This window comes from Paenibacillus sp. P5_B5 (assembly GCF_056400365.1).
In genome coordinates, this window is sequence record NZ_JBFULK010000020.1 from 1 (window position 1) to 57,671 (window position 57,671).

Annotated in this window: 53 protein-coding genes, 8 tRNA genes and 1 rRNA gene (1 of these 62 running past the window's edge); 55 read left to right on the plus strand and 7 right to left on the minus strand. The window is 40.9% G+C overall.

Translation table 11 applies throughout. The features are described 5' to 3' along the window. The 17 genes from AC1DOK_RS20950 to AC1DOK_RS21030 all read left to right on the plus strand — a co-directional run. Nucleotides 1-148 (plus strand): 23S ribosomal RNA (locus tag AC1DOK_RS20950); the annotation flags it as partial. A gap of 209 nt (nucleotides 149-357) precedes the next feature. After that, nucleotides 358-449, plus strand: a tRNA-Ser gene (locus AC1DOK_RS20955). A 30-nt stretch (nucleotides 450-479) separates the two neighbouring features. After that, nucleotides 480-557, plus strand: a tRNA-Met gene (locus tag AC1DOK_RS20960). A gap of 9 nt (nucleotides 558-566) precedes the next feature. Next, nucleotides 567-642, plus strand: a tRNA-Val gene (locus tag AC1DOK_RS20965). An 18-nt stretch (nucleotides 643-660) separates the two neighbouring features. Continuing rightward, a tRNA-Thr gene (locus AC1DOK_RS20970) sits at nucleotides 661-736 on the plus strand. Nucleotides 737-754: 18 nt separating this feature from the next. After that, nucleotides 755-831: transfer RNA gene (locus AC1DOK_RS20975), tRNA-Asp, on the plus strand. Nucleotides 832-868: 37 nt separating this feature from the next. Then, a tRNA-Phe gene (locus AC1DOK_RS20980) sits at nucleotides 869-944 on the plus strand. Nucleotides 945-993: 49 nt separating this feature from the next. Next, nucleotides 994-1,078: transfer RNA gene (locus tag AC1DOK_RS20985), tRNA-Tyr, on the plus strand. Nucleotides 1,079-1,130: 52 nt separating this feature from the next. Next, a tRNA-Lys gene (locus AC1DOK_RS20990) sits at nucleotides 1,131-1,203 on the plus strand. Nucleotides 1,204-1,462: 259 nt separating this feature from the next. Then, nucleotides 1,463-2,473 carry a LacI family DNA-binding transcriptional regulator gene (locus AC1DOK_RS20995; protein ID WP_477556270.1) on the plus strand — a complete coding sequence of 337 codons (1,011 nt, stop codon included), beginning with the start codon at nucleotides 1,463-1,465 and terminating at the stop codon, nucleotides 2,471-2,473. A 124-nt stretch (nucleotides 2,474-2,597) separates the two neighbouring features. Then, the gene (pgmB, locus tag AC1DOK_RS21000; protein ID WP_477556332.1) at nucleotides 2,598-3,263 is read left to right on the plus strand and encodes a beta-phosphoglucomutase; all 666 of its coding nucleotides are present in this window, start codon (nucleotides 2,598-2,600) and stop codon (nucleotides 3,261-3,263) included. A gap of 142 nt (nucleotides 3,264-3,405) precedes the next feature. Beyond that, the gene (locus AC1DOK_RS21005; protein ID WP_477556271.1) at nucleotides 3,406-5,223 is read left to right on the plus strand and encodes a cache domain-containing sensor histidine kinase; all 1,818 of its coding nucleotides are present in this window, start codon (nucleotides 3,406-3,408) and stop codon (nucleotides 5,221-5,223) included. Next, entirely contained in the window at nucleotides 5,201-5,968 is a 768-nt protein-coding gene (locus tag AC1DOK_RS21010) for a response regulator transcription factor (protein WP_477556272.1), read from the plus strand. The genes AC1DOK_RS21005 and AC1DOK_RS21010 overlap by 23 nt, the downstream gene beginning before the upstream one ends. A 107-nt stretch (nucleotides 5,969-6,075) precedes the next feature. Beyond that, nucleotides 6,076-7,422: an ABC transporter substrate-binding protein gene (locus AC1DOK_RS21015; protein ID WP_477556273.1), complete on the plus strand. Its 1,347-nt coding sequence runs from the start codon at nucleotides 6,076-6,078 to the stop codon at nucleotides 7,420-7,422. A 148-nt stretch (nucleotides 7,423-7,570) separates the two neighbouring features. Beyond that, nucleotides 7,571-8,452, plus strand: a complete 882-nt coding sequence (locus tag AC1DOK_RS21020; protein WP_477556274.1) for a carbohydrate ABC transporter permease — start codon at nucleotides 7,571-7,573, stop codon at nucleotides 8,450-8,452. A gap of 15 nt (nucleotides 8,453-8,467) precedes the next feature. After that, nucleotides 8,468-9,271, plus strand: a complete 804-nt coding sequence (locus AC1DOK_RS21025) for a carbohydrate ABC transporter permease (RefSeq protein WP_477556275.1) — start codon at nucleotides 8,468-8,470, stop codon at nucleotides 9,269-9,271. A 45-nt stretch (nucleotides 9,272-9,316) separates the two neighbouring features. Next, the gene (locus AC1DOK_RS21030; protein ID WP_477556276.1) at nucleotides 9,317-11,575 is read left to right on the plus strand and encodes an FAD-dependent oxidoreductase; all 2,259 of its coding nucleotides are present in this window, start codon (nucleotides 9,317-9,319) and stop codon (nucleotides 11,573-11,575) included. Between the two features lie 3 nt (nucleotides 11,576-11,578). Here the strand turns inward: AC1DOK_RS21030 and AC1DOK_RS21035 are convergent, their stop codons facing one another. Genes AC1DOK_RS21035 through AC1DOK_RS21045 form a run of 3 tightly spaced genes read right to left on the minus strand, consistent with a single transcriptional unit; the run spans nucleotide 11,579 to nucleotide 14,617 of the window. After that, nucleotides 11,579-12,460 carry an SPL family radical SAM protein gene (locus AC1DOK_RS21035; RefSeq protein WP_477556277.1) on the minus strand — a complete coding sequence of 294 codons (882 nt, stop codon included), beginning with the start codon at nucleotides 12,458-12,460 and terminating at the stop codon, nucleotides 11,579-11,581. A gap of 53 nt (nucleotides 12,461-12,513) precedes the next feature. Beyond that, entirely contained in the window at nucleotides 12,514-13,905 is a 1,392-nt protein-coding gene (locus tag AC1DOK_RS21040) for a sensor histidine kinase (protein WP_477556278.1), read from the minus strand. 1 nt (nucleotide 13,906) lies between these two features. Next, on the minus strand, nucleotides 13,907-14,617 hold the full coding sequence (locus AC1DOK_RS21045) for a response regulator transcription factor (RefSeq protein WP_477556279.1): 711 nt from the start codon (nucleotides 14,615-14,617) through the stop codon (nucleotides 13,907-13,909). A 186-nt stretch (nucleotides 14,618-14,803) separates the two neighbouring features. Between AC1DOK_RS21045 and AC1DOK_RS21050 the strand changes: the two genes are divergently transcribed. From AC1DOK_RS21050 to AC1DOK_RS21065, 4 genes are read left to right on the plus strand one after another with little or no spacing between them, the layout of a single operon-like run. Continuing rightward, nucleotides 14,804-15,670 (plus strand): carbohydrate ABC transporter permease, encoded by an 867-nt coding sequence (locus tag AC1DOK_RS21050; protein WP_477556280.1) that lies wholly within the window; start codon nucleotides 14,804-14,806, stop codon nucleotides 15,668-15,670. 15 nt (nucleotides 15,671-15,685) lie between these two features. Continuing rightward, nucleotides 15,686-16,543, plus strand: a complete 858-nt coding sequence (locus tag AC1DOK_RS21055; protein ID WP_477556281.1) for a carbohydrate ABC transporter permease — start codon at nucleotides 15,686-15,688, stop codon at nucleotides 16,541-16,543. Nucleotides 16,544-16,553: 10 nt separating this feature from the next. Then, nucleotides 16,554-17,669 (plus strand): efflux RND transporter periplasmic adaptor subunit, encoded by a 1,116-nt coding sequence (locus AC1DOK_RS21060; RefSeq protein WP_477556282.1) that lies wholly within the window; start codon nucleotides 16,554-16,556, stop codon nucleotides 17,667-17,669. A gap of 15 nt (nucleotides 17,670-17,684) precedes the next feature. Then, on the plus strand, nucleotides 17,685-19,040 hold the full coding sequence (locus tag AC1DOK_RS21065; protein WP_477556283.1) for an ABC transporter substrate-binding protein: 1,356 nt from the start codon (nucleotides 17,685-17,687) through the stop codon (nucleotides 19,038-19,040). 54 nt (nucleotides 19,041-19,094) lie between these two features. Here the strand turns inward: AC1DOK_RS21065 and AC1DOK_RS21070 are convergent, their stop codons facing one another. Genes AC1DOK_RS21070 through AC1DOK_RS21085 form a run of 4 tightly spaced genes read right to left on the minus strand, consistent with a single transcriptional unit; the run spans nucleotide 19,095 to nucleotide 22,005 of the window. Beyond that, nucleotides 19,095-19,394, minus strand: a complete 300-nt coding sequence (locus tag AC1DOK_RS21070; protein WP_477556284.1) for an MTH1187 family thiamine-binding protein — start codon at nucleotides 19,392-19,394, stop codon at nucleotides 19,095-19,097. A 31-nt stretch (nucleotides 19,395-19,425) separates the two neighbouring features. Beyond that, nucleotides 19,426-21,012 carry a GMC family oxidoreductase gene (locus AC1DOK_RS21075; protein ID WP_477556285.1) on the minus strand — a complete coding sequence of 529 codons (1,587 nt, stop codon included), beginning with the start codon at nucleotides 21,010-21,012 and terminating at the stop codon, nucleotides 19,426-19,428. Then, entirely contained in the window at nucleotides 21,009-21,605 is a 597-nt protein-coding gene (locus tag AC1DOK_RS21080; protein WP_477556286.1) for a gluconate 2-dehydrogenase subunit 3 family protein, read from the minus strand. Before AC1DOK_RS21080 ends, AC1DOK_RS21075 begins: the two co-directional genes overlap by 4 nt. A 7-nt stretch (nucleotides 21,606-21,612) precedes the next feature. Continuing rightward, complete coding sequence (locus AC1DOK_RS21085; protein WP_477556287.1) at nucleotides 21,613-22,005, minus strand: hypothetical protein; 393 nt, start codon at nucleotides 22,003-22,005, stop codon at nucleotides 21,613-21,615. A 175-nt stretch (nucleotides 22,006-22,180) separates the two neighbouring features. On the opposite strand from AC1DOK_RS21085, the gene AC1DOK_RS21090 reads away from it, so the two are divergent. The 34 genes from AC1DOK_RS21090 to whiA all read left to right on the plus strand — a co-directional run. Continuing rightward, nucleotides 22,181-23,143, plus strand: a complete 963-nt coding sequence (locus AC1DOK_RS21090; protein ID WP_477556288.1) for an MraY family glycosyltransferase — start codon at nucleotides 22,181-22,183, stop codon at nucleotides 23,141-23,143. Between the two features lie 9 nt (nucleotides 23,144-23,152). Beyond that, on the plus strand, nucleotides 23,153-24,286 hold the full coding sequence (locus tag AC1DOK_RS21095) for a PucR family transcriptional regulator (protein ID WP_477556289.1): 1,134 nt from the start codon (nucleotides 23,153-23,155) through the stop codon (nucleotides 24,284-24,286). Nucleotides 24,287-24,374: 88 nt separating this feature from the next. Beyond that, on the plus strand, nucleotides 24,375-25,499 hold the full coding sequence (locus AC1DOK_RS21100) for an ABC transporter ATP-binding protein (protein ID WP_477556290.1): 1,125 nt from the start codon (nucleotides 24,375-24,377) through the stop codon (nucleotides 25,497-25,499). Between the two features lie 145 nt (nucleotides 25,500-25,644). Next, the gene (gene hprK / locus AC1DOK_RS21105) at nucleotides 25,645-26,586 is read left to right on the plus strand and encodes an HPr(Ser) kinase/phosphatase (RefSeq protein WP_477556291.1); all 942 of its coding nucleotides are present in this window, start codon (nucleotides 25,645-25,647) and stop codon (nucleotides 26,584-26,586) included. 43 nt (nucleotides 26,587-26,629) lie between these two features. Beyond that, on the plus strand, nucleotides 26,630-27,562 hold the full coding sequence (lgt, locus tag AC1DOK_RS21110) for a prolipoprotein diacylglyceryl transferase (protein WP_477556292.1): 933 nt from the start codon (nucleotides 26,630-26,632) through the stop codon (nucleotides 27,560-27,562). A gap of 52 nt (nucleotides 27,563-27,614) precedes the next feature. Then, nucleotides 27,615-28,262 carry a pyrophosphatase PpaX gene (gene ppaX, locus AC1DOK_RS21115; RefSeq protein ID WP_477556293.1) on the plus strand — a complete coding sequence of 216 codons (648 nt, stop codon included), beginning with the start codon at nucleotides 27,615-27,617 and terminating at the stop codon, nucleotides 28,260-28,262. 2 nt (nucleotides 28,263-28,264) lie between these two features. After that, nucleotides 28,265-28,756: an acyltransferase gene (locus AC1DOK_RS21120; RefSeq protein WP_477556294.1), complete on the plus strand. Its 492-nt coding sequence runs from the start codon at nucleotides 28,265-28,267 to the stop codon at nucleotides 28,754-28,756. 240 nt (nucleotides 28,757-28,996) lie between these two features. Beyond that, the gene (locus AC1DOK_RS21125; protein WP_477556333.1) at nucleotides 28,997-29,920 is read left to right on the plus strand and encodes an ABC transporter permease; all 924 of its coding nucleotides are present in this window, start codon (nucleotides 28,997-28,999) and stop codon (nucleotides 29,918-29,920) included. A 35-nt stretch (nucleotides 29,921-29,955) separates the two neighbouring features. Continuing rightward, complete coding sequence (locus AC1DOK_RS21130) at nucleotides 29,956-30,855, plus strand: carbohydrate ABC transporter permease (protein ID WP_477556295.1); 900 nt, start codon at nucleotides 29,956-29,958, stop codon at nucleotides 30,853-30,855. Nucleotides 30,856-30,906: 51 nt separating this feature from the next. Then, a complete protein-coding gene (locus tag AC1DOK_RS21135; protein WP_477556296.1) occupies nucleotides 30,907-32,586 on the plus strand; it encodes an extracellular solute-binding protein in 1,680 nt (559 codons plus the stop codon). Between the two features lie 125 nt (nucleotides 32,587-32,711). After that, nucleotides 32,712-34,283: a response regulator gene (locus tag AC1DOK_RS21140; protein WP_477556334.1), complete on the plus strand. Its 1,572-nt coding sequence runs from the start codon at nucleotides 32,712-32,714 to the stop codon at nucleotides 34,281-34,283. A 29-nt stretch (nucleotides 34,284-34,312) separates the two neighbouring features. Further along, the gene (locus tag AC1DOK_RS21145) at nucleotides 34,313-36,085 is read left to right on the plus strand and encodes a sensor histidine kinase (RefSeq protein WP_477556297.1); all 1,773 of its coding nucleotides are present in this window, start codon (nucleotides 34,313-34,315) and stop codon (nucleotides 36,083-36,085) included. A 62-nt stretch (nucleotides 36,086-36,147) separates the two neighbouring features. Next, nucleotides 36,148-37,623 (plus strand): methyl-accepting chemotaxis protein, encoded by a 1,476-nt coding sequence (locus tag AC1DOK_RS21150; RefSeq protein ID WP_477556298.1) that lies wholly within the window; start codon nucleotides 36,148-36,150, stop codon nucleotides 37,621-37,623. Nucleotides 37,624-37,882: 259 nt separating this feature from the next. Then, complete coding sequence (locus AC1DOK_RS21155) at nucleotides 37,883-39,013, plus strand: branched-chain amino acid ABC transporter substrate-binding protein (protein ID WP_477556299.1); 1,131 nt, start codon at nucleotides 37,883-37,885, stop codon at nucleotides 39,011-39,013. Nucleotides 39,014-39,088: 75 nt separating this feature from the next. Beyond that, on the plus strand, nucleotides 39,089-40,003 hold the full coding sequence (locus AC1DOK_RS21160) for a branched-chain amino acid ABC transporter permease (protein WP_477556300.1): 915 nt from the start codon (nucleotides 39,089-39,091) through the stop codon (nucleotides 40,001-40,003). A 4-nt stretch (nucleotides 40,004-40,007) separates the two neighbouring features. Further along, the gene (locus tag AC1DOK_RS21165; protein ID WP_477556301.1) at nucleotides 40,008-41,024 is read left to right on the plus strand and encodes a branched-chain amino acid ABC transporter permease; all 1,017 of its coding nucleotides are present in this window, start codon (nucleotides 40,008-40,010) and stop codon (nucleotides 41,022-41,024) included. A 15-nt stretch (nucleotides 41,025-41,039) separates the two neighbouring features. Continuing rightward, entirely contained in the window at nucleotides 41,040-41,822 is a 783-nt protein-coding gene (locus AC1DOK_RS21170; protein ID WP_477556302.1) for an ABC transporter ATP-binding protein, read from the plus strand. Beyond that, a complete protein-coding gene (locus tag AC1DOK_RS21175; RefSeq protein ID WP_477556303.1) occupies nucleotides 41,819-42,556 on the plus strand; it encodes an ABC transporter ATP-binding protein in 738 nt (245 codons plus the stop codon). The genes AC1DOK_RS21170 and AC1DOK_RS21175 overlap by 4 nt, the downstream gene beginning before the upstream one ends. A gap of 234 nt (nucleotides 42,557-42,790) precedes the next feature. Beyond that, the gene (locus AC1DOK_RS21180) at nucleotides 42,791-44,005 is read left to right on the plus strand and encodes an ATP phosphoribosyltransferase regulatory subunit (protein ID WP_477556304.1); all 1,215 of its coding nucleotides are present in this window, start codon (nucleotides 42,791-42,793) and stop codon (nucleotides 44,003-44,005) included. After that, nucleotides 44,002-44,628 carry an ATP phosphoribosyltransferase gene (gene hisG / locus AC1DOK_RS21185; protein WP_477556305.1) on the plus strand — a complete coding sequence of 209 codons (627 nt, stop codon included), beginning with the start codon at nucleotides 44,002-44,004 and terminating at the stop codon, nucleotides 44,626-44,628. The genes AC1DOK_RS21180 and hisG overlap by 4 nt, the downstream gene beginning before the upstream one ends. A 126-nt stretch (nucleotides 44,629-44,754) precedes the next feature. Further along, entirely contained in the window at nucleotides 44,755-46,041 is a 1,287-nt protein-coding gene (gene hisD, locus AC1DOK_RS21190) for a histidinol dehydrogenase (RefSeq protein WP_477556306.1), read from the plus strand. A gap of 56 nt (nucleotides 46,042-46,097) precedes the next feature. Beyond that, on the plus strand, nucleotides 46,098-46,709 hold the full coding sequence (gene hisB / locus AC1DOK_RS21195) for an imidazoleglycerol-phosphate dehydratase HisB (protein ID WP_477556307.1): 612 nt from the start codon (nucleotides 46,098-46,100) through the stop codon (nucleotides 46,707-46,709). 2 nt (nucleotides 46,710-46,711) lie between these two features. After that, complete coding sequence (gene hisH, locus AC1DOK_RS21200) at nucleotides 46,712-47,344, plus strand: imidazole glycerol phosphate synthase subunit HisH (protein ID WP_477556308.1); 633 nt, start codon at nucleotides 46,712-46,714, stop codon at nucleotides 47,342-47,344. Between the two features lie 72 nt (nucleotides 47,345-47,416). Beyond that, nucleotides 47,417-48,151, plus strand: a complete 735-nt coding sequence (gene hisA / locus AC1DOK_RS21205) for a 1-(5-phosphoribosyl)-5-[(5-phosphoribosylamino)methylideneamino]imidazole-4-carboxamide isomerase (RefSeq protein WP_477556309.1) — start codon at nucleotides 47,417-47,419, stop codon at nucleotides 48,149-48,151. A gap of 83 nt (nucleotides 48,152-48,234) precedes the next feature. Further along, nucleotides 48,235-48,993, plus strand: coding sequence for an imidazole glycerol phosphate synthase subunit HisF (gene hisF / locus AC1DOK_RS21210; protein ID WP_477556310.1), 759 nt, complete (start codon nucleotides 48,235-48,237; stop codon nucleotides 48,991-48,993). After that, a complete protein-coding gene (hisIE, locus tag AC1DOK_RS21215) occupies nucleotides 48,990-49,646 on the plus strand; it encodes a bifunctional phosphoribosyl-AMP cyclohydrolase/phosphoribosyl-ATP diphosphatase HisIE (RefSeq protein ID WP_477556311.1) in 657 nt (218 codons plus the stop codon). Before hisF ends, hisIE begins: the two co-directional genes overlap by 4 nt. 13 nt (nucleotides 49,647-49,659) lie before the next feature. Further along, entirely contained in the window at nucleotides 49,660-50,466 is an 807-nt protein-coding gene (hisJ, locus tag AC1DOK_RS21220) for a histidinol-phosphatase HisJ (protein ID WP_477556312.1), read from the plus strand. Between the two features lie 114 nt (nucleotides 50,467-50,580). Beyond that, complete coding sequence (locus AC1DOK_RS21225; RefSeq protein ID WP_477556313.1) at nucleotides 50,581-51,534, plus strand: ribose-phosphate diphosphokinase; 954 nt, start codon at nucleotides 50,581-50,583, stop codon at nucleotides 51,532-51,534. A gap of 74 nt (nucleotides 51,535-51,608) precedes the next feature. Further along, entirely contained in the window at nucleotides 51,609-53,339 is a 1,731-nt protein-coding gene (locus AC1DOK_RS21230) for a tetratricopeptide repeat protein (protein WP_477556314.1), read from the plus strand. A gap of 21 nt (nucleotides 53,340-53,360) precedes the next feature. Then, nucleotides 53,361-54,308 (plus strand): thioredoxin-disulfide reductase, encoded by a 948-nt coding sequence (gene trxB / locus AC1DOK_RS21235; protein ID WP_477556315.1) that lies wholly within the window; start codon nucleotides 53,361-53,363, stop codon nucleotides 54,306-54,308. 220 nt (nucleotides 54,309-54,528) lie between these two features. Beyond that, nucleotides 54,529-55,476, plus strand: a complete 948-nt coding sequence (locus tag AC1DOK_RS21240) for an ROK family glucokinase (protein ID WP_477556316.1) — start codon at nucleotides 54,529-54,531, stop codon at nucleotides 55,474-55,476. 18 nt (nucleotides 55,477-55,494) lie between these two features. Beyond that, nucleotides 55,495-56,382 (plus strand): RNase adapter RapZ, encoded by an 888-nt coding sequence (gene rapZ / locus AC1DOK_RS21245; RefSeq protein ID WP_477556317.1) that lies wholly within the window; start codon nucleotides 55,495-55,497, stop codon nucleotides 56,380-56,382. 31 nt (nucleotides 56,383-56,413) lie between these two features. After that, the gene (locus AC1DOK_RS21250; RefSeq protein ID WP_477556318.1) at nucleotides 56,414-57,400 is read left to right on the plus strand and encodes a gluconeogenesis factor YvcK family protein; all 987 of its coding nucleotides are present in this window, start codon (nucleotides 56,414-56,416) and stop codon (nucleotides 57,398-57,400) included. Between the two features lie 5 nt (nucleotides 57,401-57,405). Next, nucleotides 57,406-57,671: the 5' end (the start) of a DNA-binding protein WhiA gene (gene whiA, locus AC1DOK_RS21255; protein ID WP_477556319.1), read on the plus strand. The gene runs 667 nt beyond the window's last position; only the first 266 of its 933 coding nucleotides appear in the window; its start codon is at nucleotides 57,406-57,408; its stop codon lies beyond the right edge, outside the window.

The following is a 57,671-nucleotide window of genomic DNA, read 5'->3' on the forward strand; positions in this document are numbered from 1 at the left end:
TGTGAAAGCATCTAAGCGCGAAGCCCCCCTCAAGATGAGATTTCCCAATTAGTAAGACCCCTTGTAGACGACGAGGTTGATAGGCTTGAGGTGGAAGCGCAGCAATGTGTGTAGCTGACAAGTACTAATAGGTCGAGGGCTTAACCTACAARTTTTRAYWCTAACTGCCATYTGGCAGAGGTYAAAAYTACTTCGGAAGYAAGYATTTATGGCAGTAGTTTGCGTAAGCAAACTGCGAGAATAAATGCGCTRCCGAGAAACACGGATGATTTGTAAACAATTACCTTCGTTTYGCTACTAGTTTTCAGGGAATAAACCCTGTATAATAACTAATGTCTTGCACAAGCAGATTAAATTGGAGAGATACCCAAGTGGCTATAAGGGGACCCTCTGCTAAGGGGTTAGACTGCGTAAGTGGTGCGAGGGTTCGAATCCCTCTCTCTCCGCCAGTCTCCAAATAATAATCTAGTGCATAATGTGGCGGTGTAGCTCAGCTGGTTTAGAGCGTACGGTTCATACCCGTGAGGTCGGGGGTTCGAGTCCCTTCGCCGCTACCAATTTTATATGGAGGCTTAGCTCAGCTGGGAGAGCATCTGCCTTACAAGCAGAGGGTCAGCGGTTCGATCCCGTTAGCCTCCACCATATAATTACTAACAACGTGCCGTTGTAGCTCAACTGGTAGAGCAACTGACTTGTAATCAGTAGGTTGGGGGTTCAAGTCCTCTCGACGGCACCATTTATCACTTAAGAATATGGAGCTGTGGTGTAGTGGCCTAACATGCCTGCCTGTCACGCAGGAGACCGCGGGTTCGAATCCCGTCAGCTCCGCCATTATTCTTGTCTTAACTTGATAATTTAAAACGTGTATGGCTCGGTAGCTCAGTCGGTAGAGCAGAGGACTGAAAATCCTCGTGTCGGCGGTTCGATTCCGTCCCGAGCCACCATTACCTGAGTAGCATAATTATTATTGCAATGAGGTATACTCAATCTTATGGAGGATTAGTGAAGTGGCTAAACACGGCAGACTGTAAATCTGCTCTCTTCGAGTTCGGTGGTTCGAATCCATCATCCTCCACCATTTTACCTTTTTTACCTTTCGGAGCAAATGACTTCGCAAGTAATTACTTTGAGAGCCATTAGCTCAGTTGGTAGAGCACCTGACTTTTAATCAGGGTGTCGAAGGTTCGAGTCCTTCATGGCTCATCTTGTTACAAATGATAGACCTGCTAGAGGAAACTCAGCGGGTCTTTTTTGTTACCCTATAAGTGATGTTTATTCTGAATATTTTCATTTAAATTTGTTTCATTGACAAACGATGTGAGCTCTCTTTATAATTAGGCACAGAAAACGTTTTCGAAAACATTATTGTGTAGTGGAGTAATAACATCTATGATAAAGATACAATAGTAAAAATCGGCATATTCACAATGTCTGATAAGAACATTGAACGTGGTGAATTTGAATGGTAACCATCAAAGATGTAGCAAAGCACGCCAATGTATCGATTGCAGCAGTATCTAAGACTCTTAACGGATACCCGGACGTGAGCGAAGAAACACGAAAAAAAGTGCTGAAATCAGTAAAGGAATTAAATTATTCGCCTAACGTGCTGGCCAAAAATTTAAAACAAAAGGTTGTCAAATCCATCGCGCTTATATTCTCTAACTTTGAAAGTTCTAGTAGTAAAGATGATGTTCTATTTCAAATTATGCAAGGCACGTATGACGCAGCGAGTCATCATAACTATGAGGTCGTGATTTATACCCGTAGTTTATCCGAACAAATGGATAAGTCTTACTGGCAATTTTGCAAAGATCGTAAGCTATCTGGAGCTATCATAACGGGATTGAAGACAACAGATCCTTATTTTCTTGAAATTATCGATAGTAAGTTCCCATGTGTTGTTATTGATGCCGAAATGTCGGGGGATTATACGGGCTCGACGATGACGGATAATGTCGCCGCAGCTGAAACGGCAGTTCAGTATCTAATTGATAAAGGTCATCGACATATTGGAATGGTTAATGGACATGAGTACGCTGTAGTTAGTAAAGAGCGTCAGAAGGGTTATCGGATTGCTCTTGAGAAGAATGATATACCTTATCGGGATTCTTATGTTATTAATGCTGATTATAAAGAGGAATATGCCTATACAATGGCAAAGCCCTTTTTAGAATCATCGCCAGAGATGACTGCTATATTTTGTTCTAGCGATTTGATGGCTATTGGTTTTATGAACCGTTGTCGGGAGTTAGGAATCCACATACCTGATCAATTATCAATAATTGGCTTTGATGATATTATGTTATCTACTTATACAACCCCTAAGCTTACAACGATTAAACAAGATTTTAAGTTTATGGCATCTACTGCCTTTGAACAGATTATACGTATTATGGAGCACGAGACTAGAGGACACAATGAAACAGTTCCATTTCAGCTGTTGGAAAGAGAATCTGTTAAATCTTTGTAGACAAATTAAACCGTTTTGATCTATATATAGCCTTGATTAAAGCAGCTAAAGGTATTATGAAATTGATTCAAATATATATTTATTTTAGACACAGATTGAGAGGATTGGAGATACCTATATGAATTTGCAAGCTATTTTATTTGATTTAGATGGCGTAATTACGGATACTGCAGAGTATCATTTCGTAGCATGGAAGCAGATGGCTGATCAGATTGGAATCTCGATTGATAGAGAGTTCAACGAGTGTTTGAAAGGTATTAGTCGAATGCATTCATTAGAACGTGTTTTGATGCATGGTAAGGTTCAAGATAAATATACGAATGAGCAGAAAGAAGAGCTAGCACGGCAGAAGAATGAACACTATGTTTCGCTGCTAGCTAATTTGACTCCAAAAGATGTGTATCCTGGGATCAGAGAATTGCTTGAACAGCTACATGAACAGAAGATTCCAGCCATTATTGCATCAGCTAGTAAAAATGCACCGCAAATTTTGCGATCTTTAGGAATTACGGATAAGTTCCAATACATTGTCAGTCCAGATGGTATTCCAGGTAAACCTGCGCCCGACATTTTCTTAAAAGGTGCTGAGGCTGTCGGTGCTGATCCTGCCTATTGTATAGGAATCGAAGATGCACAGGCTGGGGTTGAGGCAATTAAATCTGCTGGCATGTTTGCAGTGGGCATCGGTCAGAATGAGCTGCTGCGTCAGTCTGGAGCAGATGTTGTTTATTCGACCACGAAGGAATTAGAGTTAAATAAATTAAATGAGCAGTTCAAGGGTGATCGTTAATATAGCGTAAATAGGTAAAAGAAGCTAAGTCCAAGAATACGGGACTTAGCTTTTTTGCATTTTGTCAAACTAATTGTAGTTTTATTAAATCTGGAGTAGACTTAATTCGGGTAAAGCTAATAGATCATTGAGGTGCAACGCTATGCAAAAGTTTATGAGATTATTTTCCTTGCATTATTTGCGGAATCGAATGGTTGCAGCATTCGTATTGTTAATTTTGATACCGTTTTCATTGCTGACAGCACACAATTTTAATCAGACAGAAACGCTTCTCAAAAACCAAATGAGTTTCCAAGAAAAGGAACAGCTTGCGAATATTAAAGGCTCATTCGAGAGCGTGATAGAGGTGTCTCTTAAAACACTCACTTTACTTGAGCAGGATTCGACTGTGACGGAGATTATGAGTGCGCCAGATAAGTATAGTACTGGTGAAAGAGTCAAATTGATTGAGAATAAATTTTCTAGCATAAGTAATAGCTTTTTTCTGTCTGGATCTCAGGTGTATTATACCTTATTGGATTATCACGGTAATGTGTATACCTCTTATTCACCTCGGAAGTCTTTAAACTACAATGACTTTATTGCGGAGGATTGGTATAAGCAAATCACGTCAGGTGAAGCCTCACGATTCCAGTGGAACGGTGTGGATACTAATTATGTGCATGAGGGACTCTCGAAGAGTCCATATCTGATATCGGTGTATTCTTTGCTGAAAGCAGACAATCTAAATGATGTAGCAGCTGTTCGAATTAGTATCGATTATCGAGATTGGTTTAAGGCATTGACGGGAGCTGCAGCCTCCAGTTCAGATTATTTCATTATGGATAATAACAAAAATCTCATTTTTCAATCTAATGAACGTTCCCAAATAGAGTCACAGGTAGTAGAGCAAATTATTCAATCTTCATCAACAGATTCTTATATAGAAAATGAACAGGACAATTCGATGTACAGTTATAGCTCAATTCCGCTGTTAAACTGGTATGTTGTCAAAAAACTACCCTTAGATATATTGTTCTATGAAGTGAATCAGCAAAAGCAACAATTTTATTTAACATCCATTATGTTTGCCTTGCTGTTCGTTACGATTACTTATCTGATTTCCTATACCATCACGAATCCTTTGAAATTATTACAGAAGAAGATGGAAACAGTCGTAAAGACTAATTTTAAAAATCGGATTCCTGAAAAAGGTAAGGGAGAAATCCTCTATTTAACGCAAAGCTTTAATCGGATGATTGTTGAAATCAACGATCTGATTCAGAAGCTGAAAATAGAAGAGCGTCAGAAAGAGGCTGTAAGGTTTCAAGCTTTAATATCACAAATGAATCCTCATTTTCTTCTCAATACCCTACATACGATTAAGAGCATTGCACTCCTTCATGATGAAGATGAGATACATGATATCTGTGTTTCACTCGGGCGTATTCTAGAGACAAGCCTTAATCTAGACGTCGATTTAATTCACTTAAAGGAAGAGATTCATTTAGTAGAGTCTTTTACACAAATTCAGAAGTTTCGTTTTGGTGATAAGTTTGCTGTGGTCTATGAGTATGATGATGATCTACAGTTTGCTCTTGTTCCAAAATTCAGCCTTCAGCCCTTGGTTGAGAATGCAATTAGTCATGGTCTAGCAGAACTACCAGGAGCAGGCGTAATACGAATCCATATTTATTTGGATAATCATAATCTCATCATGGAAGTGATTGATAATGGAGTAGGGATGGAGAAGTCACAAGAGTCCAAAAAAACGAAACGACACAAAGGGATTGGACTACACAATTTGAAGGAACGTTTGGCTCTCTTATTTCCGAGACAAGCTCAGCTTGTCATTATGCAACTGGATCAGGGAACGAAGGTACGCCTTGAATTGCCGCTTTTATTATCGACACCGTATACTTCAGATCCCAATTCATTATATAAAGGTGGGGAACTAGATGTGGAACGTGCTAATCGTTGAAGATGAGGTACTAGCCAGGAATTATCTGCATGCAGTTATTAAGAAAACAAAGTCCAATTTTCAAGTAATAGGAGAAGCATCTAACGGGGAAGAGGCAGTGCGATTCATTCGAGAACATAAGCCACATCTTGTTGTTACGGATATCATTATGCCATTGATGGATGGGGTTCAATTACTGCGACAAATGCGTGAAGAAGGATTTGATTGCAGCTTTATCATGCTGACGTGTATGAGTGATTTTGAGTATGCCAGATTAGCGATTGAATACGGGGCTTCAAGTTATATTCTCAAACTTTCTATGGATATCACTTCTATGAATGCAGCGCTAGACAAAATAGAGCGAGAGTTAAATGAACGAGCGAAGCTACATAAATTCCAAGCGTTATTTAAGGACGAGGAAGCTATTAATAATCCGACAGATCATGTAGAAATCAATAAAATCATCCGTTATTTATACGAGCATTTGGATGAGAATATAGCTTTATCGGATATGGCTGTATACGTGTGTATGGATGCGAGTTATCTCAGTTATCTTTTTAAAAAGAAAACAGGACAAACCCTCACTCATTATTTACAGAAAATCCGAATCGATCGTGCCAAGGTATTGCTGCTTGAAACGGACAGTACAGTAAGCGATGTAGGAGAGAAGGTTGGGTTCGTGAATGATAATTATTTTATAAAAACATTTCGGAAGTGGATGAATATGACACCAAGTGATTATCGCAAACAAAGCCAGATACATTAATTAACAAAAACTGTTCTATTGAAACCCAAAAACCGTTCCTTATGACGAACTAAACCAGATGCTATGCTTAAGTTGTTAGAATAATTGAACTGGGGGAGGTTTTGTAAGTGAAATATAAAAAAATGCTCACATTAGCGATGTGTTCAGTTCTATCAATGGGAGTTCTAGCAGGTTGCGGTTCTGGCTCAAACACATCAGATGCATCGAAACCATCAGAAACACCTGGGCAAACAGCTGCTAAAGAGGATGGCAAAAAAGGAAAAGTGGTTAAGCTTAAATTCTGGGGTGGTGTACCAGCTGAGTCTGGCCCACAAGCAGTTATGGATGATTGGAACTCCAAAAACCCTGATATTCAAGTCGAATATGTTCGTTATGTAAATGACGATGCGGGTAATTTGAAGCTTGATACGGCCTTAATAACAGGACAGAATGCCGATATTTATGTCTCTTATACAGTTCCAGCCCTTAAGAAGAGAATTGATGCTGGGGTTGCAAGCAATCTAAGTGCTAGAAGTGATTATAACATTGACGAGAAGATGGGTCCTGATGCGAAGGATTGGAAAGTTAACGATAAATATTATGGAATGCCGACGAAGAAGAATATGTCGTTCATCTGGTTGAATAAAGATATGCTGGATGCTGCTGGTCTCTCAATTCCCGCGATTGATTGGACTTGGGATGATTTAAGAACGTATGCAGCTAAGCTAAAGAAAGATAAAGTATGGGGTTATCTACAGCATGAATCAGGATCTATGATGCAATTTGATGGTGTTCTCTCTGGAGCTGACTTCTTAAAGCAGGATGGTACCTCGGATTTCAAGAATCCGTTAGTACAAAAGGGATTTGAAACCTACTATGCGATGATGACGCAAGATAAATCGATTCCTTCGTATGGAGAGCAAATTACTAGTAAAATGCCGACAGATACCATGTTCCTGAAAGGTGAATCTGCAATGCTTGGAGCAGGAGAATTCATTTTCAGAAACGCAGCGAATAAGAAGGATTATCCACGAGACTTCAAAATTGCTTTTGCAACGATTCCTAAGGTAGATAAGAATCAGGCGGATTATAAATATCCAGGCGGTGTAGGTGATTTTGTATCTATTAATGAGAAATCAGCCAATAAAGAAGCTGCTTGGAAATTCTTAACTTGGTATGCGGATGGTGGTATGATGCCGATGGCCAGCGGTGGACGGATTCCTTCTTCTAGTGCAGTGAATTCGGATGACGCAGTCAAGTTAATGCTTAATGGAATGGAAGATAGCTATGATCAAGAGTCACTTAAGAATGTCGTGTTTGGTAACTTTGCAACGGCTCAGATCAATCTCAGCAAACAAGTTGTTGATGCTCGCAAAGAGGAACTAGAGAAGTATTTCCTTGGTAAGCAAGATATTCAAACTGCATTAGATAATTTAGTTAAAAGTCATAATGAATTAATTAGCAAGCAAAAATAGCTGGATGTGTAAAACTGATAAGAGATCTGAATAAATAAACGGATAGCAAACTGAGAAAGGAAGTGTCAAGGTACACTTCCTTTTTCAGACCTATCACTTAGCTTATAAACCTATTATACACATGCGGTTAGTTGGGAGGGGAGTAATCATGTCACATAACTGGATGAAGAGGCAGCAAGGATTAGGTTATTTATTTATCCTACCGAACATGCTTGGCGTACTCTTGTTTTTCGTCATTCCGGGAATTATTTCATTAGGTCTGATGTTTACAGACTATCAATTCGCAAACCCTAATTTTAGCTTTACAGGTCTTGAGAATTTCAAACGATTATTTGCAGATGATTTATTTTATAGCTCCTTACTGAATACCGGAATCTTGCTGCTGTCTGTACCTGTCTCCATCATACTGGCTTTCGTTATTGCGTTAGCACTTAATAAGAATGTTTATCTCACAAGCTTAATGCGATCTATGTATTTTCTTCCCTATATTACAAGTGGTGTAGCCGTCGGTTTCGTATGGATGCTTCTATTTCAGCCAACAGAAGGACCGATTAATCAATTTTTGCATTGGATCGGAATTAGTAATCCGCCTGGTTGGTTTGCTGACACAGATAGTGCGATGTTTGGGATCGATATCATTATGATCTGGCAGTTAGTTGGTTACAACATGATTATCTACTTAGCTGCTATGCAGGAAATATCACCAGAGCTTCTAGAAGCCTCCAAAATGGATGGTGCTAAGTTCTGGACGACTGTTAGAAATGTCATTTGGCCACTAGTTAGTCCTACGACCTTCCTGCTTTTGATTACAGGTCTTATAATGACAATTAAAACTTTTGGGATCATCCAGGCAATTACAGCCGGTGGCCCAGGAAGCAGTACGACCGTTATGTCCTTGTTTGTATACAAAACTGCGTTTAGCTACTACGAAATGGGATATGCCTCTGCAATTTCTTGGGTGTTGTTTGGTATCATTCTCTTGATTACATTAGTTCAATGGTACGGACAGAAGAAATGGGTGCACTACTAGAGGGACGGTGAAACAATGCGTAAATGGATACTAACATTCGTGATGATGTTTTTTGGGATTCTCATGATTCTGCCCTTTATTTGGATGGTGCTGACCTCAGTAAAGTCGCCTTCGGAGGTATTTACAGGCTGGCTGCCAAGCTCGATACAGTGGGAGCATCATATCAAGGTATGGACAGGAGATAAGAGTTTTGTCACATATTATGCGAACTCCTTGAAAATATCGCTAATTGGCACATTTGGAGCTGTATTACTTTCAGCATTTGCAGCCTATGGATTTGCTAGGATTGAATTCAAGGGAAGAAATCTTCTTTTTGTATTTTATTTATCGATGATGATGATTCCCCCTCAAGTATTATTTGTACCGAAGTTTATCATGTTTGATTGGGCTGGTATTTATAACACACATTTAGCGCTTATACTGCCTGGTCTCTTTACGATATTTGGCGTTTTTTTGCTAAGACAGTTCTTTATGGGTGTACCGAAGGAAATTACCGAATCAGCGTTTATTGATGGTGCAGGGCATATTCGTATTTTCTTTCAGATGATGCTTCCTCTAGCTAAGCCTGCGCTAGCGACACTCGCTATTATTGATTTCTCTTGGCAGTGGAACGATTACGAGAATGCGTTAGTTTTCCTAACGGATGAAAGCTTATATACAATTCCACTTGGTTTGCAGAATTTTATTCTTGAATACAACATCGATTACAACGGAATGATGGCTGCAGCATCCGCCGGAATTGTTCCGATGATTATCATTTTTCTAATCGGTCAAAAATATATCATTCAAGGCATTTCTAGTACGGCAGTTAAAGGGTAGCAGAGCTTACGATCAATGAGTCATCGTATATGAAGGAGGATTAACATGAGACATGAGGAAGTTCAAACGGATATTACTGTTATCGGGGGCGGCTTGGCAGGTGTATGTGCAGCTGTTGCAGCAGCAAGATTAGGTCAGACGGTTGCATTAATACAGAATCGTCCTGTTCTAGGTGGCAACTCAAGTAGTGAGGTTCGTGTATGGGTATGTGGAGCAACGGCTCATGGACAGAACCGATATGCGAGAGAAACGGGCATTATGGGTGAAATGTTCGTAGAGAATCAGTTTCGTAATCCTGATGGTAATCCTTATTACTGGGATCTTGTTGTATTAGAAACGGTTCAGAGAGAGAAGAATATTCAACTATTTCTAAACACCGATGTACACGAAGTTGAAGCAGTAGGCGAAGAGCAGAATCGCAAAATTACATCTGTAACTGGTTGGATGATGGCCTCAGAGCGCCAAATTCGCTTCGAAAGCAGTATGTATCTCGATTGTACGGGAGATGGTCTTGTTGGCTTCATGGCAGGAGCAGAATATAGAATTGGCCGTGAAGCTAAGCATGAATATAACGAGGATTGGGCTCCTGAGGTTTCGGATGATATTACGTTAGGGAGCACACTTCTATTCTATACAAAGGATGCAGGTCATCCCGTGAAGTTCGTGCCGCCAACCTTCGCTAGGGATATTACACAGACGACGATTCCACTTAGACGCGTGATTCGTAGTGGGGATAACGGGTGTGCCTATTGGTGGATCGAATGGGGTGGCGAGCATGATATCGTCCACGATAACGAGCGAGTTCGGGATGAATTGTGGGCAGTTATATATGGCGTATGGGATTACATCAAGAATTCGAGCAATTTTGATGCGGATCATATGACATTGGAATGGGTTGGATCGGTTCCTGGCAAGAGAGAGTACCGCAGATTTATTGGCGATTATGTGCTGAATCAGAATGATATTCTTGCACAGGAACCATTCGATGATCGTATCGCCTTTGGAGGCTGGTCCATTGATTTGCATCCACCACAAGGGGTGTATGCGGAGGAAAGTGGTTCTAAGCATCTGTACGCGGATGGGATCTACCATATTCCTTTTCGATCCTTATATTCGGTGAATGTCTCGAATCTGATGTTCGCAGGAAGGGATATTAGTGCAAGCCATGTTGCTTTTGGCACTACACGGGTAATGGCAACCTGCGCAGTTATTGGGGAAGCAACTGGTAGCGGTGCAGCACTAAGCATACAGAAATCCGTAACACCTAGAGAATTACATGCGAACTATATGGACGAACTGCAGCAGGTTATGCTGCGTCAGGACGCATCAATTATTGGTCTGGCTAATAAGGATGATCGGGATCTGGCTCGGACAGCTCAAATATCAGCTTCAAGTTCATTACAGAGGATTGGTGTGAAGTCGACTGATCTGAAGCATCGCTTAACAGAAGATATCGGATTTATTATCCCTGTTGATCCGAAGGTGGAATTTATCGACTTACTTGTAGATGCAGATGTTAATTCAAGCTTACAGGTTGAGCTATGGGACACGGGACGTAAGGAGAATTATGTTCCGATACGAGAGCAATTAAGTACTGTTGTTTCAATCGAAGCGGGTGAGAAGCAATGGGTTCGAGCAAGTCTGCCATGGAGCCCAGTTGAAGTGCAGAATGCTTTTATCATTGTACGAGCTAACAAAAACATCTCTCTATATACATCAGATGTTCCACATAGCGGTGTATTGACCTTTGAGAAAAGGGCTAAGCATTTGGCCTCCAAAGATCTGGAAGATCATAATGATGAGCAGCTTCTTATTCTATGGAGTATGCGTAATTGGATTCGCAAGTGTGTGGTGTTCCGTACTTTGCCTGCAAGCGAAGCTTATGCACCAAGTAAAGTTACCGATGGTTACAGTCGGCCTTATGGTGGACCGAATATGTGGGTATCTGAATCGATCTTAGATGGCAGCGAAGAATGGTTGGAGTTAGCCTGGGATAAAGAGGTGTCTATAGCTCAGATCCACCTTACCTTTAATGATGATGTAAACGAAGATTTAATAAACTTACACCATCATCGTACACCTTTTGAGATTATCCCAGAGTTGGTAAAAGATTATCGTGTAGAACAGTGGACTGGATCGCAGTGGTGTACGATTGCTACAGGAAAGAACAATCGCCGTCGTAAGGTGGTTCATCGCTTAAAGCAGTCAATTTGTACGGATAAGCTGCGGGTTGTTATTGAATCGACTAACGGAAGCAGCCATGCAGAGATCGTTGAAGTTCGCTGTTATAGCAGCCCAGAGTAATCATTAAAACAAGGTCAGCTGTTGATCCTGATAGTTATGCTTATAGGCATGGATAATATCATTCATTTTATAGAGTAATCCGAGTCTGTCACACTCTCTGGAGAACATTTGCCACAGCTCATTTGCACGCGGTGAAGGGCATTCATAAGCATTACCGTATTGCTGGATGTATTTGTTTTTGAGAAGAGGAAATATCTGATCTAACTTGTTATAATACCACTCTCTTTGGTTCTGACGCAGTGTCATGCCAAAAGAGGGATAGATGAATTTAGCACCATTCTCCTTAGCTAGTCGAATAATCCCTCTAATATTGTCTTCGTTGTCTTCAATAAAAGGCAATATAGGCATCATAAGGATTCCTGTGAAGATACCTTGACTAGCTAGCTGATTAATTGCAGCAAATCGGTTAGATGAAACAACTACATGAGGCTCAATTAATCGGCAGAGGGTATCATCACATGAGGTTATCGTTATTTTGGCGAGTACAGGAGAGTGCAGCTTGATTCGAGATAAAATATCGATATCACGTGTTATAAGATTACTTTTGGTCGCAATAGCAACTCCGAACTTGTTGGCATGGATATATTCTAGCGCTTGGCGGCTTAGTTGATGCTTGCGTTCAAAAGGATTATACGGATCTGACATAGAGCCTGTTCCAATAACGCCCGTATTTCGCTTATTCTTTAGTTCGCTACTGATCATGAGCGGTGCATTATCCTTGGCTCTAACAGTGTCAAAGTTATCAATGCCATAGCAATCACTGCGGCTATCACAATAAATACAGCCATGATTGCAGCCTTTATAAATATTCATCGTATATTCAATACCGAACCATGAGGTATCTTTGTTTTTGAATATCATGGATTTAGCAGGTATGCATTCCATTGTCGCCCGCCCCCTTATTTCCATTATAGAAAATAGAATATGACAGCTGTATGTCATATTAGTGGGAACCTCATACTAAACACAGCACCATGATTAGCATCGTTGTAAGCTGTGATTTGCCCCTTGCATCGTTCGATAATTGCCCGAGAAATAGCGAGTCCTAGTCCAGTTTCTCCATTCTTCCCCTTAATAAATCGCTGGAATAGCTGCGGCAGCAGTTGATCAGCTATACCTTCCCCGTCATCAATCACTTGTATTTTGACATGATCATCATCCACTGAAATTTGAATACGGATAATCTGTGAAGCATGGCGTATCGCATTACCCATAATATTCAATAGAGCTTGTAAGAGCTTTTCGGGATCTCCGTTAATGACAAGACTAGCTGGGTCATCGACTTCATATCGCACCTCGATTTCCACTTCTTTGTTCATCGTTAATGGCTGCATGCGTTCAACAGCTTGAGCGATTAACTGTTTAACGAATACTGCTTTTGTATGAAAAATTCCATCTTCACTCTCAAGCTTTGCGAGTAAGATCATCTCAGTGACAATTTTCTTTAATCGTTCACACTCATTCGTAATCACATCTAAGCCTTTGTCAGCTTTATCTCCTGTGAAGATACCATCTCGAATTCCTTCTGCATAGCCTTGAATGGTCATCAAAGGCGTCTTAAGCTCATGAGAAGCATTCTGGAAGAACTGCTTTTGTGCAAGTTGGTGTTGGTTTAGCTCCCCTGCAAGATGATAAACGCTTTGTGCAACTTCGCCGATCTCTCCTCCAGTCTGAATAAGCTGCACCTCATCGAAATGGCGTTTTTCAACTTTCTTAAGCTCAAGTTTAAGCTTCTCAAGAGGTGTAACAAGTCGCTTGGTAATAAAAACACTTAGAATAAAGGCTAGAATTCCTCCGATTGCTAAGATGATCATCATTCTTGTAAATAACTCTGCTTGAAATGATTTCACCTCGCTAAGTGGTGTAGACATGACGAGTGTAGCTGGAGTTAAATTGATAGTTGGATTCAGCTCTTGTGGACTGGAAGTAAAGGTTTCAACGATATATTTATCCTCTTTGCCTTCCCATAAGCCTGGTTGCTTATTATTTATGTTTTGTTCTATGAGTGGTAGCCATTCTGCTGATTGGGAGTCTGTCATTGTACTAAATAAAATGTTTTTATTGGGCTCTATGAGAATCGCATCTATTTTTCCCTTAGCGTTAATTGCTGGCAGAGTTAATGTTGCTGCTGTTACTTGATTAGCAGATATGTCTTGGGTAGGTAACGTTTCTACCAACTCCATCATAGCAGTACCTTGCGCTATTAATTCTTTTCTTTGGTTATCGACTAGCGTATTTAAGAGTAGAGGATAGAGGAATACAGCTGTAAGGACTAGTATGCCGACAAGCAATATCCCAAATGATAATTGAAGCTTATAGATCAGTTTCATGTTATGTTCTCTCTCCATCCACGCGCATTCGATAACCATAGCCCCAGACTGTTTCAATCGGTAATTCTTTTATTTTGCGGCGAAGTCTTTTAACCAAATCATCAATCGCGCGATCGCTGCCAAAATAATCATCTCCCCACACTAACGTTAACAGCTCATTGCGTGAAAAAGCACGATTCGGCTGCGCTGCTAAGGCGTGAAGTAGGGAAAATTCTTTCATCGTCGTTTCAATTTCTTGAGACTCCCAGTAAACAAGACGACTATCTAATACTAGGTGGAGCTCGTCAATGATAAGATCGTCTGACTTCGATAGAGTTAAATTCATATGTGAATTTACAGTAAGCGAGTTGAAGCGATGGAATAAGCGATTAACACGCGCAACCAGCTCACGCGGGCTGAATGGCTTGGTTAAATAATCGTCGCTTCCAAGCTCAAGTCCTAGTATTTTATCCACTTCCTCATCGCGAGCAGAGATCATGATAATTGGAACCTCAGCTTCTTTGCGGATTTGTCTGCAGAATTCATACCCATTCATACCTGGAAGCATAATATCGAGAATCCACATATCTGGGGGCTCTGTGTTCCAAAGCATGAGCGCTTCTTCTGCTGAACCTAACGGGATGGTTCGGTAGCCTTCCTTTTGCAAATAAGCCTCAACAATATCTCTTATATGAAAATCGTCATCGACAACGGCGATTTGATAGTTTTTCATCAATAATACTCCTCCTATCCTCTCATCCCTTTATTCTAACAAAATTGCATCTTAAAATGGGCAATTCCATACTTTTTCCACATCTGCTCCAAAGTTTTGCCTAAGCTGATCTATAGAATAAATAACTGTACGACAGACAAGATTTAATTTGGTTCTGTTGATCTAGATTGATTGGAGGGTGATGCTGTGAGAATTCCATATTTGGCTCGCAAGGAGATTCTGGCAGCTTTCTGCTTTCTAGTTCCGAGCTTGGTTGGTTTTGCTGTATTTTATTTAATTCCGTTTGGTCAGAGTATTGTATTCTCTTTGGAGAATCCAAGCGGTGATGCAGGCTTGTCGGTTGCCAATTATCAGAGTCTGTTAGCCAGTTCTTCCTTTCAAAAGGCAGCAGGGAATACATTCTGGTTCACCATCGTTGGGGTTCCGATTCTCATCCTTCTATCACTTGGTCTTGCTATGCTGCTGAACAAGCGTATGTTCTTCCGTAACTGGCTGCGTACCTCTTATGTGCTGCCATTAGTTGTTCCAGTTGCTTCAATTGTCCTCGTATGGCAGATCCTATTCGATTGGAATGGATTTTTTAATTCTGTATTGGAGCGACTTGGACTCGTTCGAGTTGATTGGATGAACTCAGATTGGGCGCAAGCCATTATTATTTTAATCTATGTATGGAAAAACATTGGCTATAACATGATTCTGTTCTTGGCCGGTTTACAAAATATTCCCCAGCAATATTACGAAATTGCAGACTTAGAAGGAGCAGGCAGATTTGATAAGCTCCGTATTACCCTGATTTATCTCATACCGACAGGATTCTTGGTTATGCTGATGTCGATTCTGAACTCGTTCAAAGTATTTCGGGAAACGTATTTGGTTGCGGGTGATTACCCACATGACAGCATTTATATGCTTCAGCACTATATGAACAATATGTTCCTGTCGCTCGATATTCAGAGGTTGTCGGCTGCAGCATGCTTGATGGTAATATGTATTCTCGTCATTGTGCTGATGCTCTTTCGAGTGGAACGGATGTTCCGATCATTTATGGAGTAAAGGGGAGGTGTATGGATGAACAAGAAACAGATCAGACCTCTGATGCTCACGATTTTCTTAAGCGTAATCGCACTTGTGATGCTGCTTCCAGTTGTGTTGACATTCGTGAGTTCCTTTATGACGGAGAAGGAAATTATGCTGAATTATGGCATGCTGGGTCAAAGTCAAATAAGTGATTTCGTAAATTTGAAATGGATTCCAGATTGGGTTTCATTCGAGCAATACTCTAAGGTACTGATTTCAACTCCGCAATTTCTTCATATGTTCTGGAATTCAGTATTTATCGTAGCTCCGATTATTATAGGTCAGGTAGTAGTGGCAACATTTGCGGCATTTGCATTTGCCAAGCTGCGTTTTCCAGGCAGAGAGCCTTTATTTATTGTGTATTTGATCACCATGCTCATGCCGTTTCAGGTCACACTTGTGCCGAATTATATCATGTCTGACCGATTGGGACTTATTAACAGTCCAAGCTCGATTATTTTACCAGGGATATTTGCCGCATTTGGGGTGTTCCTGCTCAGGCAGTTCATGCTCCAGATACCAACTGCTTATATGGAAGCTGCCAAAATGGATGGAGCAGGCTATTTCCGTTCATTTGTAACGATTGTCCTGCCTATGGTTAAACCAGGAATTGCAGCGCTTGTTGTTCTGCTGTTTGCAGATTACTGGAACATGGTTGAGCAGCCGCTGATCTTTCTGCATGATGCTGAATTGCAGCCCTTGTCCATTTTTCTATCTCGTCTGCAAGATGATGCGCTGGGGGTATCCTTTGCTGCTGCGGTCTTGTATATGATGCCGATGATTCTCTTGTTTCTTTTGGCAGAACGGTATTTTATCGAGGGCATAGAGCTTTCGGGAATTAAGGGGTAGGAGGACAGAGATGACAAGCATATCTAAGCGACAACGTTTAATGGCTGCTTTCTTTATTATATTTTTTGCCATATTGGCTGGCTTGACTTTTTTTAGCAGCACTTTCGAAACGATGATGCTACCCAAAGTGATTACGGAGAAGCCTGTTTCAAAAGCATTAGTTCATCACGTTAAAGGAAGTGGTGTCTTAACGCCTCGAAAGCAAGTGGAATTGATGAATGAGAGTGGCTCCAAAATCAAGCAGATCCATGTGAAAGAGCATGATGAGGTTAAGATGGGTCAAAAGCTCGTGACGTTCGACAGCTCCGAGCTGGATGAACAGTTATACAATGAAGAAGCCATGCTCAAGAAGCAAAAGCTGAACCGAGAGGTGCTGCAGGAGAATTTAAAGAAAGCGCAATGGGAAGGCAATGAGGAAGCGATTGCCAAAGCTGAGCGAGATCTTAAGCTAGATACTTTGGATCTTGAGATCGCAGAAAGAAAAGTAAATAAGCTGCGTAAAGAAATAGCGAATAAACAATCGCTGAAAGCACCTTTCGATGGCAGGATTTCGGAGATTAAAGCACAGGACAGTATGAATACCCCACAAGGGGGGGCTATTCTGACACTCATGGGCAGCAGTGAGGGCTTCGAATTTTCTTTTAATGTCGATTCAGGGAATACGGCTTTATTTGAAATTGGAGCCCAGATCTCCGTTCGATTGATGAAAGAGAATAGATTGGTTAACGGTACGATTCAAGAGATGAAGGCTGCTCCTAAGGCAAATAATAAAAATAATAAAGATTCATCCGACGAATCCGGTTATCAAGTTGTAGTTTCTGTATCAGAAGATGGCCTTCAAGGAGGCGAACAAGTAAGTATAGATATAGAGAAGAAATCAAATGAAAAAGGTTATATTTTGCAGAAAAAGTGGGTGCATAAAGATGCGACAGGCAGCTATGTCTATGTAGTTGATGAGAAGAAAAGCTCACTCGGCAATACGTTCAGTGCACGCAAGGCTTATATTACGACAGGTGATTCAAACGAAGATGAAATCGTAGCCCTAAGCGGAATTAGTCCAGATGATCAAATCATTATCGATTCTAGCGAACCGCTGAAAGAAGGAAATCGAATCCGAATATATTGAAGGGAATGAAGTAATTTGAAGAGAAAATGGATATTCGTTTTATTAGCCATGATGATGGTATTATCCGCATGCTCTAGCAGCAGCGTTGGATCAGGAGCAACTGATCAAGATTCAGGTAAAGGGGACAAAACGATCGAGATTGCAGTCATGAATGCAGATCCTTATTTAGAGGAGGCAGTAAAGCAATACAAAAAGCTTCGTCCAGATATCCAGATTGAAATCAAACAGTATCTAGCCACAACGCCTCAAGCGGATGAAAATGGAATGAGTCAATCAGGTGCAGCATTCACACAGGCGGATGTTGAGAAATATGTACAAACGGTCAGCACGCAGATGATGTCTGGCAAAGGGGCAGATATTATTGCAATGAATGAACTGCCACAGGATAAATATGTTCAAAAAAATATGTTAGTGAATCTATATGATTACATGGATAAGGATCCAAAGTTTAAGAAGGAGCAGTATTATCAGAATATCTTTGAATCGTCCCAGGATGGAGATGGTTTGTATGCAATGCCATTCTCATTTGTCCTTGACGCAATGACTGGGAATAAAGAGTTATTAGATCGAGCCAAAATTAAAATTGATGATCAGACCTGGACATGGGATGAGTTTAAAGGAATTTCCAAGAAGCTCAAGGAACAAGCAGGTGAGGATTATGCGGCATTCGTCAATCTATTCCCGGTTCAGCTGTTAGCGGATTATATAGAAGCTAATTATGATAAGCTGATCGATCAAGGTAAAGCAAACTTCGATTCCGATCTGTTTCGAGATATGATGAAGCAAATCAAATCGATGTATGATGAGGGCGTACTTAAAGCCGAATTTACGTATGACTATTCCAAAACGTTGTTCAACAATGCAAATCTTCTCGATCCAATTACAGGGCTGTCTCAAATCCTGGATCCAAAGCTTCAAATCTATCAAAAGCCAACAGTAGATGGCAAATCTAAGGGAACTTCATTTAAGTCATATTTCACTTTAGGAATCAACAGTAAATCCAAGGTGCAAGACGAAGCTTGGGATTTTATCAAGTTCATGCTTTCGGAGGAAATGCAATCTTCTCAGGTGTTATTGAGCTTCCCGATGCACAAGGGAGTTGTGGAGAAGAAGCTCAAAGATGCGGAGAAGCAGGCAATAGCGGGTACTTTGCCTCTTCTTGAACAGCAGAAGTTTGATGCTAAGACAGTTCAAAGCAAGATCCAAGAATTGCAGCAGCTTATCGCTGGAGCGAGTACGAACTTATCCAGTGATCAGAAGGTCGTTTCAATCGCGATTGAAGGATTCGATTCCTATATGAGCGGTCAGAAGTCGGCTGAAGATGTCAGCAAGCTGATTCAGAACCGGGTGAACACTTACATTAACGAGTAAAAATAAGAGCAGGGCCAGTCAAAGGGACGGCCCTGCTTTTTATTGTTTTGTAGTTTACATTTTCTCAGCCACTGACTTTAATTTTTGCGCCATGGAGCTTGGCTTATCCCGTCGATCGTCAATTTTGATTGATGTCGATACACGAGCAGCACCATTGTCGAATGGTACCTCATGTAGCACACGTATAACCTCGAATAACCGATCTATCGGTCCTTCAATAATTGTGCTCATGGAAGTAAGTTCATGCGTCACACCTTCTTGCTTGGCTAAAAGTTTCTCTATATCAGCAACGTATTGACTTACACTCGTGGAACCCGTTCCAAGCGGTATGATCGTTACTTCTGCGATAGCCATTGATATAACTCCCCTCTGACATCTTTTCATCCTATTTCAATTCATACTTAGTCGCTTTATCAATAATGTAATCAGCTGTTCGCGCAGCTATCGCCATTACCGTATTGGTGGGGTTAACGCCGCTTGATGTGACGAAAACACTTGCATCGCATATAAACAAGTTTGGAACATCGTGTGATTGGCCATAGGAATTTACCACGGAGTCTTGCGCATTCTGTCCCATTCGGCAGCCTCCCATCAAATGTGCAGTATCTGAGACGACATGCTCAACTTTACCTGAAGCCGCTCTTAGAATAGCACTCATCTGATCAACAGCGTGATTAATCAACTTTAGGTCATTATCCCCATAGCTGAAGGATACATGGGCACGTGGTAATCCGAAAGGGTCCTTCTCGTTACTAAGAGTAACACGATTACCTGCATAGGGTAGAACTTCGCCCACCATCGTAACTCTTCCATAATAATTATAATTGAGCATGGTCTCACGTAATGCACTACCCCACAAGGGAGGTGAATGACCATCACCATTTGAAATTCCTTTAGCGAATTCAAGTGGTCTTGAGCCATGAGCATGAAGTGTATAACCGCGCGCGAATCCTCTAGAGCAATCTGTGGCATAGAATTCTTGTGTTGAAGCAAGAACGGGTGTTCCTTTGTATAACCGAACCTCATAATCAAATTTAGCATAAACATCATGTGAGCTATGCGGCATTATGCCTCGCCCAACCCAGCCGGAAGAATTCGCAAGTCCTTCTGGAAACCGTGAAGTTTCTGAATTAAGTAGAAGTCGTGGTGTCTCAATGGCAAATGCGCAGATAATAACAAGCTTGGCACGTTGTCTATATTCCACACCTTGATGCATGAATAAAACGCCTGATGCCCGATCGTCTTTCATTAAAATTTGGGTAACCATACAATCAGCGAGCAGAACAGCTCCATTGTTGATTGCTTGGGGAATATGAACGATTAACGTACTAAATTTAGATGTTGGCATACAGCCCTGGTTACAGAAGCCGCGGTTAATGCAAGGCGGTCTGCCCTTGAATGGTGCAGTTACAATCGCTAGCGGGGTTACAACGGATTCGATTTGTAGCTTCGAGCAGCCATTACGAAACATCTCTGCATTGGGACTAAGCGCATTGCGTTCCGGTAAAGGATAGGGGCCATGATAATTTCCCCATGGGAAATAGCGCGGTCCAGCGACTCCGATCTCTTGTTCAATTCGGTTATAGTACGGCTCTAGGTCCTTATAATGTATAGGCCAGTCTTCTCCTACACCTTCAATCGATTTGGTTTTGAAATCAGCCTCATGGAATCGTAAGAATACACCGGTGAAATGAACGGTACCGCCACCAACTCCATAACCACAGTTGTTATGTCCCATCGTTAGAGGGTCATCACCATCAACAATGCGAGTTTCTTGCCAGCCAAGGCTTTGCATATCTAACTCGTCACTTGCTAAATCCTTTTGTGAATCACGAAGGGGCCCAGCATCTAATATCACTACACTTAAACCTGCCTGACTAAGCTCCTTCGCAAGTACGCCTCCAGCTGCACCTGCTCCTACGATAACAACATCGACTTCATTATGTTCATAGCTCCATTGTAATTTTTTCATCTCTCCACCTTAGCTTCCCAGGGATCTAGCTGTCCTAAATCTAATCGAACATAGCCTCGTGGATAAGCTGGTCCGCCAAAACCAATCTCTGACCATACTTCAGGGTGAGAATAGAAAGCTTCGATCGTTAAGGATAACAGCTTATGAAAAAACTCCTGCGGCGGAACATGCATGTGCTCGTCCCCTTGTTGACCTAATGCTTGGCTAATATCTGACATCAAGCTGCGCTGAACATGCGCTTCTAGTTGATAAAAATGATGCCCATGCAGGCTTAGTGCTAAATTATTGATGTCTTCTAAACCGATTTTAATCAATTCTGTCACGGATGGAACGTTTAGCTTACGTTGACCTTCACCTTTATTTGAAGTTAGCGTCTGATCGATGTGGTCAATCACGTAATTAATAATTTCAGCACGATTATCATCCATTAACTGTGAGCACCAGGCACGAAGTAGTTCTGCTTCTTGAAGTGAGATTTGCTTATAGCCAATTGTCCTATGTAATCGTTCTTGCACAATTTGGCGCGTATTTGGATCCCAATTATCTTGCTCTTCCATAATGTCATAGGAAGGATAGTGTCCTTTATCTGTCATATCATGGTCATCTCCAATACACAGCGATAAGTCCGAGTACAGCGATAGATGAATACATTAGGGGCATAATAACAGGTGGCCCTACTAGAAAATTACGTAGTGCATAACCTCCTACCCGCAAACCTACTCCTCGAAAATGATAATAGAAGCCTATTAAGCCTGATATCACACCGAGCCACATGAATATGTGAAAGGTCGTAAACAACCAACTACGTCCCCACAAGGCAAGTGCTATGGCTATCACACAATAAAGAGGTGCAGTGAGAACGGGTACAAGCATCACCTTGCGATAAAAATTTTGCCGATAGTGCGATAGTGTTACCTGTATGGCTATTAAAAGATAAGCCAAACCTACAAACAGAATAAGCACGCGTGGTAACGTCCATTCATTCCAAATCATATAATCCCTCCAGGCCATGCTTTATGTATTCCAATTATTGCCCTATTGAAACATAAATATTGCCGAAGATTAGTTTTACATGGAATTTTTTTTAGCATGAGATAGATTTTATAAGTTTTGGAAATTATATAGGCTATCTAAATCACGCGCTCTCATCTTACATTTGGAAGGAGTCATGAACGAGATGCAGTTGCTGCTTCCTTTGCTTATAAGTGCGATCATCGTTTGTCTTGCAGTGCCTATTCTTGAGAAGGTTGCACTGCAAATCGGATTTGTCGACAGGCCGAATAAACGTAAGATTCATGCAAAGCCAGTTCCACTGATGGGCGGTGTTGCTTTATATCTGGCATGTGTAATTTCGACTCTCCTGTTTCATCATGACTATCCTACATCTGTAGCAGTAGTTTCTGGCGGAACGATCCTCATGCTAACAGGCTTACTTGATGATTGGTATAAAACACGAGGCAAAGACTTTCCAGTCTGGCCGCGATTGATTATTTATGGGATTGTATCTTCAATTCCCCTGTGGTTTGGTATTAAAATCGCTGGGATAACTAACTTACGTCTAGATGGAATGATTGTTTTCCCTGATTGGCTAGCTTGGATCGCAACGATGATATGGATATTCGCACTCATTAACATGATCAATTTTATTGATGGCGTGGACGGGCTTTCATCGGGAATAGTGACGATTTCATCCTTAACCTTATTTGTAATTGCAATTCTTCAACATTATCCTGACTTGGCTATTCTTGCTGGGATTTTAGCAGGTGCTTGCGGTGCTTTCCTTAGATTTAACTTTTATCCTGCACGGATCTTTATGGGGGATGCCGGGGCTGTATTTATTGGGTACATGATAGCCGTGCTTGCTATAGATGGTGCATATAAGAGTGCAACGATCATTACCATTATTGTTCCCATGCTTGTTCTCGGGGTTCCTATAATGGATACAGTTATTGTCTTTTTTAGGCGGCTTATTAAAGGTCAGGGGCTACATAAAGCGGATAAACTACATACACATCATAGCTTAATGAAATGGGGCTTAACACAGAGGCAAACTGTACTTTTCTTATATCTAATTGGTATTGTTTTTTCGCTCCTTTCCATTATTTTAGTGTTGGTGTTAAAATACAAGTAGGCAATATACTTGAATTGGACAGGGAGTAAGCTAATGATTTGGGGACAAATGAAGGAACGTTTAGCGGAAATTTTGAGTGCTCCTGTAAGTTTAAGGACGATCACGAATGATCAGTGGTTAAAATTAGTGAAGCGTATAGGTGAAAGTCCAAGTCTATGTAAAAGTGTTAAACAAGATCAAGAAACACTGTTTTACTTGCAAGCGACTCAAGAGGAACTGCTTCTTCTAGTTGTCGGAAATAGTGAACTGACGCAGTCAGAGCGCAGTTTAATAGAATTGTCCATTGAATCGGGGACCACTTCAGGCTCCTTATTGAACGATATAAGAAAGAATGTGTCAGATGATCGAAGTGCAGTTATAGAACTGCGTGATTGGGTACTAGGACAGATCGAACGAGGTAGCGAGAACCCGGAAGTACCCGATTCGTTAGCACTTGCCCCACTTCTTAGTAAGCGTGTAATTCCATTATTGTTAGCTACAGATAAGCAATTACAGGGAACGGCACCATACGATGCTTTCAAAAAGCTGCTAAAACAGTTTTTTGGGACAGAAGTCATGTTAATTCCTTTAGAAGATAAAGAGTGGATTATTCTCGCAACGAATGAGCTGCTGAATAATGAATGTATAGAAGAGAATGGTTCAGTTGAAGAACAATTAGATGCACTAGCAATGGGGCTTCATGAGATGTTGGCATCCGAATGGGCTTTGGAAAGTCATATTAGTGTTTTTCATCCGATCGTACCAGTTAACCAAATCGTAGCAACGATTAATAGACTTCGTGAAGCCATTATGGTGGGTCGAATGTTCCATGCTAACAGTAATGTACATTTGCCATGGGAAATTCATTTGGAGTCATTGCTATATTTCATACCTGATAAACGTAAGTCTGCCTACTTGGAGCAACTACTTGCAGGTACAGAAGGAATATTGGATGTAGAAATGCAAACGACCTTGGGACGTTTCTTTGAGCTAGATTGTAATGTGAGTGAGACAGCCAAGCAATTGTTTATTCACCGAAATACATTGCTGTATCGCTTTGATAAGTTTAAACAAGAGACAGGCTTCGACGTTCGTTCGTTTAGTGATGCCGTACTTGTGCGAATTGCACTTGAGTTGTACAAAGTTACAAAAAGAAAGCGCTAAATTTGTAAAGAATGAACATAGTCAGATGTAGGTACTTGGGTTATGATTAGAACATACTTAATCCAAACATTTCGAGGAGGGTTTCATAATGGCTGGCGTTCGCTTAAATCACATTGTGAAGAAATACCAAGGTAATGATGAGGCTACTGTTAAAGATTTTCATTTAGAAATTCAAGATAAAGAATTCGTTGTACTTGTAGGTGCATCTGGTTGTGGTAAATCAACAACTCTTCGTATGATCGCAGGACTTGAAGAAATTTCAGAAGGCGAATTGTACATTGGAGATCGTCTTGTAAATGATGTAGCTCCAAAGGATCGCGATATCGCGATGGTTTTCCAATCCTACGCTTTGTACCCGCATATGAATGTATACGACAATATGGCATTTGGTTTGAAGCTTCGTAAGTTCAAGAAAGCCGATATTGACAAGCGTGTACGTGATGCAGCTAGAATTCTTGATATCGAACATTTGCTTGATCGTAAACCAAAAGCTCTTTCCGGTGGTCAGCGTCAACGTGTTGCCTTAGGTCGTGCGATCGTGCGTGAGCCTCAAGTCTTCTTGATGGATGAGCCTCTTTCAAACTTGGATGCTAAACTTCGTGTACACATGCGTGCTGAGATTGCTAAATTGCACAAACGTCTACAAACAACAATCATCTATGTAACGCATGACCAAATCGAAGCTATGACAATGGGCGATAGAATCGTTGTTATGGACAAAGGTATTATTCAACAAGCGGCTTCTCCTGAAGTCATTTATAATACACCTGCAAATATGTTCGTTGCTGGTTTCATTGGATCTCCTTCCATGAACTTCCTTAACGGTTCCGTTGTTGATAAAGGTGGTTCCCTATACTTCCAAGGTGAAGGCGCAAATGTAGAAATTCCTGCAGGCGTTGCTAAAACTTTGAAAGATAAAGGTTACACTGGTAAAGCTGTTGTTTTGGGTATTCGTCCTGAAGATTTCCACGAAGAGCCAGTATTCTTAGAAGCTTCTCCGAACTCAATCGTGAATGCAAGCATTGAAGTATCTGAGAACTTAGGTCATGAAATGTACCTATACCTAAACGGAATTGGCACAGGCACAATCATTGCTCGTGTAGATGGACGTTCCACATTGAAAGAAGGAACAACTGCGAAGCTTGCTATTGATATGAACAAAGTTCATTTCTTTGATAAAGAAACTAGTCTATCTATTCTTTTTGAAGGATAATAACTAATTTAATAAAGGCTTATCGGTTTACACCGGTAAGCCTTTTTATTCGTTATCATACGTTTAACGGTTAGATGAACAAAGTTGATTTCTATGCTCCTTTCTATTACGATGGGAGTATCGTAGGAAGAAGGGGACATGAACGATGCCTGAAAAAACGAAAGTTTCGGATTTAGTAAGTGCGTTTCGCTTAGAAATTATTTGTGGTGAAGAAGGATTAAAGCGACCTATTACTGTGGCAGATTTATATAGACCTGGACTTGAAATGGCGGGCTATTTTAATTTCCATCCGCGGGAGCGAGTGCATATTCTAGGACGTACAGAAATTACATTCTACACTCAGCTGACCGAAGAAGAGCAGAGAGACCGCGCAAGGAAGCTATGTGAATCTGATGAAACACCTTGTATTGTTGTAACAAGAGGTTTGCCTGTTCCAACTATACTGATTGAAGAAGCTTCTGAGGCTCATATGCCTGTTCTCCTTACTAGCATGCAAACAACAACAATGTCTTCTAGAATTACAGGATATTTGGAGAAGAGACTTGCCCCATCAACGACCATTCATGGCGTTCTTGTGGATGTATATGGTGTGGGTATGTTGATAACTGGCGGTAGTGGAATAGGTAAGAGTGAAACAGCACTAGAGCTTGTTAAGCGCGGTCATCGCCTTGTAGCTGATGATGCTGTAGAAATCCACCAAACAGAGGATCGAGTACTCACAGGTACAGCGCCTGAGTTGATTCGTCATCTACTCGAAATTCGTGGTGTAGGTATTATTAATATGATGACCTTGTTTGGAGCAGGTGCGATCCGCAATCTGAAGAAAATATCAGTTGTCGTTATGCTTGAGAACTGGCAACAAGACAAGCAATATGACCGCCTTGGACTGGATGAAGAGACGACACAAATCATTGATACACATTTGCCGCTCGTAACAATTCCTGTTAGACCAGGTCGTAACCTTGCGGTTATTATTGAGGTAGCAGCAATGAATTTCAGGTTGAAGCAGATGGGTTATAATGCTGCATTACAATTTACGAATAAGCTAACGGAAACAATTGCGCTAGATATGGAAGAAATAGATTGAAGATTAGATTACCAAGTAGATAGCTTATATAAGGGGATGAACTATGTTTAGTCAGATAGCTTTTAATATAGGTCCTATACCGATTTATTGGTATGGTATTATCCTAGCTACAGGTGCCTTAGTTGGTATGCTGCTTGCGGCTCAGGAAGGTAAACGGTTTGGTATAAAACCAGAATTCTTTATGGATTTATTGCTAATTGGAGCAGTGGTAGCTATTATCTGTGCACGTATTTATTATGTTGCATTTCAATGGGATCAGTATAAGGATAACCCGCTTAAAATATTTGCGATATGGGAAGGTGGTATCGCTATTTATGGGGCATTGATAGGAGCAGTAATAGCGGCTATATTCTTGACCAAGAGAGAGGGCTATTCCTTCTGGAGAATTGCTGATATTGCAGCACCAGGTCTTCTAGCTGGACAGCTTATTGGACGTTGGGGTAATTTTGTGAATCAGGAAGCTTATGGTGGTCCTGTGAGCGAAACCTTCTTGCGTAATACACTTCATTTACCAGATTTTATTGTTAATCGAATGTTTATTCAAGGTGAATTTCACCATCCTACATTCTTATATGAGTCTGTTTGGAATTTGATTGGTTTATTATTGATTGTCCTTTGGCTGCGCCGTAGAAATTTCATGCGCGCTGGTGAAATGTTTATGTGTTATCTGATTTGGTATTCGATAGGCCGTTTCTTTATTGAAGGACTTCGTACAGATTCACTCTCCTTTACAGGTCCAGAATGGCTAGCAAGTCTTATGAATGCGCTGTGGTCCCCGATGGAGCTTGTGTTCGAATGGGGCGCAATGACTTACGGTGGTAACATCCGCATTTCGCAATTGGTAGGTGTTCTGACTATTATCGGCTGTATTGTGATTATAGTTGTTAGAAGAAAGACTGGAGCATCTAAAGAACGTTACTTAGATCCCATTGTTTCAACCAAGGTAGTAGAAACAACACCTCAAGCGAAGAATTAAAAGCTTAGATCGAGATAGAATTTGGCATCTTGCATACAAAGGAGCGGGACAGATGATTCCTACTGTACTTTTTGATCTTGACGGTACCCTATTAGACACGAATGAATTAATCATTCAATCATTTCTTCATACATTAGAGGGAAGAACGTCAATACCCTATACAAGAGAAACATTAATACCGCATATGGGAAGACCGTTAATTGATCAACTTAAATTTTTCACAGGACTAGATGATGTTGAAGAACTCACTCAAATTTATCGCGCTTATAACTTTAGTAGACATGATGAACTTGTAACTGCATTTCCACATGTTCGTGATACATTAGCACAGCTACATGCTGCTGGCGTGAAGATTGGTATTGTAACTGTGAAAATCCGCAAAACGACTGAAATGGGTTTGCACTTATGCGGCTTAATGCCTTATATCGATTCGATTGTAACGCTTGAAGAGGTTGAGAAGCCTAAGCCGGATCCTGAGGGGATTTACCGCGCGCTCAAAGAGCTTGGAGCCGAGGGGACAGAGGCAATTATGGTGGGGGATTCCCATTATGATATTCAAGCAGGACAAAATGCGAACTTGATAACAGTAGGTGTAGGCTGGTCGCTTAAAGGTCGTGAGTATTTACAACGTGAGAATCCAACTTACATCATCGACGATATACGTGAACTATTACCGATTGTAGGAGTTATGGAGGCGTAAGCTTGAGAAACGTCGATCGATATCCCGTTCAGGGGTCGAACTCTTTATGGCAAATATATAAGACGGTCAGTAGATGGAAGGGAATACGTAACTTTATCTTTATCCAGATTACCCGTTACTCTCCATCCTTACAGCTTAAGAATTGGATATTTCGCCGCGTTCTTGGAATGAAGGTTGGGCAGAACACTGCCTTTGGGCTTATGGCCATGGTTGATGTTTTTTTTCCAGAGAAAATAACGATTGGTGATAATTCCATCATAGGCTATAATACAACTATTCTAGCGCATGAATATTTAATTAATGAGTATCGACTTGGTGAAGTAAGAATTGGATCCAACGTGTTAATCGGTGCTAATTGTACGATTCTACCAGGGGTTACTATTGGCGATGATGCTATCATAGGTGCTGGATCAGTTGTCCATAAAGATGTTGCAGCAGGGAGCTTTGTAGCGGGTAATCCGTTAAGAGTCATTCGTACTGCAGCAGACAACTGATGTCGAGTGGAAATACAATATTATGCGTATATAATATAAAGGCAGTAAAGAACTTGATATTAAAGTTCTCTACTGCCTTTAATTATTTGTTGAAACCCGTGAATTGTATAAAGTTTGTTGATATATATAATATTTCGTTGATTTGATAAATAGTTGGGGTTAGGTTTTCCCTATACAATTAGGTTATACACTGTAGCAGGGGGAGTGCTTATGGAACCAACGAATCTAGCACCAAAAAAAATGATTAAAACGCAAGAACCCGGCTTATTTAAGAGAATGGTGAAGCAATGGGATATTCAATTAATGGTGTTACCAGCACTTATCTTTATTTTTATATTCAGCTATATCCCAATGTATGGTGTGTTAATGTCGTTCCAGGATTACAATCTCTTTAAAGGATTTTGGGGTAGCCCTTGGGTTGGATTCAAACATTTTGAAATGTTTTTTAATAGTCCTGATTTTATGAGAGTTATGAAAAATACGATTGTCATTAGCTTTTTGAAGTTCTTCATTGGATTTCCTGCACCAATTATTCTAGCTTTAATGCTGAATGAAGTTCGTAAAATGGCTTTCAAGAGAGTTATTCAAACAGTCAGTTATTTACCGCATTTCATGTCTTGGGTAATTGTGTCGGGGATGGTCATTTCAATCTTATCGACCGATAACGGGAGTCTAAATATTCTGCTAATGAAGCTTAAGATGATAGAGGAGCCCGTTAATTTCCTTACTCTTCCCGAATACTTCTGGGGAATTCTTGTTACAACTGGCGTATGGAAAAGTATTGGCTTCGGTTCAATTGTATACTTAGCCGCTATTGCAGGGGTGAACCCACAACTGTACGAAGCAGCTTCAATTGATGGAGCTAGCAGATTCAAACAAATTTATCTGATTACTATTCCAACGATTATGCCCGTGATCATTATTTTTATGATTTTAGCCATAGGTGATTTAGTTAGTGCAGGATTTGAGGATATCTTGTTACTCGGGAATGACGGTATTCGGAATGTATCTGATGTTATTGATACGTATGTGTACCGCGTTGGTATTCAGAATCAACGATATTCTTATGCTACCGCAGTAGGGCTGTTTAAATCAGTCATTAGTGTGGGTCTACTTGCAATGGCTAACTATTCTGCTCGTAAGAGTGGGAACAGCTTATGGTAAACATCAGATTAATGGAAATGGGGAACTGATTCATTATGGCGAGAACAAGCTTCGGTGATAAAGTGATGGTTACATTCATTTATATCTTTTTAATCATTCTTGGATTTGTTACCTTCTATCCATTTTGGAATTCTGCGGTCATCTCATTCAATGCTGGACTTGATACAGCACTCGGTGGTGTTACGTTCTGGCCGAGAGAGTTTACACTAGGGAATTATGAAATTGTTTTTAAAGATAAGAGGCTGATCAACGGATTTATTGTTTCGGTTTTAAGAACCGTGGTCGGAACGGTACTAGCCATATTTTGCACCGCTATATTTGCTTATGGTATGTCCAAAAAGGGGCTTATTGGAAAGAAATTCTATATGGTCGTATGTATCGTAACGATGTATTTTAGCGGTGGATTGATTCCTTATTTTCTCGTTATTCGTTCGCTGGGCATGATGGATTCGTTCTGGGTGATGGTTGTCCCTGGGCTAATCAGCGTATGGAATATGATTATTTTCCGAACCTTCTTCCTTAGCTTGCCTGATGGGTTAGAGGAATCAGCCAAAATGGATGGCTGTAACAACTGGGGGGTCTTCTTCCGAATTGTACTCCCTTTATCTGGACCGGTTATTGCGACGTTAGGGTTATTTACAGCGGTATATCATTGGAATGATTGGTTTACACCTAGCATCTTCATTAATGATATCGATCTATTACCGATTCAAACCAAGCTGCAACAAATTCTGAAAACGAACATTATGCGAGAACAAATGTCTCAAATGAGCTCTGCTGCACAAGCTGCGATGTCACGTATGAAGAATAATATAACGACCAAATCACTGACGATGGCTACAATGATGGTTGCTACAGTTCCGATCATGCTCGTTTATCCTTTTGTACAGAGGTATTTCGTCAAAGGTGTTTTGATTGGTTCATTAAAGGAGTAGTTTAGAGCCTCTTGGCTTTGAACATAGATTATTATATAACGAAAGGGGTTCATGGAATTGAGTAGACTTAAAAAAAGGCTTTCTACTTCACTAACGCTTTCGCTAGCAACTGTAATGCTCTTAGCAGGATGTTCGTCCGGTAAAGAGGCTGTTACACCAACGGAACAACCCAAAGGAACGGAGGCTACTAAGGCTCCAGTAGCAACTGAAGGTGCTGTTAAGAGTGCTGGAATCACACTTGGAGATAAGCCGATTGATTTCACATTTTATGGACACTACGATTGGTATACGATGCCTCCTTGGGGTGAAGATGCTGCTACAGCTTGGATTAAGGATAAGAAGAAAGTTAATGTTACAGCTATTCAGTCTGGGGGTAATGCAGAGCAAAAGCTTAGTACAATGATTGCCTCCACATCACTTCCTGATGTCATCTGGTTAGATCGGGGTAAGGACGTAGAGAAATTGCGCGAAGCAGGAATGCTAGTAGCTTTGGATGATTATATTGAAAAGTACCCGAATCTTAAAAAATGGACGAACGAATCAACGCTGAACTTATTGCGTTCATCTGATGGCAAGATCTATCAATTCCCGAACTGGTATACGACTAGACCTAACGGTAACGCAGGTTATGTCATTAATATGAAAATTTACAATGAGCTTGGAGCTCCGAAGCTAGAGACTTTTGATGATTTATATAGTTACTTGAAGCTTGTTAAGTCCAAAGCTAATGGTGTTACTCCATACGATCCAGGTATTGAAGGTCAAGGCATAGATTTATTAATGTCAGGATTTGCAATCGATTACCCAACAACCTATGTTGCGAGCCGTGCTGTACCGAAAGGAGATAAATTAACATCCATATTTGCTGATCCTGTTTATCGTGAATCAGTTGTGTATGCAAATAAATTGTATAGTGAAAAGTTAATTACACAAGATGCATTAACCCAAACGCAAGATCAGGTTAAAGAGAAATTGTTAACGGACAGAGTTGCTGTATATGCAGATTCAAGTCCAACTGAAGCTTCTGCTTTGGGTCATAATGCACTAAAAGCACAGGATCCGAATCATCCGGGGTATAACATGATTTGGCCATTACACAAAGAGGGTGTAGATAAAACTAAAGTTTGGCCAGGGGATTGGACTCAGCTTGGATGGAATGTTAGTGTAATTACCAAAAATGCGAAAGATCCTGAGGCTATCTTTGCCTTCCTGGATTGGTATACAGGTGAAGAAGGAATGCGTACCATTTTCTGGGGACCAGATGGTCTATATTGGAATGGCGTAGATAGTGAAGGCGGTCCACAATTTAATGATAAGTATTTCTCAGATAAAGAAGAAGTAAGTAAATTGATGAACACAACCAATGAGTTTCAGTGGGCTGGTAATACTGTTTATGTCGATTCAACGAAGTCTCGTATTGAAAATAAGCTACCTGTTGAGAAGCGCAATTGGGAAACAAGATGGCAGTCTGAAATTACTTGGAAGACACAATATAATAGCACTCAGTTCCTGAATATGGCTCCACCACCAGAGTCCGAGGAAGGCATTACTGCACAACGTATTGATGATATTTTCAAAGAAACTCGTGCGCAAGCTCTATATGCTAAGAGTGCAGAAGATGTTATTAAAATTCTAGATAAAGCAGAGAAAGACGCTCAAAGCGCTGGTTATGAGAAGCTCTTGGCTTACCAAACTAACGTATGGCAAAAGAATCTTAAAGTTATGAAATAAAATAATTTCATCCTTAAATGGAACAGGGTATACTCATTGTATACTCTGTTCTTGTTCATAAATAAGAAAGTATAAGTTATTGATCACTTGTATGCTGACAAATAATGGATTGGTAGGTGATAATCCTGTATAAAGTGCTGCTTGCCGATGATGAGACACTTGATTTGGAAGGTTTACTTAGATTTATCCCCTGGCCAGAGCTACATATGGAAGTTGTTGCTGCTGTGAACAGCGGATTTGCAGCAATTGATGTCCTTGAAAGAGAGAAAATTGATATTCTGGTTACAGATATTCGAATGCCGAACATGTCAGGTTTGGAGTTAGCTAGAAGAGCACTTGAGAAGTGGGATGATATCAGAATTATTTTTATCAGTGGACACAAGGATTTCAATTACGTTAAACAGGCAATTTCATTAAAGGCTTATAGTTATGTCTTAAAGCCAATGGATGACAATGAATTAATCGAATCTTTAGTTAAAATAAAAGTAGAGCTCGATCGAGATAAGAAACGTAATGAAACAGAACTTGCCTACAAACAAGTGATGCCAATCGTTCAAAATGAGTATTTATTGCAACTGCTCGAAGGTTCGACGGATCGACATGCTTTGAATGCACTCTTTACAGGTAATGATAACGATTCTATCGTTTGGCCTGTTCGAATAGCTGTACTAGAGATTGATGATTTATCTTGGAAGTTAAATCCTTATAGTGATGCAGAGCAGCAAGACATACTGAATGCATTTAGCACTCGGATGTTTGCCTTATGCCAACAACATCGGATCGGAAATGTCTGTAAAATTACGAGGCAGCGTATGGCGTTGTTATTAGAAGGCAGCGAGCCTGATTTATCTATTTTTGGGGAATGGATCGTTGATGTTACAAACAACTTCCCCTTTACAATGACTGTTGGTGTAGGAGGGGGAGCGACGAATTTATCGTTACTCCGTCAATCGTATCGCGAGGCGATAGCTGCACTTGAGTATAAAATGTTCGATGGAAAAGGTAAAATAATCGATTCGGGTGACCTTCACAGAGCTGAAATTGAAGATGCGCATAACCTGGATATACGGCTTGATGCTTTATTTTCCTCGATGAATAATTATGAGCTTGTACGTATTCATGATGAAATTGAGGGTTTGTTCAAATTGACGACTACTTTACGATCTAGCCTATCGATTCATAATTTCTCTATGTACATCATCATGAAGCTTGATGGTTATTTACATACCTTGAATGAGGACTTGTTTCAAGTCCTTGATATGGAATTCAAGAATCTGGATATCTTGCTACAGTTCGAGACCATTAAAGATATTCGCTCTTGGCTCACCAAGAGAATGTACGAAATATCTGAAGTTTTGCATCAAAAGAAACAAAAGAAAAATTGGAAATTAATAAATGAAATAGAGAAATATATGCGAGATAATCTGCAAGATAACATTACATTACGTGATGTGGCTAACCGTTTCTCGTTTTCTCCCAATTACCTTGGGTTTATGTTTAAGGAAGGCAAAGGGAAGAACTTCAGTGAATATGTAGTGGAATTGCGCATGGAGAAGGCTTCGAATTTACTGAAAGATCCGACAATCAAAATATACGAAGTTGCGAGTCAAGTTGGCTATCGTCACCTACCCTATTTTAGTAAACAATTCAAAGAGACCTATGGAATAACACCAAATGATTATAGACGACAAAGTTAAGCGGCTACCTCTAACGGGGAAAGGAATTTATGGAGACGAACAAAACGCGGAGGTTTCTTCCATTCGGCTATAAATTAATGCTATCTTACTGTTTATTTCTTCTTGTACCTGTAGTGATCGTAGGAGCACTGGCAAGCTCAACTTATGTGTCATCGATCAGAGAGCAGACCAGTAATAATCTTCATGGCACACTTCAGCAAATTAAAGATAATATCGTATATAAATTGGAAAGCACGGAGCGGGTGAGCGATTTACTCTATTATGATCTAGCCTTAGCTAAGCGATTAAAGCATTATGAATCAGGCTGGGTTAGCTATGAAGCAACAACACAATATTTGATGCCAAAGTTTAGTCAGACTGTTGAATCAACGAATCACGGATTGTGGCTTTCCATCTACTTACATAATGAAACACTACCAGAAATCTATTATTCGCATGAAAATATGAATCCGTTTTCTAAATTAGGACGATTTTATGAGCAGTATCATATTCAGCGGATTCTGAATGAAGAGTGGTACAAGCAGTTCCCACCTGAGAAATATGGAGTTACGATGGAGTGGAAACAAATTGAAGACGACATAAGCTATGAGCATATATCTCTCCTTCGTAGAGTTGTGGATAACGTAAATCCACTTCAACTCAAAGAAATTGCGTTCATTCGAATTGCAGTCAGCATGTCCGACTTATTTCAAAGCGTTGATTACAAGAAAATTGGTGAGGGCAGCGAGATTTATGTTGTCGGAGAGGGCAATAGAATAGTTTATTATTCAGGAGACCATGAAGGGCAGATTAAACAAACCTGGAGCGATAGCTTATCAGAAGATAATTTAGTTATTAAAGAGCAGCTTCCAGGGATGAATTGGACGTTAGTAACATTTATTCCGAATAGTATCATACAGAAAGATGTATCAAAGGTTTTCATATTTACGTTTATTATCTGTTTCTTATGTTTTATTGTATTTTTCTTTATAGGCGGATTCATTACAAAGTACTTTACTAAAAGGGTATTTAAAATTGTATCGGTGTTGAATGCTTTTCGAGAAGGTGATTTTCATAAACGTATGCCCAATACTGGGAATGATGAATTTTCTCAAATTACTTCAGCACTAAATGAGATGGGTAAGAACACAGAGGAACTGATTCAAGAAGTGTATTTGACGAATATGCAGAAGAAAGAAGCCGAGCTTGAAACGCTGCAAGCGCAAATTAATCCTCATTTTTTATACAATACGCTATCTTCCATTAGTCGATTATCGAAGTTTGGGGAAGCGGAGAAGCTTCAACAAATGGTGCTCGATTTGGCTAAATTTTATCGGTTAACACTGAATGAAGGAAGGACCATCATTCCGGTAGCGAAGGAAATTGAACAAGCGCAAGCCTATATTAATATTCAAAAAATAAAGTATGGTGATAGGCTGAGTGTCCTGTATGAAATTCAAACTGACATCTATAGGTACGACACGATTAAATTAATCCTACAACCTTTGATCGAAAACATTCTAGAGCATGCTTGGTTTGGTGATCGGATTCATATTCGAATCGTTGGTTATTTGGAAGAGGATATCATTACTTTCAAAATTATCGATGATGGTGTCGGCATGCATCCTCATCTTATTAAGCAAATATTAGCACCAATGGGGAGTCCGAACGTCGGATACGGTATTCGGAATGTAGATCAACGGATTAAACTTCATTTTGACAAAAAATATGGTCTTTCAATTTATAGTAGACTAGGCATTGGCACATCCGTAATTATTCAAATCCCAGCTTTTCAAGATAATGAAAAAAAGGAATATAGATGAATCTGTCGAATGATGGATTAGATAGAATTTGAAACTTGAAGTTATTGGGGATGTGCATATAGATGAATGAGAGCATCACGCATAATAGGAATCGCTTAGTCGTAAAAGTTTTGTGGTTTTGTTTGTTGCTTGGTATAACAGCTGTTATTGCTATAGGGCAATCTCCTCAAGTTATTTATACAGTGGCTATCGCAGGATTTATCTTAATTACTATACCAGCCGTACTCGTGTGGAAAAAACGGTTTATTCGACAAACGGTTTATGTTATTACAGTCTGTTTGAATCTATTAACCTTTATAATTATTGAGTCTGATCATACGATTGGTTCTTTTATGATGATTTTTTTCGCGCTCGCAGTTGTAACACTTTATAATAACCGTTTCCCAATATTGTTAAGTGGATTCCTTGGAATCGGGATGAGTATTTATTTCTTCATACAATACAGTGATACAATTTTCCATGGTCAATTCATTAGCACGATAGCAATCGTCGATTTGATCTTCTTTTTAGTCACACTAACGTTGTATTTTCAAGCTAAGATTGGCAGTCAACTGCAGATGGATACGGAATTGAAGCAGAATGAGGCGCTTGTTTCGAAGCAGGAAATGGAAAAAGTCATTATTCAAGTTAAAGCTGTGCTTGATGAGATGAAATCCTTCCAAATTGGGCTAGAGCATAATATGGAGAGTACTTCTAGGGTTTCGCAAGAGTTATCGATTGCCTTTGGAGAGATAGCCAAGGGTGTCGAGCAACAGGCAGTTAGTGTGAATGAAATTGGGGAAGCTATTGGTTCGATGGGGTTAAAAATCGAATCTGTAACCAGTAGCGCCGATCTCATGAGCAAATTAAGTGAAGAAGCAAGTGGAATTACAAGGCAAGGAAACGATCAGATTACGAAGTTAAGTAACGAAATGGGTAGAGTGGGTAAGTCTCATGAGGTTACGGTGTCAGTCATTGAAGAGCTTCAGCAGCAAATGAGTGAAATTAGTGGGATTACGGAAGTAATCGGTGGGTTAGCGAGACAGACGAATTTATTATCGCTCAATGCAGCAATCGAAGCTTCAAGAGCAGGTGATGCAGGGCTAGGGTTCGCTGTAGTTGCTCGAGAGGTTCGGAAGCTATCTGAGGAATCTGCTGGAGCAGTGAATCAGATCAATCAAATAGTAGAAGCGTTACAGCATAAAGTGACACAGACAAGCCAAGAGGTTGAGAAGAGTTCTTCGGCTATTGAGGCAAGTACGTCTGCTGTTCAAATCGTAACAGAGATGTTTAGTCAAATAGATGATAGAACTCATCAAGTATTCGAACGCGCCGATGATGTTGATCGAGATATGGTTGTACTCCAAACATCAAGTCGCAACGTGCTGGAGGAAGCTACATCGGTCTCAGGAATTACAGAGCAACACTCGGCATCAATAGAAGAGGTAACGGCAAGTATTGAAGATCAGGAACAGCGAGTTGTTCAACTTACGGTTAGTATGAAACAACTTGAACAATTAATGACGAGACTTCAAGGCTTGGTATCGGAACAGAAATAGATCTTTTCAAGTCTCATTAATTATATAGTAGTTGCGAAGTTGATAAGGGAAGGCGTATGCCTTCCCTTTTGTGTATGTATGATCGGAAACCATTCTAGATAATGATCTAATTACTTTTACAGACTGTCATAAAATTTGTACAGTTGCTCATTAAATTCTACAGATGAAGTTCAAATAAAAGTAAATAACAACCAAATAATTGGAATTGTTTTTGCAATATGAATAAGGAAATCGAAGTATACAATAAGGGAGGTCTACAATGAAAAGAAAATGGAAACAGATCGTAATTCTTGTGGCAATTATAGGCTTGGTCTTACTAACAGCTTGTTCACAGAAATCAGGAGTAAAAGGTGAGATTCTTGTAGGATTGCAGCTCCCACTTAGTGGTAATGAGGCGAATATGGGACAGGATATGCAGAATGCATCCGAGCTTGCGGTTGAGCAGATTAATGCAGCTGGTGGAATTAATGGTAGTAAACTTAAATTGATAGCCGAGGACGACGCATGTGATCCTCAGACGGCCACAGCTGCAGCAAACAAGCTTGTATCAGAGAAAGTAATTGCAATTGTAGGTGGTTACTGTTCTGGAGCAACGATCCCAGCAACAAGTGTCTATCATCAGAATGGTATTCCTATCATTGTAAGTGCTGCTAACTCACAAAAGATAGCAGATCAGAAGTATCCTGAAGTGTTTATGATCGATGGAACAAGTATACATCAATCCGCATTAGCATCTGAGCATATCGTGATGAAGAACAAAGCTCAGAAGGTAGCAATAATTCACGATAATTCGGGTTATGCGAAGGATCTAGCTGAACTTACCAAAGCTAGTGTGGAGAAGGATGGCGGGCAAGTTATTTTATATGATGCTGTCAATCCTGATGAAAGTGATTTTTCACCACTCGTTTCTAAACTCAAACAGCTTAAGCCAGATGCAACGTTCTGGACTGGTTATTATAAGGCGGGTGGTTTGCTGATTAAGCAATTTAAGCAACAAGGTGTATCTGGATTTATTGGCGTTGGTGATGGTTCAAACGACAAATTGCTTGTGACGATTGCAGGACAAGAAGCAGTTGAAGGAACATTTATTACTACTGCACCAACTGCAGAATTTTTGCCAGATGCTAAGACATTCATCGATGCTTATAAAGCTAAGTTTAAACAAGACCCAGGCACATATTCAGCTTTGCAATACGATGGTATCTATTTATTAGCTGATGCGATTAAGCGTGCTGGATCTACAGATCGGGAAGCCATTGTGAAGGAATTAAAGAAGAGCAATATCAAATTGCTATCAGGGGTTATTGAGTTTAATGATGTGAACACCTTAAAAAAATCCAACTTTGTGGTATTAAAGATCAAAGATGCTAAGTTTGTATTAAGCGATTAGATTGTACTCCGCTATATAATGCGGCACTTTCTGGTGCCGCCTCTTTGTATATGAGATAAGGGAGGAGCAGGTAACATGCATCTTTCAATAACATTAGATATTTTTATTCAACAAATTGTAAACGCTCTTCTTATCGGCTCATTCTACGCTTTAATTGCATTAGGTTACTCGATGGTGTATGGCATTATCAAATTGCTCAATTTTGCCCATGGAGACTTGTTTATGGTCGGCGCATTTATTGGGTACACCGTGCTAACTAATTTCACAGGTACTATGGAAAGTCTCATAGGCATTGCTGTAGCTTTTCTAATTGCTATGGTAGCAACTGGGTTAATGGGTATGGGAATTGAGAAGGTGGCCTATCGACCTCTGCTCAAGGCCCCTCGTTTATCTATCTTAATTACAGCAGTGGGTATATCACTTGTACTTGAGAATGGCGTGATGGCTATATTCGGTGCCAGACCCCATATTATGCCTATAACGCTTCCAACAACAGGGTTTACTTTTCTTGGAGCTAATATTATGTATTCTCAAATTGGAATTATATTATTTTCAGGGGTCTTACTATTCGGTTTGCATCTCTTCATTCATAAAAGTATTTACGGTAAAGCCATGCGTGCCATCGCAATTGATAAAACGACATCCAGTCTAATGGGAATAAATGTTGTGAAGGTCATTGCGCTTACATTTTTCGTAGGTTCATTCTTAGCTTCCGCAGCTGGGATGATGCATGCCACGTATTATGGCAACATCACATTCATGATGGGATTCATTGTGGGGATGAAGGCATTTACAGCAGCAGTGATTGGTGGCATAGGTAATTTACCAGGTGCAATGCTCGGTGGTCTAATTTTAGGATTTCTTGAAACTTTCGGAACTTATACGGTTGGGGGCGAGTGGAAAGATGTGTTTGCCTTTATTATTTTAATTGTGCTTCTTGTATTTAAGCCGACAGGAATTCTTGGTGAAAAAGTAACGGAGAGGATGTGACCTGATGAGCGTTATTCCCAAAGCATCCACTTCAATCAATCGTTTGATACAACCCTTATCTAAAATGAAACGATTACGTCTCATTAGTATTACTTTATTATCATTGACGTTTCCACTTTACTCAGGGGGATATTGGCTTGATGTAGGATTTTTGGCTGTTTTCTATATTGTCTTAGGGTTAGGGCTCAATATTGTTGTAGGATTTACGGGATTATTAGATTTAGGTTATTCTGCTTTTTTTGCAGTGGGTGCTTATACAACAGGTATTTTAATGACTGTATATGATATAAGTTTTTGGCTCACAATTCCTATCGGAGGGGTAATTGCTGCGATGGCTGGAATTGTTATCGGATTACCTACCTTGCGTTTGCGAAGCGACTATCTTGCTATCGTTACGTTAGGTTTTGGAGAGATTGTCCGAATTTCAGCTAAGAATCTCTCTTTTACAGGAGGTTCTTCAGGGATTTACGGCATTAAAAGTCCGTTTCCTGACGCTATTCATATCGGTAACTTAACAATTAATAATTTAAGCTATTCGTATTGGGCAATGTTAGTACTAGCTTGTATAGTGATTATCGCTTCTAAGCGGTTACAGAACTCTCGACTAGGACGTTCATGGGCATACATTCGTGAGGATGAGGATGCAGCAGAAGCGATGGGAGTTAATCGAGTACGAACGAAGCTAAAGGCTTATGCCATTGGTGCTGTGTTTGCAGGCTTAGGTGGGTCTATCTTTGCTGTGAAAATGACAGCGATTGCACCCGAAAGCTTTAGCTTTATGCAATCTGTGCTAATCCTGCTTGCTGTTATTCTAGGTGGAATAGGAAGAGTGTCTGGGGTAGTTATAGGCGCCATACTTGTTATTGTCATTCCAGAGTTATTAAGAGATTTGGACAAAGTAATCAACTTAGGAATTGGCGTCGATAAGTATCGATTTTTGATATTCGGAATTGCACTCGTTATGATGATGGTTTTTAGACCACAAGGGTTATTACCAGTAAAGCATAATGGAGAGAAGTAATTGATTGGGGGCGCTATGATGCCGATCTTACAACTGAAAAATTTGCATCTGCAGTTCGGAGGGGTAACTGCAATAGATCATTTAAGCTTCGATATTCCTGACAATATTATCATGAGTGTAATTGGTCCGAACGGAGCGGGTAAAACGTCTCTATTTAATATGATAACGGGGTTTTATCAGCCTACAAGCGGGGAAATTATTTTTAATGGCAATAAGGTTGTAGGGAAGAAGCCGAGTGAAATAACAGGACTTGGTATGGCACGTACGTTCCAGAACCTTCGCATATTCCCGAATTTATCTGTGCTTGATAATGTGAAATCGGGGATGCACACGAGAACGACGCAAGGGATCTGGGGAGCTTTGCTCCATACCAAAGCTCAGAGAATGGAAGAAGAGCGGATCCAGCAGGTAGCAGAATATTATATTCAATTTGTTGGACTGGAAGCTTATAGGAACCGCCAAGCGGCAAATTTACCATATGGCGCACAACGTTATCTTGAAATTGCACGGGCGTTAGCTATAGAACCCAAAATTTTATTTCTAGATGAGCCTGCGGCAGGGTTTAACTATACAGAAAAACTTGATTTAATCTATTTAATCCGTCAAATTCGCACTGAATTTCGTATTCCTATCGTATTAATCGAGCATGACATGGGGCTGGTTAACCAAGTTTCGGAGAAAATAATCGTTCTTAATTATGGAAAGAAGTTAGCTGAAGGAACCCCTGAAGAAATTCTACTGAATCCACTTGTTATCGAAGCTTACCTTGGAACGGAAGAGGAGAGTGAAGCGATATGAGTATGGTCCTTGATGTAAGAAATATACAAACGTATTATGGTAAAATTCAAGCAGTTAAAGGTGTTTCCATATCGATCAAGCAAGGAGAAATTGTAGCACTACTTGGTGCCAATGGTGCAGGTAAGAGTACAATCCTCAAAACCATATCTGGTCTTGTCAGACCATCCGAAGGCTCTATTCACTTTCTAGATGATGATATAACAAAGGCAGAGGCGTATACCGTTGTAGAGAGAGGTTTAATTCAAGTACCAGAAGGTCGGAGAGTATTCAGTGGACTGTCTGTCCTTGAAAACTTGGAACTTGGTGCTTTCACGAAGAGGCATGATAAGCATAAGATTCATCAAAAAATAAATGAGATGTTCGATATGTTTCCGCGGCTGGCAGAGAGGAGAAAGCAAATGGCGGGAACACTTAGCGGTGGTGAACAGCAGATGCTCGTGATTGGACGTGCTTTGATGTCAGAGCCAAAGCTCCTTATGCTTGATGAACCATCGATGGGTCTAGCACCGATTATTGTTAATGAAATCATGAAAATTATTAAGAGTATTAATGAGCATAGCAAGACTGCGATTCTTCTCGTAGAACAAAATGCCAAATCTGCACTGAAGCTTGCACATAGGGGTTATGTTCTTGAGACAGGCTATATATCAATAGAAGACAATGCAGAAGCTTTACGTAAAAATGAACATGTCATTAAAGCATACTTAGGTGAATTTAGGAAGGTTACTACTTAGATCTATCACATTTTGATCGACACAATAAGCACTTACCCTCTATTATAAGTAGGGTAAGTGCTTTATTGACGTCATTTTTAAATCGTGATAAACTTAAATAACTTCATTTTGTTAGAGAGGTAACATGGTAACGCAGTAAAGCGTTTATTTTTGAATCAATTTCATAACTGATCTAAGTGGATAACACATTTAAATATATAAAATTGTGATAATAGGGTTAGGGGTGTGACAACTATGTCTAAGCCAAAAGTATTCGAGAAACCAACTGGACTGAAAGATTTTTTGCCAGATGCGGCAAAACAATTGCGTTCTGTCGAACGTCAGGTGCTAGCTTGTATGGAACGCTGGGGTTATAGAGAAATTATGACGCCCACATTAGAATTCTATGACACCGTAGGTATCGCTTCATCAACAGAAGATCGTAAGCTGTTTAAGCTTCTCGATCGTAACGGAACGATGCTTGTGCTTCGCTCTGATATGACAACACCGATTGCGAGAGTAGTTTCTTCTCTACTTAAGGAAGAGTCGTTTCCAATTCGTTTATCCTATCATGCAAATGTGTTTCGTGCCATTGAAGCGGAAGCAGGTCGGGGTGCGGAATTTTATCAGACTGGTATTGAGTTAGTAGGCGACGCATCTCCTGAGGCAGATGCAGAGGTCATAGCACTGGCTATTGCTTCCTTACAAGCAGCCGGTGTTCATCGATTTAAGATCGCTTTAGGTCATGTTGGATTTCTAAACGGTCTATTTCAAGAGATATTATCTGGCCAGACGGAGAATGAAAGGCTGCTTAAAAATTATTTAATAAATCGAGATTATGTTGGATATAGAGAAAAATTGCAATCGTTAGATCTTAATCTAGATGATCAGAGAAGATTAGAAGGTATACTGCGTCTTCGTGGTGGTCTTGAAGTAGGAGAGCAGGCATTATTGCTCACGACAGATCCTCTAGCGCAGCAGTCTATCCGTCATTTAAATGAGATCTGGCATGTGCTTGATGCCTATGAAGTTAGTGATCACGTTGTCATTGATTTGACGATGGTAGGTGATTTTGAATATTACACAGGAATGACGTTCGAAGGCTATGCTGCTGATCTTGGATTCCCTGTTTGTGCAGGCGGTAGGTATGATAAGCTTCTTGGACAATTCGGAAGGCCTGCTCCAGCTACAGGATTTGCACTCAAAACAAATCGTATTCTTGAAGTAGTTGATCCAGAACTAGCAGGTTCAACACCCAAGGTGTTACTTGTATATGATAGCGAACATCGTGTAGAAGCACTTGGACATGCAAGCAAGCTGCGGATGGACAGTAAGCTCATAATGGTAGAAACGGTTCTAATTCCTAATAATTGTGATCTTAAGTCAATGAATATAGATCAGGCTTCACTAACTTATAACAACACGGTATATAACGAAATCATCCAGTTTGTGCAAGGGGATAAGCAATGAGAGATTTACTAAAGGTTGCGATGCCAAAAGGTCGTATATACAAACAAGCATTCAAATTGTTTCATCAAGCGGGGATACCACTTCCAGAGGAAACGGATGATTCTAGAAAACTAATTATTCCATTTCCGGAGGCAGGTATGGAATTTATTATGGCTAAGCCAGTTGATGTACCTACTTATGTAGAGTATGGTGTGGCAGATATCGGAATTGTCGGCAAGGATGTGCTAATGGAAGAGAATCGAGATGTATACGAACTTCTTGATCTCGCGATTGCTCGTTGCCGTATGTCGGTTATTGCACTTCCAGATTGGAAGCCTGTTTTAAATCCACGAGTAGCTACTAAATATCCGAATGTAGCATCTCAGTATTTCCGGGAACAGGGGCAGCAGGTTGAAGTGATTAAGCTTAACGGCTCTATCGAGCTTGCGCCATTAATTGGTTTAGCAGATCGGATCGTTGATATGGTTGAAACAGGTCAAACCCTGCGAGAGAATGGTTTAGTTGAAAGAGAAGAAATATTCCAAATAACGAGTCGATTAATTGCTAATCGGGTGAGCTATCGAATGAAGAATGTTGAAATACAACGACTGTGTGACATGCTTCAAGTAAATTTAGTGAATTAGAAAATATAAGTTTTACACCTATACTTTCTAGTATTCACCTTACGAAACGCAGCCATCCTATAAGGACGGCGAAGCCGTTTTATCTTGTTGAATTAATAGTGGAACTCATAGAGGGGGAACAGCGTAATGAGAATCGTTGAAGTTAGCGAATTTAAATTAATAAGAGACGTCGAATATGGCACGCCAGAGCAGAACGAGAGTGTTCGAGTTATTTTAGATGCCGTGCGCTCAGAGGGAGATTCTGCGCTGCGTAGATTCAGTCAGCAGTTTGACGGTGTAGAAATAGACAAACTTCGTGTTGATGAGGCAGAGATCCAAGCAGCGTATACGCAGGTAGACGATAAGTTCTTGGAGGCGCTGCGCTGTGCCGCAGCGAATATAAGGTCCTATCACGAGAAGCAGAAGCGCAACTCGTGGATGGACCTGCAGGCGAATGGGAGCCTGCTTGGACAAGTGATCAGGCCGCTTAAGCGTGTCGGCCTGTATGTCCCTGGTGGGACGGCGGCGTATCCGTCGTCCGTGCTTATGAACGCGATCCCTGCACAGGTCGCGGGCGTGTTAGAGATCGTGATGGTGACGCCTCCTGCGACGGCAGGTGAAGCGGGGATTAACCCGCATATTCTTGTCGCAGCAGCGGAAGCGGGCATCACGGAAATCTATCGCATTGGCGGAGCACAAGCGATTGCTGCTCTTGCCTATGGCACCGAGACGATTGCACCGGTGGATAAAATCGCAGGTCCAGGCAATATCTATGTCGCATTAGCTAAGCGCGAAGTGTATGGTGTAGTCGATATTGATATGATTGCTGGACCTACGGATGTTGTAATTATTGCTGATGATACAGCTGATCCTGAATATATCGCTGCAGATTTACTAGCACAAGCGGAGCATGACGTATTGTCGCCCGTCACGCTTATCACCACTTCGCGCGAGATCGCCGCAAGTGTACAAACCGAGCTTGAGCGCCAGCTAGCCGTGCTGCCGCGTCGTGACATCGCCGCCGTGTCGACGGCGGAGCGGGGAACGATCGTGCTCGTAAGCACGATCGAAGAAGCTGTGCGCGTCGCGAACGAGGTCGCTCCTGAGCATATAGAGGTGCTCACGGCTGAACCGTTCGCGATTCTGCCCGCAATTCAGAATGCGGGCTCAATCTTCCTCGGCCCGTATTCACCCGAGCCGGTTGGCGACTACTTCGCAGGACCGAATCACATCCTGCCAACCAACGGCACGGCTCGTTTCTCTTCGCCGCTGAATGTGGATGACTTCGTGAAGAAGTCCAGTGTCATCCACTACAGCAAAGAAGCCCTGCTCGCGAATGGCGACATGATCATGACGCTCGCTCGCACCGAGAAGCTCGAAGGGCATGCTCGCGCGATTGAGGTTCGATTAAATAAGGAACGTCAAAGTCAGTAAATGTGAATCTTGTAGATAGAAATCTTGTATCACAAAACTTTTAGGAGGAATTCACAATGGAAAATCAGGATGCGATTACGCGTAGCCGAGCAGCTGAAATTGCACGTGTAACGAATGAGACGAATATTAAGCTTGCTTATGATATAGATGGAACAGGTATTTCAGAGATAGAGACAGATGTACCGTTCTTGAATCACATGTTGGACCTGTTTACTAAGCATGGTCAATTCAATTTGAAGGTGAATGCAATCGGTGATATTGAAATTGATGATCATCACACCGTTGAAGATATTGGGATTTGTCTAGGACTAGCACTGAAAGAAGCACTTGGCGACAAAAAGGGAATTAAGCGTTATGCATCTGTATTTATCCCGATGGATGAAGCGTTAGCGCAGGTAGTCATTGATATTTCGAACCGCCCTCATTTCGAATATCGTGCGGAATATCCAACCGCAGTTGTCGGATCGTTTGATACGCAGCTTGTCCAAGAATTTTTATGGAAGTTTGCGCTAGAAGCAAGAATTACGCTTCATGTCATTGTCCACTATGGTCAGAATACACATCATATGATTGAAGCAATATTCAAAGCACTGGGGCGAGCACTGGATGAAGCAACAACGATTGATCCTCGCGTACAAGGCGTACCATCAACGAAAGGAGTGCTGTAGTCGTGGCTACCATAGCAATTATCGATTATGGCATGGGAAACCTGCATTCAGTTAGCAAAGCAGTTGAACGGTTAGGTCATGAGACAGTCGTTACTTCAGATCCGAGTGTCATCTTAGCAGCTAATGGCGCGATTCTACCAGGAGTAGGCGCATTCGGGGATGCTATATCTAGTTTAAGGGAGACAGGGCTTGATGTGACGGTTAAACAGTATGCAGAGTCAGGGAAACCACTTCTTGGTATTTGCCTAGGCATGCAGCTATTGTTCACCGAAAGTGAGGAGTATGGTACCCACACTGGATTAGATCTTCTTCCAGGTAAAGTCGTACACTTCGTTGGTGATTATAAAGTACCTCATATGGGGTGGAATCGTCTGAAGTTCGAGCAAAGCAATCATCCACTATTTAATGGACTAGAAGAAGGGCATGCATATTTCGTTCACTCTTATCATGTATTGCCTGAGCGAGTAGAAGATTTGCTCGCAACAACAGATTATTATCAGCAGGTGTCAGCAATTGTTGGTCATGATCAGGTGTATGGTATGCAATTTCATCCAGAGAAGAGCGGTGAGCTTGGCATGCAGCTGCTGGGTAATTTTGTGGCTTTATGTGGCAGCAAAGTAAATAGCAGTAATTAATTTTGTAAGTAAGTAAACACAAGAGATTGTGATTAAATATGAGTTCATAACGGTAACGGAGGATTAACAGGTATGTCACCTTTTATAATTTACCCGGCAATTGATATTCGAGATGGAAAATGTGTTCGATTGGTGCAAGGCGATTATAACCAAGAAACGGTATACAATGACGAACCGGCAGAAGTAGCATTACAATGGGAAGAACAAGGTGCAGAATGGATTCATCTAGTTGATCTAGATGGCGCTAAAGCAGGTCAACCTGTTAATGCTGAGTTAATTGGACGCATTGCAAGCTCTGTTAAAGTACCTGTTCAAATCGGTGGCGGTATTCGGTCAGAGTCTGATATTGATCGACTGCTATCACTTGGTGTATCACGTGTTATTCTGGGTACAGCTGCTATTGAAGATCGTAAGTTCGTTCATGAGGCTCTTAGAAAGCACGGAGAGCGCATCGCAATCGGACTTGATGCTAGAAATGGTCTAGTTGCTACTCGTGGCTGGCTGGAGACATCTGACGTTAAAGCAGTCGACCTTGCTGTACAGCTTGCAGAGTATGGTGCACGCACCTTCATTTTCACTGATATTTCACGAGATGGCATGATGGGTGGCCCAAATGTGGAAGCCATCGCCCAGCTTGCTAAAGTCTCTGGTCAATCCGTTATTGCTTCAGGAGGCGTTAGCCAGTTAAGCGACTTAACTCGTCTAGCTGAACATGCAGATGCAGGTGTTAGTGGTGCAATTGTTGGTAAGGCGTTATATACAGGGGCAATAGGCCTAACGCATGCTTTACAAACAATAGGTAAGTAAGTTCTGACTATTTCTTAAAGCCATTTAAGCTGATTTCACGAAATCAGTTCTAATAAATATTCATGAATGAAAGGAGGTCTCCGATGTTAGCCAAACGAATTATTCCTTGTCTTGATGTAAAAGATGGTCGCGTTGTGAAAGGTGTTAATTTCGTTAATCTGCGTGATGCAGGAGATCCAGTTGAGCTCGCTGCAATCTATGATCGTGAAGGTGCGGACGAACTTGTTTTTCTAGATATTTCGGCATCTGTAGAAGGAAGAGCAACGATGATCGAGGTCGTTCGTCAAACAGCAGGTGAAATCACGATCCCTTTTACAGTTGGGGGTGGTATTTCTAGTGTAGACGATATGACAAGACTTCTTCGAGCAGGAGCAGATAAGATTGGAATTAATACAGCCGCAGTCAAGAATCCTCAGCTTGTATCAGATGGAGCTAGAAGATTCGGTTCGCAGTGTATTGTTGTGGCTATTGATGCGAAGTACAACTCTGACTGGAGTGAGTGGGAAGTTTACACACACGGTGGTCGTCAAGCTACAGGTATCAAGGCACTAGAATGGGCTAAGCAATTGCAAGATTTAGGTGCGGGAGAAATTCTATTAACTTCTATGGATGCTGATGGAACGAAGGACGGATTTGATCTACCCTTAACTCGGACAGTATCACAGTTAGTGTCGATTCCTGTTATTGCTTCTGGTGGAGCGGGCAAGAAAAATGATTTTTATGATGTGTTTACAGAGGGTCATGCAGACGCAGGACTGGCTGCTACGATTTTTCATTATAAAGAGATGACGATTGCGGAAGTTAAAGATGATCTTCGCAGCAAAGGAGTGGAAGTACGATGACAACATTAGATTTGAGTGTGATTCAGTTTGACGAGAGCGGGCTTGTACCGGCAATCGTACAGGATGCCACATCCAAAGACGTGCTAATGCTAGCTTATATGAACATAGAATCGCTTCAAGTTACAATAAAAACGAAGCAAACATGGTTCTGGAGCCGCTCACGAAAGGAACTTTGGAACAAAGGTGCAACATCAGGAAATGTACAGCATGTGACGGATATTCGTTATGATTGCGATGCAGACACATTGCTTGTATTCGTAAATCCACAAGGACCAGCTTGTCATAATGGTACTTATACTTGTTTTAATACATCGATTATTAGTGAACAGAACGATATGGTTAATACGCAATCTGAACGCTTTGCTATCCTATCCAATCTAGAAACAGTCATTGCTTCTAGGGACTTGGAACGCCCTGTAAACTCATACACCACGTATTTGTTTGAGAAGGGAATCGACAAAATTCTTAAGAAAATTGGAGAAGAAGCATCCGAAGTCATTATCGCAGCCAAAAATAGTGACAAGGATGAGCTCAGATATGAAGCAAGCGATTTGATTTTCCACTTATTAGTGCTCTTAAGAGAACAAAAGCTTTCACTAGATGATTTATTGGCAGAGCTTGAACGTCGTCATCTTAATTCTAGAAAAGGCTAGGTGTAACTGAGCTATGTTAATTGATTATCATACGCATCATGCACGTTGCGGACATGCATCTGGTGATTTAGAGGATTATGTGAAACGTGGTATTGAACTCGGGTTAGTACAGCTTGGTGTGTCGGATCACTTGCCACTCATTCATGTAGATCCAGCAACTTATTTGCCAGGTATGGCAATGTCGATGGATGAATTACCTAGATATGTGGAAGAAGCTCTAACTTTGAAAGAGAAATACAAAAGCCAAATCGATTTGCGTGTTGGTTTAGAAGCTGATTATATCGAAGGATATGAAGAGCAAATTGCAGCGATTATTGATCGATACCCATGGGATTATGTGATTGGCTCTGTGCATTTTCTTGGAACATGGGACGTATCCGATCACCGTCAATTGGATGGTTGGAATGGACGCGAAGTTGACGATGTCTTCAGACAATATTATGATGCAGTTCAGAAGGCAGCACGATCACAGTTATATGACTTTCTCGGACACATTGACATGATTAAACGTTTTGGTTACATGCCAAAATGCGATATGACGATGCTAGAGAGGGAAACACTTGATATTATTAAAGCGAGCGATATGGTGATTGAATTGAATGCTTCTGGTTTACGTCATAAAGCTAGGCATATGTATCCTTGTCAATCTATGATAGAATATGCATGTGAAATTGGAATTCCCATTACGATTGGTTCAGATGCTCATCAGCCAGAAAGACTTGCTGAGAACCTTGATTTGGCCCTTCTAGAGTTGAAAAAAGTAGGATATTCTCATATTTCCACTTTTTGTTCAAGAAATAGAGAGTTAATATCTTTTTAATTTCGACTAATTTCATGTATAATGGAAAAATAGGTAACAATAATCGACAGCCTGATCGAATAACTTCCCGGAAGGGAGGTTATTCGTGCGGAATTTATCCCTCGGAGGTTATCCATGCTCTCATCAGATCAAGTTAAAATTTTCTCAGGTTCATCTAATCCATTACTTACGCAACAGATTTGTAAAGAACTAGGCTTACCGCAAGGCAAAATTAAGCTATCCAAATTCAAAAGTGGCGAAAGCTATTGCTGTTACCAAGAAAGCGTACGTAACTGTGACGTATACTTGGTTCAGACGTTCTCTCATCCCATCAACGATCATATGATGGAACTGTTAATTATGATGGATGCTGCCAAAAGAGCATCTGCAAGAACGATAACCCTCGTAATTCCTTATTACGGCTATTCACGACAAGAAAGAAAAGCTGCACCACGTGAACCAATCTCAGCTAAATTAGTTGCAGATTTATTCAGAGCTGCCGGTGCACAGCGTCTAATTACAATTGATTTACATGCGCCAGCGATTCAAGGATTCTTTAATATCCCAGTTGATCATCTGACTGCACTTGATGTAATTAGTGATTACATGATGAAGAAGAATATCATTAATCCAATTATCGTTTCTCCAGATGCAGGTCGTGCAACGACTGCTGAGAAGATGGCGAATATCCTTAATGCTCCGTTTGCAATCATGATCAAAAAACGTCCCGAACATAATCAATCGGTTATTACACACGTCATTGGGGATGTCAAAGATCGTACTCCAATCATTATTGAAGACATGATTGACACGGGTTCAACTATTGTCAATGTTGTTGAAGGGCTTAAAGAAAGAGGAGCGCATGACTCGTTTGTTTGTGCAACGCATCCAGTATTCTCAGGTCCAGCACTTGAGCGACTTGACCATCCGAATATTCAAGAAGTTGTTATCACAGATTCTATAGCTATTCCTAGTGATCATCCTGCGCGCTTTAAGGTTCTATCGGTCGCTCCTCTACTTAGCAGTGCGATCAATATTATCGAAACCGGCGGATCGATTTCGTCTCTATTTAAACACGGCGGAGTGTAGATTGAGTCATTTGGTGTACTAGATGGTCTATGCTATACTTAGCAAAACTTATGTTTGCCTAGGAGGTGCCTTATATGGAGAAAAAGCGAGTTTCCGCGAGTCCACAATCTAATGTAATTCCAATTCGCATAGATGCTTCGTTCTTTTTCGAGAGAGCTGTCCAATCCTTGGACCGTTACCACTATGATAAGGCATTAAAGTATTTTCGCCGGGCTATCGATCTCGAGAAAGAAAATCCGGTGAATTACTGTAATCTAGCTGGTGTATTATCTGAGATGGGGCAGTTTGAACAATCCAATCTGGTCCTCCAAGAAGTTATTGAAGATGTAGATCCTTCAATGATTGAGTGCTATTACTATATGGCGAACAATTACGCTAATATGGAAAGTTTTGAATTGGCGGAGGAAGCTCTTGTACACTATTTAGAGAATGACCCTAAGGGGGTTTTTCTAGAAGAGTCCGAAGAGATGATGGACTATTTATCTTTCGAATTACAACGTCCGACGCAAATTACACAAATCAAAGCCAGAGAGGGCTTGTTAGAACACGATACAGCTCGCGTTCTGCTAGAAGAGGGTAAATTTACGGAAGCGACAAGAACACTTGAAGCAATTGTAGAAGAACATCCTGATTTTATGGCAGCTCGCAATAATCTGGCTTTAGCTTATTACTATACAGGGCAGTTCGATAAATCTGTATCTACGATTCACGATGTTCTAGAGATTGAGCCGGGTAATTTGCATGCACTTTGCAATTTGGCGATTTTTTATCAGCATCTAGGCCGTGAATCTGAGGTACAAGAGTTAATTGACATGTTACGCAAAACGTATCCAATTCAACTCGATCATATGTTCAAAATGGCTACCACAATGGGAATCTTAGGTGAACATGCCGGTGCTTATCAATTGTTTAAGCGTCTCCTTAAACTAGGTGAAGATGGATCAGATCCTAGCCTATATCACTATACGGCTGTTGCTGCATGTAGTTTAGGGCGATTTACAGAAGCTAGACGGTTATGGAAGCAAGTAGAAAGAATAGACCCTGGATCAGAGGTTGCCTCTTTCTATTTGCGTCATTTGGATGAAATTGATGAAGGTGTGCCAGTTGGAAAGCTACATTATCATTATCACTTACCGTTCGAGGAACAATTTCGTGCCCTTACTAGATCCGAAGAAGGAATACCGGATGGGCTGAAAGAAGATCCACTCGTACGGTCGTCTTTTTTCTGGGCTTTACGTCATGGGGATTATCAAACGAAGCTTCATGTCATTCAAGCGTTCGGAGCAATTGGCGATAACGAAGTGAAAGAAGCTCTCACTGATTTTATTCTTGAAGCTGATGAAGATGATTACCTAAAGCGTGCTGCTTTATTTGTCCTTCGTAGCATGGGTGTAAGTGAGCCGCTTAAAGCACATCTGGACGGAGAAATCCGTGTCATCAAAGATGCGTCGCTCGGACTCAATTTACCAACATGGGAAGTCAAATGGCAAGCTGTTATCGAGATGGCATTTCGCCATATGCATAAACGGTATGATCTTATTGAACAGCATGATTTAGAAACGCTTTGGGTAGAATTTCTAACACGAGTATATCCGGAGGTTCCTCGAATTACCAAGGTGGAAGGGTGGTCCGCCGCGCTTGAGTATTTAATCGCCAAAATACATCGTCGTCCTATATCTTACCAAGAAGTTGCAACACGTTATCAAGCTTCTGTATCAACAATTAGTAAGAATGTCAAACTAATTGATGAGGTTTGTGGTTTGAAGGAAAAGATGGATTCGAAGCTTCTGAATATCAAGCAGTAATATTTAGAGAGGGATGAGCATATGTACAAAACGATTGTGGTCGGAACTGGCCCTGCTGGTTTAACAGCAGCTATTTACCTGGCACGTGCGAATATGAATCCATTAGTTATTGAAGGGCCTGAACCAGGCGGACAGCTGACAACCACAACAGAGGTTGAGAATTTCCCTGGCTTCCCTGATGGGATTATGGGTCCTGAGTTAATGGCTAATATGCGTAAACAGGCCGAAAAATTCGGTGCTGAGTTCAAAACAGGGTTTGTTTCACAAGTTGATCTTAGTAAACGTCCATTCAAACTGCAAGTTGATGGTCTAGGTGAACTTGAAACACAATCGCTCATTATTTCTACAGGTGCTTCTGCCAAATACCTCGGAATTGACGGTGAACGTGAGAATGTAGGCCGCGGTGTAAGCACATGTGCAACATGTGATGGATTTTTCTTCCGTGGGAAGAAAATCATCGTAGTCGGTGGTGGAGATTCTGCCATGGAAGAAGCCAACTTTCTAACAAGGTTTGCCTCAGAGGTAAGGCTTGTGCATCGCCGGAGTGAACTTCGGGCATCCAAAATCATGCAGGATCGTGCACGTGAGAATCCCAAAATTGTTTGGAGTCTGGATAATACGCCAGTTGAAGTACAGTCTGACGGTATGAAAGTAACAGCTCTTAAAGTCCTTAACAATGAATCTGGTTTGGAAGAAGAATTTGACACGGATGGCATATTCATAGCGATCGGTCATAAGCCGAATACAGACTTCTTGGGCGGACAAATTACGATCGATGAAATAGGCTATATCGTTGTTAAGCCAGGATCCACTGAAACGAATGTTCCTGGTGTGTTCGCTTGTGGCGATGTTCAGGATACTAAATATCGACAAGCAATTACAGCGGCAGGCAGCGGATGTATGGCAGCTCTAGATTGCGAGAAATTTCTTGAAGGAAGTGCAGTGACTGACTGGAGTCAATCGCTGTAACAATCGAATGCCGAAAACGGTAAGGACGTGGTTGCGGCTTATGCATCCACGTTTTCTGCTGAGTGATACTCAAAGGAAAACGCTTGAGCTGAGAACATGTTGAAACCGTTTCTTCTTGTTTCTTGACCATCTGAACTTGGTTCGCGTATAGTTCTAAATAAATGCGTATGTTTAATGAAGATAGCTTTCTTATAGAAAGTTTTTGAGAGGATGAATGGGTATGACAGAACAGATCTATGTTGGTGTCGATCTTGGCGGGACTACAATTAAGGTAGGAATATGCGATAGTAATGGTAATTTGTTGCACAAATATGAAGGGCCTACGGGAGTAGAGTTTGGTCCAGATCATGTTGTTGACAAAATTGCTGAATATACACGTGCTACAGTTGCTGAAACTACGTTCTCATGGGATCAGGTTGTTGGTGTTGGAGCAGGTATAGCGGGCTTTCTGGACATTGCTAAAGGTGTTATCGTATCCTCTGGGAATCTTAATTTACGTGATATCCCGATCAAGCAGCGCTTACAAGAAATGCTTGATAAACCCGTTAAAATTGATAATGATGCGAATGTAGCCGCACTTGGTGAAGCTTGGAGTGGCGCAGGTAAAGGCTTCTCAGATGTTGTATGCTATACATTAGGCACAGGTGTTGGCGGCGGAATTATTGAGAATGGCAAGCTGCTTCACGGCTTTAAGGGTATGGCTGGAGAGATTGGTCATCTATGCGTTGTTCCTGATATTGAAGCGATTCAATGCACATGTGGTCGTGTAGGCTGCCTTGAATCAGTATCCTCTGCAACAGGTATCGTACGTATGGCGATGAATGCCGTTGAACGTGGTGAATTCACTTCGCTAAGCTTACTTGATAAAATTGAAGCGAAGGATGTTTTTGAAGCTGCTAGAGGCAAGGATGAGGTAGCTGAGCGCATCGTTAATCGTGCAGCTTATTATTTGGGAAGATCAATGGCGACTTTGGCAGTGATCACGAATCCGCAAAAATTTATTATTGGTGGCGGTGTGTCACGTGCAGGAGAAATTCTGTTTGAGCCTATTCGTCAAGCATTTGATAAATATACGCCTGAACCAGTTAAAGAAGGCGTGGATATTGTTGCAGCAACGCTCGGTAATGATGCTGGTATCGTTGGTGCAGCATGTCTGAATCTGCAGTAATTAAGGGAGAGGGAAAGTATGGACAATACGAGCGCTATTGCTAAGCTCGTTATTATCACCGGCATGTCAGGAGCGGGCAAAACGATTGCAGTTCAATCATTTGAGGATCTTGGTTTCTTCTGTGTCGATAATCTACCTCCAATCCTAATTCCCAAATTTGCTGAGTTAATTGAACAATCTCAAGGCAAAATTGGGAAAGTAGCACTTGTAATTGATCTAAGGGGTAGAGAATTCTTTACCTCTTTACATGAATCACTTCGTACACTTAAGGATCATCACACAATTACTTATGAAATTCTATTTCTCGATGCGACGGATGCTTCTCTTGTACAACGGTACAAAGAAACACGTAGACGACATCCATTAGCACAAGGTGGCCTACCTCTTGAAGGTATCTACGCAGAACGTAAGTTACTAGAAGAGCTAAAGGGTCTGTCCACGCAGGTTATTGATACGTCATCACTCAAGCCCGCGCAGCTCAAAGAACAGATATCTTCTAGATTCACCAATCTTGAGCCTAATTGCATATCTATAAATGTAATTTCATTTGGGTTTAAGTATGGGATTCCGATTGATGCTGATCTGATTTTTGATGTGCGCTTTTTACCTAATCCGCATTATATTGATACACTTAGACCCAAAACCGGTCAGGATCAGGACGTTTATGATTATGTGATGAAGTGGTATGAAACGCAGGAATTTTTAACTAAATTACTCGATTTGCTCCAATTCCTTGTTCCGCAGTATCAAAAAGAGGGCAAGAGCCAAATTGTTATAGGAATTGGTTGTACGGGTGGTAAACACCGTTCGGTCGCGATTGCAGAGTATATCGGCAATATGATGGATAATTCCGAGACGGAATCTGTCAGGGTCAGCCATCGGGATGCAGAAAGGGATCGTCAATAGCTAAGCTGAGAAAGTTTATAGGGGTGAGGCTTTGTCAAGCAATCTCGTACTCAAAAGCAATCCGAAAATCGTTGTAATCGGCGGAGGAACTGGACTATCGGTTATGTTGCGAGGTCTTAAGAATAAACCGCTTGATATTACAGCGATTGTGACTGTTGCAGATGATGGAGGAAGTTCAGGAATTCTTCGATCTGAGCTTGGAATGCCGCCTCCAGGCGATATTCGTAATGTTCTAACCTCCATGGCGGATGTAGAACCCTTGTTAGCCTTAATGCTTCAGTATCGTTTCCCTGAAGGTACAGGGCTAGCTGGTCATTCACTTGGTAATCTAATTCTAGCTGCAATGAAAGATATTACTGGAGATTTTGTTACGGGTATCAGAGAAATGAGCCGTGTATTCGCGGTAAGAGGCAGTGTTCTTCCTGTTTCCAGTCAAGTAATAACGCTCAATGCAGAAATGGAAGATGGAACGATTGTAGTAGGGGAGTCGAAGATTCCCTTAAATGGTGGTCGAATTGAACGTCTGTTCATTGAGCCTGCTAATGTTAAGCCTCTACCTGAAGCTATTCAGGCTATCCGTGAGGCAGATGCGATTCTATGTGGTCCTGGCTCGCTATATACGAGTATACTCCCGAATTTATTAGTTAAAGGGGTAGCTGACGAAATTATTAAATCTAATGCTGTCAAAATGTTTATTTGTAACGTTATGACGCAGCCAGGTGAAACGGATAATTATTCTGTCAGCGATCATTTAGCAGCTATTCATCAGCATGTAGGTAATCAATTATTCGATTATATTATTGTAAATGATGGAGAAATTCCACCTCAAGTTCAGGATAGATACGCAGAGAAGGGTGCCAAAGCCGTTCATTTAGATCTTGAAGAGGTGAAAAAACGAGGCTATCAGGTAATAGCGGATACACTTGTTTTGTTCCGAACCTATTTACGTCATGATGCCGATAAATTAAGTGATCACATCTATCAAATTGTGGAGAACTGGATGTTAAGGAAGAGGTGAATGAAATGTCTTTTGCAGCACAGACCAAGAAGGAATTAACTCTTATTGAGAGTGAAGCCTGTTGTGAAAAGGCGGAGTTATCCGCTCTTATAAGAATGAACGGCTCTGTGCAGTTCAGCAATGGGCGTGTGATCCTGGATATTCTGACCGAGAATGCTGCAATTGCCAGAAGAATCTACTCTCTTCTCAAAAAAACATATGGACTTCATACCGAGTTACTTGTTCGGAAGAAAATGAGACTCAAAAAGAATAATGTTTACATTGTTCGCGT

What these genes read in the sequence shown, in the direction of transcription:
- AC1DOK_RS20995 (WP_477556270.1), top strand. Translation starts at nt 1,463, where the DNA reads ATGGTAACCATCAAAGATGTAGCAAAGCACGCCAATGTATCGATTGCA.
- AC1DOK_RS21005 (WP_477556271.1), top strand. Translation starts at nt 3,406, where the DNA reads ATGCAAAAGTTTATGAGATTATTTTCCTTGCATTATTTGCGGAATCGA.
- AC1DOK_RS21010 (WP_477556272.1), top strand. Translation starts at nt 5,201, where the DNA reads ATGTGGAACGTGCTAATCGTTGAAGATGAGGTACTAGCCAGGAATTAT.
- AC1DOK_RS21020 (WP_477556274.1), top strand. Translation starts at nt 7,571, where the DNA reads ATGTCACATAACTGGATGAAGAGGCAGCAAGGATTAGGTTATTTATTT.
- AC1DOK_RS21025 (WP_477556275.1), top strand. Translation starts at nt 8,468, where the DNA reads ATGCGTAAATGGATACTAACATTCGTGATGATGTTTTTTGGGATTCTC.
- AC1DOK_RS21030 (WP_477556276.1), top strand. Translation starts at nt 9,317, where the DNA reads ATGAGACATGAGGAAGTTCAAACGGATATTACTGTTATCGGGGGCGGC.
- AC1DOK_RS21035 (WP_477556277.1), bottom strand. Translation starts at nt 12,460, where the DNA reads ATGGAATGCATACCTGCTAAATCCATGATATTCAAAAACAAAGATACC.
- AC1DOK_RS21040 (WP_477556278.1), bottom strand. Translation starts at nt 13,905, where the DNA reads ATGAAACTGATCTATAAGCTTCAATTATCATTTGGGATATTGCTTGTC.
- AC1DOK_RS21045 (WP_477556279.1), bottom strand. Translation starts at nt 14,617, where the DNA reads ATGAAAAACTATCAAATCGCCGTTGTCGATGACGATTTTCATATAAGA.
- AC1DOK_RS21055 (WP_477556281.1), top strand. Translation starts at nt 15,686, where the DNA reads ATGAACAAGAAACAGATCAGACCTCTGATGCTCACGATTTTCTTAAGC.
- AC1DOK_RS21060 (WP_477556282.1), top strand. Translation starts at nt 16,554, where the DNA reads ATGACAAGCATATCTAAGCGACAACGTTTAATGGCTGCTTTCTTTATT.
- AC1DOK_RS21070 (WP_477556284.1), bottom strand. Translation starts at nt 19,394, where the DNA reads ATGGCTATCGCAGAAGTAACGATCATACCGCTTGGAACGGGTTCCACG.
- AC1DOK_RS21075 (WP_477556285.1), bottom strand. Translation starts at nt 21,012, where the DNA reads ATGAAAAAATTACAATGGAGCTATGAACATAATGAAGTCGATGTTGTT.
- AC1DOK_RS21080 (WP_477556286.1), bottom strand. Translation starts at nt 21,605, where the DNA reads ATGACAGATAAAGGACACTATCCTTCCTATGACATTATGGAAGAGCAA.
- AC1DOK_RS21085 (WP_477556287.1), bottom strand. Translation starts at nt 22,005, where the DNA reads ATGATTTGGAATGAATGGACGTTACCACGCGTGCTTATTCTGTTTGTA.
- AC1DOK_RS21090 (WP_477556288.1), top strand. Translation starts at nt 22,181, where the DNA reads ATGAACGAGATGCAGTTGCTGCTTCCTTTGCTTATAAGTGCGATCATC.
- AC1DOK_RS21100 (WP_477556290.1), top strand. Translation starts at nt 24,375, where the DNA reads ATGGCTGGCGTTCGCTTAAATCACATTGTGAAGAAATACCAAGGTAAT.
- hprK (WP_477556291.1), top strand. Translation starts at nt 25,645, where the DNA reads ATGCCTGAAAAAACGAAAGTTTCGGATTTAGTAAGTGCGTTTCGCTTA.
- lgt (WP_477556292.1), top strand. Translation starts at nt 26,630, where the DNA reads ATGTTTAGTCAGATAGCTTTTAATATAGGTCCTATACCGATTTATTGG.
- ppaX (WP_477556293.1), top strand. Translation starts at nt 27,615, where the DNA reads ATGATTCCTACTGTACTTTTTGATCTTGACGGTACCCTATTAGACACG.
- AC1DOK_RS21125 (WP_477556333.1), top strand. Translation starts at nt 28,997, where the DNA reads ATGATTAAAACGCAAGAACCCGGCTTATTTAAGAGAATGGTGAAGCAA.
- AC1DOK_RS21130 (WP_477556295.1), top strand. Translation starts at nt 29,956, where the DNA reads ATGGCGAGAACAAGCTTCGGTGATAAAGTGATGGTTACATTCATTTAT.
- AC1DOK_RS21135 (WP_477556296.1), top strand. Translation starts at nt 30,907, where the DNA reads ATGGAATTGAGTAGACTTAAAAAAAGGCTTTCTACTTCACTAACGCTT.
- AC1DOK_RS21145 (WP_477556297.1), top strand. Translation starts at nt 34,313, where the DNA reads ATGGAGACGAACAAAACGCGGAGGTTTCTTCCATTCGGCTATAAATTA.
- AC1DOK_RS21150 (WP_477556298.1), top strand. Translation starts at nt 36,148, where the DNA reads ATGAATGAGAGCATCACGCATAATAGGAATCGCTTAGTCGTAAAAGTT.
- AC1DOK_RS21155 (WP_477556299.1), top strand. Translation starts at nt 37,883, where the DNA reads ATGAAAAGAAAATGGAAACAGATCGTAATTCTTGTGGCAATTATAGGC.
- AC1DOK_RS21160 (WP_477556300.1), top strand. Translation starts at nt 39,089, where the DNA reads ATGCATCTTTCAATAACATTAGATATTTTTATTCAACAAATTGTAAAC.
- AC1DOK_RS21165 (WP_477556301.1), top strand. Translation starts at nt 40,008, where the DNA reads ATGAGCGTTATTCCCAAAGCATCCACTTCAATCAATCGTTTGATACAA.
- AC1DOK_RS21170 (WP_477556302.1), top strand. Translation starts at nt 41,040, where the DNA reads ATGATGCCGATCTTACAACTGAAAAATTTGCATCTGCAGTTCGGAGGG.
- AC1DOK_RS21175 (WP_477556303.1), top strand. Translation starts at nt 41,819, where the DNA reads ATGAGTATGGTCCTTGATGTAAGAAATATACAAACGTATTATGGTAAA.
- AC1DOK_RS21180 (WP_477556304.1), top strand. Translation starts at nt 42,791, where the DNA reads ATGTCTAAGCCAAAAGTATTCGAGAAACCAACTGGACTGAAAGATTTT.
- hisG (WP_477556305.1), top strand. Translation starts at nt 44,002, where the DNA reads ATGAGAGATTTACTAAAGGTTGCGATGCCAAAAGGTCGTATATACAAA.
- hisD (WP_477556306.1), top strand. Translation starts at nt 44,755, where the DNA reads ATGAGAATCGTTGAAGTTAGCGAATTTAAATTAATAAGAGACGTCGAA.
- hisB (WP_477556307.1), top strand. Translation starts at nt 46,098, where the DNA reads ATGGAAAATCAGGATGCGATTACGCGTAGCCGAGCAGCTGAAATTGCA.
- hisA (WP_477556309.1), top strand. Translation starts at nt 47,417, where the DNA reads ATGTCACCTTTTATAATTTACCCGGCAATTGATATTCGAGATGGAAAA.
- hisF (WP_477556310.1), top strand. Translation starts at nt 48,235, where the DNA reads ATGTTAGCCAAACGAATTATTCCTTGTCTTGATGTAAAAGATGGTCGC.
- hisIE (WP_477556311.1), top strand. Translation starts at nt 48,990, where the DNA reads ATGACAACATTAGATTTGAGTGTGATTCAGTTTGACGAGAGCGGGCTT.
- hisJ (WP_477556312.1), top strand. Translation starts at nt 49,660, where the DNA reads ATGTTAATTGATTATCATACGCATCATGCACGTTGCGGACATGCATCT.
- AC1DOK_RS21225 (WP_477556313.1), top strand. Translation starts at nt 50,581, where the DNA reads ATGCTCTCATCAGATCAAGTTAAAATTTTCTCAGGTTCATCTAATCCA.
- AC1DOK_RS21230 (WP_477556314.1), top strand. Translation starts at nt 51,609, where the DNA reads ATGGAGAAAAAGCGAGTTTCCGCGAGTCCACAATCTAATGTAATTCCA.
- trxB (WP_477556315.1), top strand. Translation starts at nt 53,361, where the DNA reads ATGTACAAAACGATTGTGGTCGGAACTGGCCCTGCTGGTTTAACAGCA.
- AC1DOK_RS21240 (WP_477556316.1), top strand. Translation starts at nt 54,529, where the DNA reads ATGACAGAACAGATCTATGTTGGTGTCGATCTTGGCGGGACTACAATT.
- rapZ (WP_477556317.1), top strand. Translation starts at nt 55,495, where the DNA reads ATGGACAATACGAGCGCTATTGCTAAGCTCGTTATTATCACCGGCATG.